Raw genomic sequence first — 57,208 nt, 5'->3', positions numbered from 1 at the left:
ATGCAACAAATGGAAATGTTATTGAGAAATATAATGCTGTAGATAACATTACTGGATTTGGTTACGGAGTATTAGGTGCTAGACAATCATTTGAAATTGCTCAAGATACGAAAACAGGAGCGTTCAACTTATTTGATGGTACACGAGGACAAGGTGTCCATACATTTGATGCAGAGAATATGAACGAAGACTGGTTTAATTTATTCTCACAAATTCTTGGATATACAGGAGAAGAAATTGGAAGTAAATCTAAGTTCTTCGAAGATAAAGCGGCAGTTGATGCGCATGTGAATGCAGGAAAAGTATATGATTATTATAAAAAGACATTTAACCGTAACTCTTTCGATGATAAAGGTGCAAAACTTATTTCTGCTGTTCACGTAGGTGAATCTTGGAATAACGCAGCGTGGAACGGTGTACAAATGATGTATGGTGATGGAGATGGTAAGACATTTATTCCATTATCAGCAGGGCTAGATGTTATTGGCCACGAATTAACGCATGCTGTAACTGAACATACAGCAAACCTTGTATATAAAAATGAATCAGGAGCGTTAAATGAATCGTTATCTGATATTATGGGCGTCATGGTTGAGAAGAAGAGCTGGGATTTAGGTGCTGATATTTATACACCTGGTAAACCTGGAGATGCACTTCGTTCTCTAAAGGATCCAGCATCTATTCCAAACCCATTAAAACCAGGTGAAGGTTACCCAGATCACTACAATAAACGTTATACTGGAACAGCTGATAATGGCGGCGTTCATATTAACAGTAGTATTAATAATAAGGCGGCGTATTTAGTGTCTGAGGGCGGCACGCATTACAATGTGAAAGTAACTGGAGTGGGCCGTGAAGCAACAGAAAAAATTTACTATCGTGCTCTTACAAAATATTTAACTGCAAACTCTGATTTCAAAATGATGCGTCAAGCTGCACTTCAATCAGCAGAGGATCTATACGGTAAAAACTCTAAAGAGGTACAAGCTGTAACGAAAGCTTATGATGCTGTAGGAGTAAAATAATAAGAGAAAAAAGACCTGACTGGATTGTCAGGTCTTTTCCTTATTTAGTCACGAATACCTAATGCGATTTTCGCCATACGCGACATACGTTCTTTTGTCCATGGCGGATTCCATACAACGTTTACTTCTATTTCATTTACTTCAGGTACGTTCGTTGATAATACTTTTTTAACGTCTGATACGATTTGGCCAGCCATTGGACAACCGATAGAAGTCATCGTCATTGTAATGACAGCATTATTATTTTCATCCGCTGTAACGTCATAAACTAATCCGAGATTGATAATATCAACACCTAGCTCAGGGTCAATAACAGCTTCTAAGTTTGCATATAACTTTTCTTCAAATGCTTGTTGTGACATGTGTAGCACCCCCTAAATATTAATGATATCGGTTCTCATTATAACGGATATGCGGGATAAGTGCAGGAAATGAGCTCAAAAAAATATTCCTCTCTGAGAGAGGAATATTTTTTTGAAAAGCTATTCAGTTTTAAAATGAGATACAAGCTGATCTAATTCTTCAACTGTTTGTTTCATTTGTTTTGCAGTGAGAGTCATTTCATTCATCACGATGACTTTCTGTTCAGCAGATTGTGCCGTTGCGGCTGTTTCACTAGATACTTCATTTGAAATAGAAGCGATGTTATTAAGTGAAGCGTTCATTTCTTCAGCGCTTGCAGCCATTTCTTCAGCAGTTGCTGATATGTCTTGCATTTGAGTTGATACTTTATTTACTTGTTCAACAATTGTTGTGAAAGAAGTACCAGCCTCACGAACGACAGTAATGCCTTCAAATGCTTCAGAACGACCTTTAGACATCATAGAGCTAGCAGTTTCCGTATCATTTTGAATTTGATGAAGCAATTGGTTAATATCTTTTGCCGCTGTTTTTGATTGTTCCGCAAGTTTACGAACTTCATCAGCTACGACAGCAAATCCTTTTCCTTGTTCACCAGCACGAGCCGCTTCAATAGAAGCATTTAAAGCAAGTAGATTCGTTTGCTCAGCGATATTAGAAATAGATTGTACAGCCGTATCAATATATTTCGTATGAGTGATTAGACGTTCGACTACTTCTGATGTAGCATTTACAGCTTCGTGAATCGTTGTCATTTGTGTAATAGATTTCTGGATAACAGTATTTCCATCGTTAGCATGTTCAGATGTGGTAACAGCTAGCTCGGCCACAGACGAAGCAGATTCAGCGATACGCTGAACACTTATTGCCATATCATCCATCGCAGTCGAGCTTTCTTCCATACTAGAAGTTTGCGATTGAATACTTGAATTTAAGTTGGACATCGAGCTTTGAACTCTTATTGTTGCCTCGCGTGATGTATTAGTCTTTTCTAGCATATTTTCAGAAGCTGTTTGTACTTCTACAGATGTTTTTTGAACACGATTAATGATATGCTGCAAGTTTTCTAACATTTTATTAAATGATGTGGCAATAGCACCGATTTCATCATTGCTATTTACTTGTAGACGGGCTGTTAAGTCGCCTTCTTGAGAGGCTAATTCTTTTAGTTTAGTATCAATTTGTTGAATTGGTTTTACAAGCTTACCAGAGAACCACCATGCAAGAATAATTGCAGTTACAATACAAATAACAAGTGATAAGAAGACAATATATTCAATTCGTAGTGAAGATTGATCGATTTTTTCAATAGATTGTTCACGTAATTTAGCTTGTTCATTAGTGTAATTTGTGAAATCACCGATTACTTTATAAACAGTGCCATTCTCTGTAGAAGCTACTTGTAAAGCTTCTTCCCATTTTTGTTCTTTTGCAAGAGTGAATACTTTCTCTTCAATGAACTTTCTCCAAGTGGATCCTAATTCCATTGTGCTTTTCACGGACTGAGAAGTGTTAGGGTTAGAAAGAAGTTGCCCTTTTGTATCTTCAAGACGTTTACTCATCTCATTAAACTTGTCTAATTCGACTTGATCATGTTGTAGTAAATAACCTCTTAAAGCAGAAAGTTGTACTTGATAAGCGTCTCCGCGCTCTTTCAATTCTGTTGCAAGAGGAGAAATTTCTTTTTGTAATGTTTCAGCTTTATGAGACTGATCCATGGTAAAGAATAAAATAAAAGCTAAGGCGATGCCGAATAAAGCACAAATCACTCCCATCATGAACATTAGTTTTTTTCGAATGCTAATAAAATTCATATGATAAAAATCCTCCTTGTAAAATCTTAGTATTAGAATTAATTAATTAATTAATTAATGTAAAAAATTGAAAGAAAGCTTTACTCCATCTGGAATAAAGCTTTCTTCTTTCCTTTAGGAATTATAGCAGACAGAATGGGAGATAGAAAGAGATATTTTAGCGTGAAAAAAGAGAGACTCTAAATCGCTCTTTCTAACAATTTAGAGTTCGTAGAAGTATAAATGAAATTTTCATTTTAACTATTTGTTTTGAAATGAGAAACGAGCACTTCAAGTTCTTGCACAATTGTTTTCATTTCTGATGATTTTTTAGCAACGACACTCATTTTGTTTACTTGGTCACCAGCTGAAGTTGCTGTTTTCGATGTTTCGGCAGCAACTTCATTTGAAATAGAAGCGATATTATTTAAAGCTGCATTCATTTCTTCAGAACTTGCGGCCATTTCTTCAGCAGTTGCAGACATTTCTTGTATTTGTGTAGAGAAATTGTTAATGTGATTAACAATTTCTGAGAATGAAGATCCAGCGGTACGAATGACTGTAATTCCTTCAGAAGCTTCTGACTGACCTTGTGTCATCATGTCATTTGCTATTTTTGTGTCCGCTTGAATTTGATGAAGTAAATGGTTAATGTCATTTGCTGCTAGCTGAGATTGTTCAGCAAGTTTTCGTACTTCATCGGCAACAACAGCGAATCCTTTTCCGTGTTCACCAGCACGGGCCGCTTCAATAGAAGCATTTAAAGCGAGCAAATTCGTCTGCTCGGCAATATTAGAAATAGATTGAAGTGCAGTATCAATATGATTCGTATGTGTAATGAGTCGCTCTACCACTTGTGATGTAGCGTTAACAGCTTCGTTAATTGTATGCATTTGTGTAATAGATTTTTCAATGACTTTATTTCCATCATCTGCTTTTTCAGAAGTTGTAACAGCTAGGCTAGCGGCAGAAGAGGCAGCTTGTGCAATGCGCTGAACACTCGTTGCCATATCATCCATTGCGGTTGAACTTTCTTCAATGCTAGAAACTTGTGAACGAATATTGTGCTCAAGAGCATTCATAGTCTCTTTAGTTTTTGCGGTATTTTCCATAGAAGCAGTTGTTTCGATAAACACATTTTCAGAAGCTTCTTTTACACTTGTTGATGTTTGTTGAACTTGCTTTATTATACGCTGTAAGTTAGCAAGCATTTGATTAAAGGAATTTGCGATGTCACCAATTTCATCTTTACTCGTTACGTGTAATCTAGCGGTTAAATCGCCATCCTGAGAAGCTAATTCTTTTAACTTCGCATCAATTTGTCGAATCGGTTTAACGAGTTTACCAGAGAACCCCCATGCCAATAGAATAGACGTTAATGTACATGTAATGAGTGAGAAGAAAATAATATATTGAATAAGGGATGAAGAAGACTCTACGTCAGCAATTAATACGTCCCGTTTGTCATTTTCTTCATTTGCATATTTAGTAAAACGACTTAAAAGATCATTTACATAATCTGTTTGAGCAAGAGCAATTTTGGATGCTTCATCCCATTTTCCTTCCCGTGCAAGAGGGAGGACTTCATTATCTACGACGCTGCGCCATTTTGCTCCCATTAAAATGGCCTCTTTCATTCCTTCTGGGAGTTTTTTATCACTTGTTACTTTCTCCCTAGTATCAGCTAGTTTTTTTCCTTCCCGGTTGAATTTATCCAATCCTTTTTGGTCATGTGATAGTAAATATTCTTGTAAACCAGCGACCTGCGCTTGGAACCAATCGCCACGTTCTTTTAAAATCGTTGCTCTTTTCGATACATCATTCTTTAATGTTTCGATTTCACTTGCTTGATTCATCGCGAATGAAAGAATAACAATAAGAGCAATGCTAAATAAGGAAGAAATGCTTAAGAGTGTGAACAGTAGTTTTTTTCGAATGCTAACATATTTCATTGTTACCCCTACCTTTTTTTAAAAAAACTATTTATTTTAATTTATAAATATTAAGAACGAAATTAATAAAAACATGATTAAGAAGTTATTAATCTGTTCAATGAAAATTATAGCAGATAATGGAATATGGCAGATTAATGTGAGTAAATGTTCTTAAAATGTATACATTTGTATATCAAAAAATTCATAAATAAAAATCAGAAATGGTATTGTAATTTGAAATAACATCCTGTATACTTCTAATTAGTTGATAACGATTATCACTATCAACTAAACATTACTCTTCGTTATGTTGGTCATACCCCTTTTTGACGACGTAAGTCAGAGACGAATGTTGAAATATCTTGTGTCCTATTCTACAGAATTATGGTAATCTCCAACCTCAACTTATATGCGTAAGCATGCAAAAAAGGATCCTATCCGTGAAGGGATCCTTTTTTGCATGTTGTTGCAATTAATGTGTATAGACCTGGTATACGTTCTTCAATGCCCTCTGGTGCAGTAGAAGGGAAAACCCACTTTTGATGAGATCCGTGTTCTTCAATCAATTTTTCAACCTTGAAATTTGTTTCTGCCATTGATGTAATGATTTCTCCTAGTGTCCAGCGCCTAATTTTTGTTTTCGGTAAAGCGTATTTCTGTGATCCCGTAAGGAGAGTACTATAAGCTACGTCATCTTCAATAAGTTCCTCGTCGAAATAATTTCCATTTGCTCGAAATGATGGATGATCTACTCCTAATAATTTTGTATAAACGGGATGATAGTCACGTAGTATAAAGGTCCCATCTTGTTTTAGTAAGTGAGAGATTATATGAAAGAGTGGCTTTAAGTCTAAAAAGTAATGGAGCACGCCAAGTTCCAGTAACACGATATCAAATGATTGGGATAGATTTAAATCTAGTACATTGGAAATGATATATTGAATAGAGACACCAGCAGCTTCGGCTAGTTCGGTTGCATATTTTTCATTACTTGCTGAAATGTCTACAACTGTTACATCGGCTCCTAAAAGAGCAAGAGCAACTGCTTTATTTCCTTTTGACCCGAGTAAATTAATAATACGCTTTCCTTTTGGAGATTGTATGTAAGGTAAATAATGATCTACCTCGCGCACGGGATCTTCCATGAGTTTTTTCGCATAATCCTCTGGCGCCCCGTGGCGATTTGTCCAAGCTTCATAAGCAGCTGCGTTCCAGCTTTTTTCATTAATAGTACTTAGTTGTTTTTGATTCAATTTTATCACTCCTTTTGTGAACGTATAGTTATTCGGTGAATGAGTAGGATTTCCTGTTCTTTTGAATAAAAGTTTGATTTTTCTGTCGTTAAGTCGTAAAATACGTTTTATACATAAAAGCGTTGAAAAGGAAAAGTAGAATGGAACCATTCTTTCCAGAGAGCTTCGGTAGCTGAGAAGAAGCAAGAATATTCATTTGAACAATGGCCTTTGAGCTGCGTCCTGAACTTATCAAATGATAATAGTAGGCGGCGACGAGAGTTGGTACTCGTTATCAAAACCACAGTATAAGAGCACATAGCTCCGTACTTGTTAAGGTTAGTTATGCGAATGACTGACGAAATAAGGTGGTACCGCGACTGTTTATACAGCCCCGCCCTTATCTTTTTTAAGATAAGGGCGGGGCTTTTTATATTTTAAAGGAGGAATATAAGATGAGTATTTTTATTGGAGGCGCTTGGCCGTATGCAAATGGTTCGTTACACCTTGGACACATTGCTAGTTTGTTACCAGGAGATATTTTAGCACGTTATTACAGGGCAAAAGGTGAGCATGTGTTGTATGTTTCAGGAAGTGATTGTAATGGAACACCGATTACAATTAGAGCAAAGCAAGAAGGTGTGACGGTGAAAGAAATTGCTGATAAGTATCACGAAGAGTTTGAGCGATGTTTTCGTAGCCTTGGTTTTACTTATGATTGCTATACACGTACAGATAGTGAGCATCATCATGAAACTGTTCAAAAAGTCTTTTTGCGACTATTAGAAGAAGGTTATATTTATAAAAAAGTAGTTGAACAAGCTTATTGTGAAACGTGTACGCAATTTTTACCGGATCGATATGTAGAAGGTATTTGTCCGCATTGTCATGAAGCAGCAAGGGGCGATCAATGCGATGCTTGTTCCGCTATTTTAGATCCACTCGATTTGTTAGAAAAGAAATGTAAGTTATGTGGTAGTACGCCATCAGTACAGGAAACAGAGCATTTCTATTTTGCATTGCATAAATTTCAGCAGCAAATTAAAGAGGCCGTAGAAATTGCAAAGCAGAAAGGAGCATGGCGCGACAATGCAATTCAATTAACAGAGAGATATTTAAAGGAAGGATTACAAGATAGGGCAGTGTCACGTGATTTACCAATTGGGGTACCAATTCCAGTGGCAGGATATGAAGATAAGAAAATTTACGTATGGATTGAAGCAGTGACAGGATATTATTCGGCGAGTAAAAATTGGGCTGAAGAAACAGGGAAAGATGATCAAGAGTTTTGGGATAAAGAAGCGAAAACATATTATGTACATGGTAAGGATAATATTCCGTTTCATTCAATCATTTGGCCAGCGGTATTACTTGGAATAGGAGAAGAAGCGATCCCGCGTCATATCGTTTCGAATGAGTATTTAACAGTAGAAAAAAGAAAATTATCGACAAGTAAAAACTGGGCAGTATGGGTACCTGATATATTGGAACGCTACAATCCCGATTCTATTCGTTACTTTTTAACAGTTAATGCCCCAGAAAATCGTGATACTGATTTTTCATGGCGTGAATTCATTTACAGTCATAATAGTGAATTGTTAGGTGCATACGGGAACTTTGTGAACCGGACATTAAAGTTTATTGAAAAATATTATGGTGGTACTGTACCGAAGGGAAGTATTGATGTAGAGCTGAAAGATAAAGTAGAAGGATTATATAAAAGTGTAGGAGAGGCGATTGAACAAACTAAATTTAAGGTGGCACTAGAAACAATATTTGATGCAGTACGCTTTGCAAATAAATACTTTGATGAAAAGCAGCCTTGGAAACAAAGAGAAGACGACCCAGTTTCATGTGAGGAAACAATTTATAATTGTGTTTACCTAATAGCAAACTTTGCACAACTGCTTGAACCATTTTTACCGTTTTCAAGTGAAAGAGTTAGAAATACATTATCGAGTGTTAAAGTAAATTGGGAACCTCAAAATACGTTGCCAAACCGAATTGATAATGTGCAGCCATTATTTGAGCGAATCGATGTAAAACAAATTGAACATGAGGTAGAGAAGTTATATGGAGCGGTAAAGTGAAATATAAGGAAAAGACCTTTCAAATAAAGTGAAACTTTAATCAGTGGGGGTTTTGTTCATCCCCCACTGATTATTAGCCCTCACCAATCGGGCTTTTACGGGCAGTTGATCCCCCACCTAAATTCTTTGCTTTCTCTGAATTTTGAGGTGGGGGTCTTAATGCCCGTTAATGCGGGATAAATGAAAGGTCTTTTGTTATGCTGTATAACCCTCTTTCTTATCTTTCAAAAAGAAAAGCACAGCAAGGATTACGAGAATAATAGCCGCAATATCATATGTTATTTTGAAGGTAGTAATAAAGTTTAACATATCGTAACTTTATTCACATTTATATACAAGTTGATGTTGTCACGCACTATGAACACGATTATGTTTTTTTTCTTTCCTAGCAGTAAGTAGTTGTGGTGTGAAAATACCGAGTAATATAACCACAATCCCAATCCACTGCATTGGCGATACAACTTCATGAACAAGTGTAATAGAAGCGATAATTGCTGTTGGTAATTCAGCTGCACCTAATATTGTACCAAGTCCTGTTCCGACTTTTGGTACCCCAATTGAAAAACAAATGACAGGTATAATAACCCCGAACAGTCCAAGGAAGAAAGCATATTTCCATAGGCCTGCTTGTAAAGCGCCGTCCGTTAAAAAGGTAGGGGGGAAAAATAAGCATACAATAAGAGTAGCACTCGTTGTCATAAGAAAGCTTTTCGTATAAGGCGGAACATCTGTAGCAACGCGCCCGCTTACAAATACATAGAATGAGAAAGAGACGGCAGCTAATAGTCCGAAAATAATACCTTTCGTAGAAAAGTTTTGTCCAAGACCTTCAAATACTCCACCAGCAAACAATGTACCAGTAAATAAAATAATAATAGATATAACTTTCTCACGGCTTGGGAATGTCCGGTTGGCAATTGCTTCGATGACTACACCAATCCAAGTGAACTGAAAGAGTAAAACGACAGCGATAGAGGCTGGCAATTCTTCTACGGAAATAGCATAGAAAATACCTGTCATACTCATTGTTGTGCCGACTGTTAGTAACGAAAAGAATTGTTTGTTTGATACTTTATGACGTGAAAAGAACAGAACGAGTAAAAGTAGTCCAATCCATCCGAAGACATATTGCCCTCCTAGTAGTTGGTGTGCGGAAAATCCGTCGATGAATCCGAGTTTAAAAATAGTTGAAAGTACGCCGTAGCTACAAGCGCCGAATAAAACTAGTAATGAATACTTAAACTTCTCCATAAAAATCCTCCTTTTAAATAATAAAAAACGCCCGCTATCCAAATAAGGATAACGGGCGAACGAAACAGAGTAAGATACTCTACAAAATTCCGCCATTCATACGAAGTATGAATTTGGGGTATGAAATTAGAGTAGGTTTTACATTGCTTTTGGGAATACAATGGAGCATTTTACACCTTGAGGTGTGTTTTGTATTCCATAAGGAAACTGATGTTTATCTAATATTTGTTTTACAATATATAAACCAAGACCACTACCTTGTACTAAGCCATGTTTGTCAGGATTTGCGCGATAGAATGGTTCAAATAAATGGGCAAGTTTATCTTCATCAATTTGAGAACCTGTATTTAATACTTCTAATGCGTAACCGTTTGGCTTTTCATAAAGTTTTATATATACATGCTGATGGTCAATTGTATAATGAATTGCATTTGAAATAATGTTAAAAATAGCAGTTTGCATAAATTTAGGATCAGCTAAAATTTGTGCATCTTGTTTAATGTTAGATTGAACATTTAATTGTTTTACAGATACAAAATAATCTACTTTCTTTATAACGTCCTCAATAATATTAGTTAATGAGATAACTTTTAAATTTGGTTTAAATTGAGGGTTTTGTACTTTGGATAATTCTGACACTTTCTCCGTTAATATGTTAATATCTTGCATCATCTCATATGAACGTTTTAAATATTTATCTCTATCTTTATAAGCGCCAATTCCGTGAATCATGCCATCGAGTTGTCCCATAACGGCTGCGATTGGTGTTTTTAATTCATGGGATATCATAGACATAAATTCTTTACGAGATTGTTCTAACTGTTGTTCCTTCTTGAGTTCATTTCTTAAATCTTGATTGCTGTCATGTAAATTTTTCACAATAGTAGGTACTTGTGAGGCAGCTACTTGCAAATTAAAATCTGTTTGATCTGTATTTTTGTTAAGTAGCTTTTTATCTGAGAAATCAAGATTCATAATATCTTTTAAAGCATCGCTCATATATCGGAAAGGTTTGGCGATTATTTTTGCGTAGATTAAAGATCCAAGCAGAGATAATGCAAGCATTGTCGCCCCAATATGTGGAGCTAACTGCTGCAACACATCTGTTAACTTTGGATTATCATGTGTATCATTTGCTTTACTTGCTGCATTTTGTGTATGTAAGGCATCATTGTTAGTAACTTGCTTTTCCGCTTCTGTAAGTGAAGACGTTGTGTTACTTTTCCCCGGAATATTTTGTGCATGTTCTTTTGCTTTTGCAGTTTGGCTAGGCTGCAAAAGATGATTGATGGCTGTAGAGAGTGTTTTCATGTCTATTTGAGAAGATTGAAAATTAGAGATGCTACTCTCTGACACAGCTTTATTTTGCTTTGTTTTACTTTGGTCGTTTTGTTTGTCTGATTCCGCTTGTTCCGCAGTTTGCGTTCCAGAAGCTTTCAAACGATCTTTATCGTAATTTGAGGCTAGAAAATAAATAATTTGATAAAGACAAAGTGATAACAGAATACAAAATAATAAGGTTTTGATGAATATATTTTTGGTGATGTTGTCTTTGCTACGATTCGATTTTGTAGCCAATGCCTTTCACCGTTTTAATATAAGGAATTTCTAATTTTTTTCGTAAGTTTTTAATATGTGTATCTATAACCCTCACATCACCATAATGTTCATAGCCCCATACCTTATTCAACAAATCACTTCTTGATAGTACTTTTCCCCGATTTTGCAGTAAAGTATATATAATTTCAAATTCTTTTGTAGTCAATTCAATTTGATTACCATGAACATAAGCGGCATATGCTGTAGAATTTAACATCAATTCATGGAATTGTAGTATAGTTGCAGCTTCTGCTTCCTTTGTTGCTGCCCTTCTTAATACAGCTTCTACACGTTTTATAAATACGGTGTAATGGAACGGTTTTGTAATATAGTCATCAATACCTAACTCAAATCCTTTAATTTCACTTTCTTCATTATGTAAGCCTGTTAACATAATGATTGGTACATCAGATTGTCCTCGCATAATTTTACAAATACTATAGCCATCTATATCTGGTAACATTACATCGAGGAGGACAAGATCGTATGAATTTTTTTGGAAAAGAAGAATGCCTTCTGTTCCAGCACCAACTACATCAACAGTAAAGTTTTGTGCCATTAGAAATTCACGAATAAGTTCTTGTATATCTGGGTTGTCTTCAATCACCAGTATATGCGTCATAGTAACACCTCCTAAATAACGCTTTTTACTGCAATATTCGAATTCATCATTTTTCGGATGACTCAGATTGTTTATACATATAATAAGCCCCCGCTATAAAATAGTAATGAAAGTAGCAAGGGGGATTGTTTAGTGTCACTGAATAGTTCAGAATTACAGTAGTTCTATTATAGTATGTATTGTAAAATTTATAAAATATTATAACTGTATAATTTTAATATCCATGTTTATCAATGTTACGATGATGTTGAATGCAATCTATTTTTATTATATATGTAAATACAGTTGTTTTGCTACTGTAAATGAATAAATAAAATAAGCCAAGACATAAAATTCTTGGCTACACATAAATCTTGTTCTTAGGCTAATTTACAGTGACAGTAGCTTGCTGCTGAACGCGCTCAAATAACCAGTGAATATCATTGTTAAACATACGAATACAACCAAGTGTTGTTGCTTTCCCGATTGCTTGATTATTGTTAGTTCCATGAATCGCATACGTTGTTCCGTAAGTTCCTGCCATATTTAATCCGAGCCAGCGGTCCCCAAGTGGATTACGTGGGTCGCCGCCTTTAATTTTTCCTGTATAGTAAGGACGGTTTTTAATTTTATTTACGATTTGAAAAGTACCCTTAGGTGTTGGTGTTGCTGCTTTTCCAGTAGCGACAGTGAAACTTTTTATGAATTTTTCATCTTGATAATAATCCATTTTATTTATTTTTGTGTTTACGATAAGCTGATCTTTCGTCGTAGCTGCTTCTGCAGTAGTGAATGGAAGAGTTAAAAATCCTAATGATAATAGCGCACTTAATAATAGTTTTTTCATTATATTCTCCTTTTACTTATTGTAGTAGTCTTACATACAATGAATTTGTAATCCTCGTAATGCTTGATTGACATTTTCATCTAATGTTTCAAAGAAGGTAGTAATCTTTGTATTGCATTTGTTGTTTTTATCAATAAGTAATCTTTCATTTAATAAAAGCTCACCATGTAGTCCAAAACTTTGAACTCGAATATTTAGTTCATCTTCAGTTTCAGAAATAATCGGTAAGAAATAGTGAAAAGCTTTCGTTGGAATGATGTAGCTTTTGCCAATCATGCTTTCTTGATTTGAATTAACCCATTTTCTCGTGACGATCTTAATGTTCTTTTTTGAAACGATAAAAGACAGCGTTGTAGATTTTGTTAAACTTACGTCAAATTCATTTGTTTCACATATTTGTAAATTAAAAACGGTTTCATTTTGATGAGATTCAATATTCGTAGTAATAAAATCGTGCATTTTATAAGCTTCCATTTCTTATTCACCCTTTTTTCAATTTCGAAAAGCGACTTATATTTATTCAGTTTAATGTTTAGTCATATATTAGCTAAATTTTTCAACAAATTCCGATATAATCTTACAATACGTATATGAAGCTAATATGAAGTTCATATGAGTTTGTGGTGGTTTTTTATAGAGAACAAAATAAGGTGGTTTTCGAGTGTTAAAAACTGGATGAAAAATGTATATTAATGGATTTCATTCGCGTGATATATAGTTGTTAGCTTGTTTTTAAATGCTAATAGATATAAGTAAATAGAGAACAAAAAACTTTAGAATGAGCCTTACAAAAATGTAATAAAAATGTAAGCTATTGTGATAGTTATTTCGACAATTTTTTTATACAATAATAGTAACAAGTTGTACGTGAATGAAAGGGGAGATGACATGGAATGGGTTCATGAATTATTTCAGCAATATGGGTATTATGTAGTACTTGTAGGCCTGCTGTTAGAATATATTGCACTTCCGTTTCCGGGAGAGCCAACATTAGCATATGCGGGGTTTTTAGCACAGAAGGGTGATCTAAGTTTACCTATTTTAATTATCCTATCCTTTATTGGGACAAGTGTAGGAATGACGATTCAATACTTTTTAGGGAATAAGCTTGGTATGCCTTTTGTTCAAAAATACGGGAAGTACGTATTTTTAACACAAAGAAAAATTGATTTAACGAGAATGTGGTTCGATAAATATGGATATTTCCTTATCTTTATTGGCTTCTTCATTCCTGGTGTACGTCATTTTACAGGATACTTTGCAGGTATCATTAACTTACCGTTTCGCCGCTTTGCAATTACAATTTATTCAGGTGCTTTATTCTGGGTATCGTTCTTCTTAATTGGCGGCTACTGGTTAGGTGGTAACTTACATGATATTTTCGGATTACTGGGAGATCATATCGGCAAAATCATTTTCGGAGCGATTGTCATTGTAGCAATTACGTTAAGCATTCGTTTCCGCAAACAACTAAAACGAGTATTTTTACAAAACGCAAGTTAATATGGAATCCATTCTATGTCAGATTTTAGGGAGGCAGTGCAAAAGCACTGCCTTTTTTATTTTATCCCGCTATTTGAGGGCAGTAAGACCCCCTACCTCAAAATTCAGCGAAATCAAAGAAGTTAGGTGAGGGTCGTGCTGCCCGTAAAAGCCCGATTGGTGCGGGCTAATAATCAGTGGGGGATGAACAAAACCCCCACTGATTAAAGTTTCACTTTATTTTCCAATCTATTTTCAACTTTCCTTTTAATTGATCTCCGCTAACTATAATGTAATAAGTTCCTGTCTTAATTGCCGCGAAATGGTATGTATTAGGGCCGGCTGAAGCTAAATAATTTTCTTCTTCTTGAAATTCACTAGCCATTTTTATGTCACCCATGTAGCCATTGGGATTTTCAGATGGTGATTCAATGGTGAATTCTAATATGTCACCTCGTTTTAGTTCAATCGGAATTTTATGTTCACCACTAAAATGTTGAAAAGATGCTTCGAAAGAGTTTTGGGTCCTTTTTTCTGTCCATTGCTCTTTCTGCGTGACATCAATGAAGTTAATTATGATGAGTGCAATAAATATAGCACTAGGGATGATATATCCAATCCATATAAATTTTTTTGTTATAAGTGAGCATAAATAGAAGAAAACAGAAAAAAGTGCTCCGATAGATCCTGCAAAAAGTAAAAAAAGAAAACCTGTTTCTTGAAAGAATAGGAATGGAAGAAAGAATATATAACCGCAAAGAATGTAAAGACCTAATGTTTTTAAGGTGCGGTAACTTTTAAATTTTACTTTATCTATGCAAACGGAACAAAGGATTGCATAAGAAATAAGGACAAGTGCAGGTAAAGAAAAGAGTAGTTCAGGTAACCCGGTCAATAACTTATATTTTGTTAGCCCACTATTGCCGGAAAGTGTGAGAATAGCAAGTAATAAAGAGAATAAACAAGCTGCTGTAAGTTTAGTGAGAATATAAGAAAGAATAGATGTTTTATTCATATGTAACCTCGCATGTTTAGTATTTTATATTCATTATATAAGTTATGTAGGTGATAATATAGAAGGTGTTTTGTCAATTATTAACGTCAAAATGACAATTATAATTGACAAAGATAAGGATATTATTTACAATTTTAATTAAATAAATGAAAAAGAGGGAAGACATGAAGCTTCAAAATCGAGTGAGGGAATTTCGAGCAAAGCATCGTTTATCACAAGGGGATTTAGGGAAAGCGATTGGCTCATCACGGCAAACCATTAGTTTAATTGAGCGTGGAGATTATGCACCATCTATTGTGTTATCGCTAAAAATCGCACAAATTTTTGGAGCGCCGGTGGAGGAGATATTTATGTTGGTGGAGGGGGAAGAGGACGATGAAGATGAAGAGTAAACGAAGAAAACAATTTGATTTTGTGGGGAAAATAGCATTAAGTATGATGGGTGGCTTTTTAACATCTTATATAGCTTTAAATTTACTCTCGAATGAACCGAGAAAATTATCATCTAATACATTTATAGGTGTATGTACTATTTTTGGAATCTTAATGATGTACTACACTTGGAAGAATACACGTATGTTAGCGGAGGCACGCGATGAAGAAGAGAGCGTACAAGGCAGAAAATTAGGCATTATAAGTATATATTTACGTGTAGGTGATATAGTTACGCAGGCATGGTTTGTATATGCAGTTATTACATGTAGACGTGCACTGTTACAGGATACAAATGTGTCATTTGCAGTGTGGAATTTAGTAGCTTCTATTGTCTGTTTAACTATTGTAGTGGTTATCGGGCTCATAACAAAAAATCGTTATAATAAGCTATATCCTGAACAAGGTGTAACATATATGGAATCTATGAAAATGTGGACGAAAAACGCAGATGAAGGATTAAAGCACATTGTGCATGAGGCTGGATATAAAGCATATGAATTTACGAATACAATATTGGCATATGTATGGTGGGCTGCCGTTATATATACAGCGGCTAGTGATATCGATTTTGTATTAATTGGCTTAATCTCATTTATTTGGATATTGCATCTCGGAAAATTTATGTACGAAATGCAGAGAAAAATGATTTATTAAGGGGAGAAAAAGGTGGATATTTTAAGAAGGCCAGCTGGTTCCATGACGGCGGCGCTAGTTCTGTCCATTTTATACGGAGTAATTCGAACTGGGAAATTAGAAGTAATGTTGAATATATCGGCAGTATTTGGAATTGTATTATTAGTGTTAGCCATTCATGAGCTAGGGCACGTAGTATTTGGTTTGATAGGTGGTTTGAATTTTAAATTTATGACAGTAGGACCTATCACTGTTCAAAAAGAAAAGGGGAAATTACGCATTCGAGAAAATAAATTATGGGCGTACTTTGGTGGTGTGGTGATGTTAGCACCGTCTTCTATAGAGACACCGAACCTTTCAAAGAAATGGGCGTGGATGACTTTAGGCGGACCAATTATGAGTTTATTATTCGGTATTACTTCAGGTTACATATACATGGTGAGCTATTATCAATATCTTTTATATTTTTCCGTTTTCCACTTTGTGATTTTTGCAGTTACAATCGTGCCGATAAAAGGAACGCTTCTGAGTGATGGCATGCAATTTCTCATTTTAATTAAAGATGATGAAAAAGCTAAGCAACATTTATATACGATTCAAATATCGAGTGAGTTATTTAGTTATAAAAGACCGAAAGATTGGGATGAGAGATTAGTAGAACTTAGTGAGGAAAAATTAAAAGAGGATAAAAGTATAAGAGAGATAATGAGCGGACTTATGCTCGTCTTTTATGCCCGAGCTGATCAAAAGGGAATAGAAAGAGCGATACCGTATATAGAACAAATTGTTCAGCTATCTGTAACGAAGGAAAATAGATTTTTCGTTGGTAGTTTTCATAGTTGGTATCTTTTATATAAAGCTCTTTATCAGATGGATAGCCTTTCTCTGCAAGAAGCAAAGGAACATGCAAAGGCCATTACCAAAATGGATTTAAACGGATATTACCGTACACAAGGAATTATTAAATATTTAGAGGACGATATGGAAGCTTCCCGCATTTATATGAAGAAAGCTGATAAAGAATTGGAGAGTGCTGAGAAGAGTGGAATGGGATATTTACAAGTAGAGAGAGAATGGTTTGAGCAGCTACAGGCGAGGGTATCTTACGATGGGTGAGGTATCCTCTTTTTTATATGTCATCTTATTCGATTTCATAAAAAACGAAGTACAGGTAGAATAAAAGAGATAGGAGGAGATACATATGGAAATTTTATCGATTATTTTGATAGTCTTGCTCATTTATGCTGTTTTTAAAGTGGCGTATGTAGCATTAAAGATACTCGCGATCCTATTAATTATCTTTTTAATCGTTGAGTTCGGCAGTAAGTTACTTGGGGGATAGGCATGTTGTGCGTTTTGAGTGTCGAACCGTCGATATAATGAAAAAATCGCTGATATAAGTGGAGAAACGATCGATATATTTTAAAAATCGTTGATATATTTAATTGAATACTAAGTGGGGTATATGGGAAAGAAGTTGCCGTGGAGGTAACTTCTTTTTATTTTGGTGATGGGGTATGAACAGGAAAGAACAGTAAACAAAAAAGCTGGAAGAATATCTTCCAGCTTACGAGTTACTTTCAATTTGACGACCATTTTCTTCTTCAGTGTCCTGTAATAGATTGAATACATCTGCTAGGCAGAATGCGATAAACCAAGTCCATAGACCGTGGAAGAAAGCTGAGCTTAATTGAAGTGGTAATGTATAGTTTGTCATTGAGTAGGAAATACATCCACCAACGATTCCGATCATTGTTAATAACATTGTTTTTTGAGCATTTTCTTCTGGATTGAAGAGGAAGAAAATGTATCCGCCTAAAATTGAAGCGCTTACAAGGGTTTCGATTCCATTAAAAATGATATTCTCTCCAAGCTCTGTGTTTGTCCAGAAACAGATCACGCCGCCGCCGATCGCAAATAGGACAGCTAGTGTGTATCGTATATATTGATTCATATGTTCATCTCCTTATGTAATAAGATGATTTGGAAGTCAAAAAGGTAGGTATAGTATATTGAAGTGAATTTTAGTTGTACGTATCTTTTATAAAAAGATCAGTGAAGAATAACTAAGATGATCGGTTTTTTTAAACCGTTACGTGTATGGTGTCTGAAATATACCCGACTGCTCGTTTCTTTTTGCTTATAAAAATAAGAGAAACTTCCAAGTCTATATACTCTTTTTTGTAAGTCTAGTTTTATTATAACATATTTAGTGATACAATAATAGAATTATCTGATTTTGTAATAAGTGTAAAAAATAAAAAACGCAAGGAATTGTAGTTCCTTGCGCCTTTTTATATACGTTTGAAACGGCCGACAATTTCAACTGTTTCAGTAATGTTCATAAATGCTTTATTATCCACTTGGCGGATAATACGTTTCATTTCGCCCAACTCGTAGCGAGTTACGACAGTGTAAATCATTTTTTTCTTATGGTTTGTATAGCCGCCGACAGCATCTACCATTGTTACGCCACGTATGCCGTGATGTAATAGTGAGCTTTTTATTTCCTCACCTTTTTCTGTAATTGTCATTATCGTTAATTTAATATGTTTTGTATGCACAGCATCAATTACTTTGCTGACTACAAACCGACTAATTAACGTATAAAGCGTAATATCCCATCCGAAAATAAATCCTGCTGCAACAAGTAAGATTAAGTTGAATCCAAAGATGATTGCTCCAATTGAAACATCGCGATGTTTCGCTACAATCAATCCAACAACATCAAAACCACCTGTTGAAGAAGCAAATCGGAATATGATTCCTGAGGCAGCACCGCAGATGACACCACCGAATACAGAAGACAGCAAAATATCATCTGAAACTTGGTGTACTGGGATAATGTTCATCGCTAAAGATGATACAGCCACAAAGTATGCCGTTAAAAAGGTTGTCTTCTTTCCTAAGTAAAAGTGACTTAAAATAAGAAGCGGAATGTTTAGTAAAAAGATAAGTGCTCCGATATTGTAGTGCATTAAATAACCGATAATCATCCCTACACCAGCGAACCCACCGCTAATCATATTATGCGGGATAAAAAACATATTCATAGAAATTGCATACAAAATAGAAGCTATAAAAATAACAACTAACTGTATGATGAATTCTAAATGAAATGTTTTAGCTGCTGGGAAGGATAAAAAGGCGGTGTCGGGAACGTAATCGGCGTCTCCTAGTTGACCCATAGTATGTTTCATCTCCATATTCATTTTTGATTACAAGAAGAGAATAAAGCTTTTTTCAAAAACTGGCAATAGTTTTATTATAATGCAAAAATTTTATAAATTTCTAACAAATTAAACCTATTCAAAGATACGTGTGAATATACTAAAGAAAGCGAATACATTGGTTTTCTAGCATAATTTTTTGAGAAAATATGCAAAAAAACTTTTGAGAACAAAAGGAAATAGAGAATGTTTGCTGAATATGCTAAAATGACTTTATTAAGGATGTGAAGCGATGGAATTTTTATTGCAGGATGCAATTCTATATATATCGTTTGTAACGACAGCGCTTTGTGTATTAGAAGTCTTTTTTCTTGCTAACGTTTCTCGCTTTGTGCGTCAGCAAGCATCGAGCGGTAGACAGAGAGCTTTTAAACTAGTAGATACGTGTGAAGAGGGTACAAGAAATGTACCGCTATTTTCTATTTTTTATAAATATGGAATGATTCGTTCTGTCCGCAGACAAGAATCGAGTGGAGAGAGTGACGAGGTAGGTCCGTATACACCAATGTTTCGCTAATTAATTACGAAACATTGGAGGAATGAACATGTTAAAATCATACCGAGCTAGGCTCATTAGTTTATCATTATTACTTGTTTTTGTTTTATCTGGCTGCAGCAATGCAGGTACAATTGATTCACATAGTACGGGAATTTGGAACCATTATTTCGTATATCCAATCTCATTTATGATTCAATTTGTTGCTCATCATATACCTGGAGCTAGCTTCGGGATTGCCATTATTATCATGACGCTCGTTATTCGTTCAGCAATGATTCCATTAGCTGTTTCGCAATATCGTAGCCAAGCGAAAATGAAAAAAATGCAACCTGAATTACAGAAGCTGAAACAGAAATACGGTGATGTGGGTAAAGATCTTGAAAAACAAAAGCAGTATCAAAAAGAAATGTCAGAACTAATGAAATCAGGCGGTTGGAATCCGTTAGCTGGGTGCTGGCCAATCTTTATACAAATGCCGATTTTCTCTGCTTTGTATTATGCGATTAGCCGAACTGAAGAGATTCGTACATCTTCATTTTTATGGGTGAACCTAGGACATGCAGATCCATATCATATATTACCGATTATCGCAGCGTTAACAACATTTATTCAAATGAAGGTGTTCCAATCAAATGTAACGCCTGGAGAACAAGTTCAAATGCTGAAAATACAGCAAATTATGATGCCTGCAATGATTCTATTTATGGGATTTGCGGCGCCATCAGGACTGGTGCTGTATTGGATTACAGGTAACTTATTTACAATGACACAAACAATTGTATTAAGAAAAATAATGGAACGTGAAGAATTACAATTACAAAAAGCTTAGAAAAACGCCGCTCGTGATGAGCGGTGTTTTTTTATTTAAATCGTTAAGGAAATTTTAAGAAACCAACATTACTATTGGCATTGTATACGAAAGTGTACATGCTTTAGAAATATGAAGGAGGAAATTTCCTATGAAGAAGAAAACAGTTGGGTATGTAGCAATTGCAGGTGCTTTATCATTTGGAATTATAGGAGGAGCTTGCATACCAGCGTTTGCGGCAACGAATACTCCAGCGGCCGAGCAAGTTACAAAAGGAACTGCGAAGAAGAATTTAGATGAAGCGACAAAACAAAAAGTAAAAACAATTATGGACGATACAAAGAAACAATTAGAGGAACTAGGTGTGAAACTTCCAGAGAAGGAGAAACGCAAAGACATGCTTGCGGACTTAGATGAGGCGACAAAAGAAAAAGCGAAGTCGATTCTAGAGCAAGAAAAATCCGGGAAATTAACTCGCGAACAAGCAAATGAGGAATTAACAAAGCTAGGCGTGAAATTCCTAGATAAAGGTAAGCGCAAAGATATATTCGCGAATTTAGATGAGGCGACAAAAGAAAAAGCGAAGTCCATTTTTGAGCAAGAAAAGTCTGGAGCATTAACGCATGAGCAAGTGAAAGAGAAATTAAAAGAATTAGGCGTAACGCTTCCAGAGAAAGGGAAGCACGGTGACATGTTCGCGGATTTAGATGAGGCGACAAAAGAAAAAGCGGAAGCAATTTTGAAGCAAGAAAAGTCTGGAACACTAACTCGTGAGCAAGCGAAAGCGAAGTTGAAAGAACTAGGTGTGAAATTCCCAGAGAAAGGGAAGCACGGTGATATGTTCGCGAATCTAGATGAGGCGACAAAGGAAAAAGCGAAGTCTATTTTTGAGCAAGAAAAGTCCGGGAAATTAACTCGCGAGCAAGCGAAAGAAGAATTGACAAAACTAGGTGTGAATCTTCCAGAGAAAGGGAAGCATGAAGACATCTTTGCAAACTTAGATGAGGTGACAAAAGAAAAAGCGAAAGCGATTCTAGAAAAGGAAAAGAAACAATTAGCAGATTTAAATGTGGATCTTCCAAATCATAAATTTTTTATGAAAAAAGATGATAAATAATTGAACTATGTAGTATCTTTCGTGTGGGCAACCGAAAGGTACATACGACAAATGCGAGGACCGATTTCTGTAAGCAGAAATCGGTCCCTTTTAATGATTCATCCCGCATTAACGGGCAGTAAGACACCCACCTCAAAATTGGATTAGAGCAAAGAAGTTAGGTGGGAGATCAACTGCCCGTAAACGCCCGATTGGTGAAGGCTAATAATCAGTGGGAGATGGATAAAACCCCCATTGATTAAAGTTTCACTTTATCGAAATTCTTTTCATTGTTAGTATGTATCCAAAGATGCAGTAGAAGATTGCAAAACCGATAAACACTTCAGTATATTGGTATTTACCTAATACGTAGAAGGAAGAAGCTGGTATAATAGCTACCGCTAAAATGCTATAACCAGGATACTTGTGCCTGTACATGATAGCGAATAGAACAGAAAGAAACGTAGCGATAATACAAAAAACAGCAATCATTATTGGTGCACCTCCTATATAGATTGTACCATTTTTAGGGAATTAGAGAAGTGTCGTAACTTCTGTTATAATATAAGAAGAGAAACATTTCTTATGTTATATAAAAAAATATATTGATTTTTTCTAACAATTCAATATAATGAACAATAACTAAAAAATTCGACATCAAGAAGTGATGATGAGGATATGATCAGTTTTTTACGATTATCAGAGAGGGAGGCCTTTGGCTGTGAGCTTCCTAATACGGGAAAATCGATTACCACCTCTGAACTGCAGCAGTGAACGGATATCTAGTAATTGCATGCCGGCAAAAACCGTTATTTAGACTTGAGAAATTGGTGAAGTGTGTCACTTTACTAATTGAAACAAGGGTGGAACCACGAATACAACACTCGTCCCTTTTTTAGGGAGGAGTGTTTTTTTATTTCATTTTTGCATCACACTAGAATTGGAAGGAGGATACGCAGCATGCATCATGATGAGAAAAACAAAATTGGTTTAACAGTAGCACTTTCTATCGTAGTAGGAACTATTATTGGGTCTGGTGTGTTTATGAAACCAGGGAGCGTATTAGATTACTCAGGGAGTTCTAATATGGCTATTCTTGCTTGGGTAATTGGTGGTCTGTTGACGTTAGCAAGTGGTTTAACAGTAGCCGAAATTGGAGCGCAAATTCCGAAAAATGGTGGGTTGTATACGTATTTAGAGGAGATTTACGGAAGTTTTTGGGGGTATTTATCTGGCTGGATGCAAACAATTGTTTATGGACCAGCTATTATTGGAACGTTAGGTTTGTATTTTAGTTCTTTAATGATCAATTTTTTCTATTTAGATAAAGTCTGGAATTTACCAATCGCAATTGGAACAGTTGTGTTCCTAGGCGTTATAAATAGTTTGGGGACAAAATATGGGGGCATCGTCCAAACGGTTACGACAGTTGGGAAGATGATTCCAATTATATTAATTGTTGTGCTAGGGTTTTGGAAAGGGAATAGTGATATCTTCAACGTAGTTGTACCGATATCAGAAAATCAAAGTATCGGGATGGCAATTTTAGCAACTTTATTTGCCTATGATGGCTGGATTTTACTCGCTTCTATTGGCGGAGAAATGAAGAACCCAACAAAGTTATTACCGAAGGCAATGACAGTTGGGATTTTAATTGTAACAGCTGCTTACGTATTAATTAACTTAGCGTTACTAAATGTATTACCAGCAGCGAAAATTGTAGCCCTTGGAGAAAATGCAACGGCGACAGCTGCGGGTATGTTACTTGGAGAATATGGCGGGAAAATTATTAGTATCGGTATTATCATTTCTATTTTCGGTTGTTTAAATGGAAAGATTTTAACATTCCCACGTATTCCGATGTCGATGGCAGAGCGTGGACACCTTCCGTTTTCTAAGTTTATTGCAAAAGAAAATTCGAGATTTAAAACACCAGCAAATGCGATTACTGTTGAAATCATATTAGGAATTATTTTAATGATTATTAGTGATCCGAATAAGCTATCCGAGATTTCCGTATTCATTATTTATATTTTCTATGTAATGACATTTATAGGTGTCTTCATTTTAAGAAAACGTAACAAGAATAAAGAGCGTGCATACAGTGTACCGTTATTCCCGATTGTACCAATCATTGCGATTTTAGGATCATTATTTGTACTTGGAAGTGCGATTATTAATGATCCGGTAAGTTGTTTCTTATCAATTGGAATGGTATTTACTGGACTTCCGGTGTATTGGTACTTAAATAAGAAGAAAGAAACTGGAGTTTAATGATTGAAGGGCAGGCGTATAATACGCCTGCCCTTTTTGCTGTAAAAAAATTATACTTGCTTCCACTTTCTCTTTTGGTTACTATAATGGTAGTAACCAAAAGAGAAAGTGTGGGGGAAGACTTGAATTTTCGTGTATATATTTTAGCTATTGCGGCTTTCGTAGTCGGAACGGTTGAGCTAATTATAGGAGGAACGCTTGATTTAGTTGCTAATGATTTAGGTGTGTCGATTAGTGCAGCTGGTCAGCTTATTACAATATTTTCAGTAGTATTCGCTCTATCAGGGCCGGTTTTATTAGCAGTAACAGGCAAGTTTGAAAGAAAGAAATTGTATGTTGTGGCATTATCAATTTTCTTAATTGGAAATATCATTTCGGCATTTAGTGTGAATTACGAGATGTTAATGTTTTCAAGGGTAATTTGTGCAGCGAGTGGATCGCTTATTATTGCACTATCGGTAACACTTGCTTCTAGTGTAGTAGAGCCACATTTCCGTGCGCGTGCAATTGGAATCATTTTCATGGGTATTAGTGGATCACTCGTACTTGGAGTACCGCTAGGTCTTGTGCTCGGAAATGCATATGGATGGCGTGCACCATTTGTATTAATTTCAATATTAACGGTTATGGCGATTGCTTGTATTTCGTTGTTCTTAACGAAAGTACCAGCGACATCGGTATTATCAATAAGAGAACAAATTGCTACGTTAAAGGATAAAAAAATTGTAAGCGCACAGTTAACATCATTTTTATTTTTAGCAGGTCATTTAACGCTATACGCATATTTAACACCGTTTTTAAAAGATGTGATGCATGTTGAAGCAAATTGGATTAGTGTGTTTTACTTCATTTTCGGAATTGCAGCGGTACTTGGAGGTGGCCTTGGCGGCTTGCTTGCTGATAAATGGGGATCGAAGAAAAGTATTATTTCCATCATTATCGTATTTGCATGTGCAATCTTTATGTTGCCGATGATGACATTCTCATTCCCGCTTTTCATTATTATGATGGGGCTTTGGAGTATGCTGAGCTGGGCAATTTCGCCAGCACAGCAAAACTATTTAATTGAAATTGCGCCAGAATCAGCTGGTATTCAGCAAGGTTTAAATAACTCTGCACTTCATTTAGGAATTGCACTTGGCTCAACAGTGGGCGGAGTTGTTATTGAGAAATCATCTGTTATATATAACGCTTGGGTAGGCGGCGTTTTCATTATATTGGCACTGCTTTGTGCGGTTTTCTCTATTACGAGAGGACGCTCGAATCAGCTTACGAAAGAAGAATCTATCATTTGATAGGTTCTTTTTTGTGTAAAACATTGCAGGGGTTAATAGAGAAATGGAGAAGGGAGTATATAGCGAGGTGATAGTATATGGAGTCTAATTTTTCAATTATTGGTTTTCTAATTTCTTTAGTCCCATTATTTCTTATTATTTTTGTATTTAGATGGATTCGTTTCATCTATCAAAATTCTGAGAAACAAGTAGAGCAAAATGAGAAGATTATTGAGCTTTTGATGGAGATAAAGGAGCAAAAGAAGTCGTGAAATGAACGTTCTGTATTTACACATCAAAACCATCCGAAAAACCAACTACATAAAATTAAATTAGCGAAAGCGTAAAAAAGAGCTGTACCAAATGAGTATGTAAAACTCCGTTTGATACAGCTTTTTTTGTATGAAAAATTATATTATCTATTCAAATGGTAGAATCGGTTTTGGGAATTGTTAATATCTCAACTTCATCAACAATTCCTTAATTTCCTCATCCTGCATAAAGAGATCATGGTGCTTCTCTGTAATCTTCGCAAGTGCAACGTCATGATAGAAGAACTCCGTAAAGAACTTCACGAAAGGTTGTGACATTGTTTTCATCGCTTGCCATGATTCTTGCTCTACACCAGCAAATAAAATTTCACTATCGTCAACGATGAGTAGTAAATAACGCTCTAATGCGTTAGGTTCTTGAGCTGGGATTAAAAAATGCATGTTTTCTAAGTCAGTTTCCACTTTTCCAACTATGAGGGACTCGACTTGGACGCCTTGTTTTTCTTTTTGTTCTAGTAAAGGAAGATATTCTAAAAGGGTATCGTTCCATGCGGAGATGCGTATGGATTCTTTCGCATCTTCTATAAGTTGCCTACTTTGTACTTTAATAGAAGACTGCATTTTTAAACTCCAAACGCGGTCATCTGTAAATGATTTTTTAGAAATATTATTTTCAAGTTCTTTAATATTAGATTGGAATTCTGTCGTTAACTTTTCAATTGCTAGCTTGAGTGGTAATGCTGTATACAATTTTTTCTTTTCAGAAACAGAATCCATTACCATCCCTTTATCAATGAGTCGTGCTAACACTTCGTATATTTTTGCTTTTGGAACACCTGAATGTTTAACGATAGTTGTTGCATCTAATGGGTCATTGCTTGATACGACAACTTCATAAGCTTGGCTTTCATATTGTGAGAAACCGAATTTTTGTAGCATAGTTCCCTCCGAACGAATGAGATTATATGTTAAGGATAATGAACTATTTGTTTTTACACAAGTGTTGAGATAACAAGTAAGTTGATTGAAATGAGAATAAATTTCAATTTTTTAAACTATATGGATTGAGCTTTCTAATTTATCTATTATACTTAATATAGTGATTAATACGATTGAATTTTACCGAGAAGGGGATGCTTGAGGGAATATGTTGAGAAGTTTACGTTTAAAAATTGCAGTAGTATTTTCGGTACTTATTTCTATGATGTTCGTAATATTAGGTACAGCTATGTATCAATTACAGAAAGAAAAGGAAGTGCGTTCCTTAGACCAGTATTCTCAAAATACGATGGACCTTGTGACAGAGCAACTTACGACATTTGTTCAAAGAACTGATGAAGATATGGGGTATTACGCGAACAGTGAGATGATTCGTAATATGATTCAAGATGGGGTTACTCCAGAAGAGGAAGCGTTTTTAACGAAAGAGTTTGCAGAGTATAAAAAGAATCATCCCGGTATTTTAGATTTATATATTGGTACGAAAGATAAAAAAACATTAAGTGCCAATCTTGCTGAAGGTGGGCAAGTGCCAGAAGGATATGATCCAACGACAAGAACGTGGTATAAAGATTCAGAGGCTGATGTGAAAAGGGTTCATTGGGGACAACCTTCTTATGAAATTGCGACAGGAAAGTTAAGTGTAGGGGTTTCTAAAGCAATTACAGCTCAAGATGGATCTGTATTAGGCGTTGTTGCGATGGATGTATCGCTCGGAACAATTCAGAAATTGCTTCACAATATTCAATACAATAATGACGGAGAAATGTTTATTATAAATGATAAAAATATGGCTCTTGTTTATCCAGAAAAAGTAGGGAAAGATGTTTCTAAAGAGCCACTTATGAAGAGTTTAAATAAAGAGGTAACAAAATATGCTGTCACTACATTAAAAGGTGAAGATGTAGTTGTTTATAGTCAGTCATTTGATGCGATGAAATGGAAGATAGGAATCTTTTATCCGAAACAAACGATTGATGGATTGTTAAGTAGTACGAGAAATACAGTTATTATAATGGCGTGTATTAGTTTATTGATTGGAATAGTAGCATCATATTTATTCTCAAGAAGATTAGCAAGACCATTGCAACTATTAACAAATCACGTTCAAAAAGTAGCAGAAGGTGACTTAACGTTGCAAATGAAAGTGACAAGTAAGGATGAAGTCGGAGAACTGACAAATCATTTTAATCATATGGTTGAGCAAATGAATGAAATGGTAAGTAAAATTAAAAATAGTGTATCGACAGTACAGAAATCGACTCACAATCTGCATTATTTAACGAATGAAACTGTAGCAGCTAGTAGAGAAGTTTCAGGTGCTATGGATGATGTGAGCGGAGGCGCGTCTACTCTTGCTAATAGTGTAGAGGAGGTTTCAGAGCAACTTGAAAATATGGCGCAGTCGATGGGAGAAATGAATAGTTCCGTTGGTGAAATAAAGGGAGTGACTGGTAAGGCGGAAGAAGCGTCTAAGCAGGGACTCAATACGATGCGAAATTTAGTTCATACAAGAGAACAATCATCTTCTATCGTTGTTCATACGGAAGAAGCGTCCGGTAAGTTAGAGCAAAGGGTTGGATCGATTCAAAATGTGGTAGAACTTATAAAAGGTCTTTCGGATCAAACGAATTTACTGGCTTTAAACGCTTCAATTGAAGCAGCACGTGCAGGTGAGCAAGGTAAGGGCTTTGCTGTTGTTGCGGAAGAGGTTCGGAAATTAGCTGAACAATCAAAAGAGGCAACGGGTGAGATTACAATAATGATTAGCGATGTGCAGTTAGAAGTAAAGCGAGTTGTAGAAGTTGTAAGTAAATTGAAAGACATTGCGGATATACAAAATAAAGTTACGACAGAGGCGGAGACAGAATTCCGCACAATTATGTCAGTTGTAAATACTATTAGTGCCTCAGTTGAAAAAATTGTAGAAGAGGTAAATAACATAGGTCACGAGCAAGAAGAAATTACAGAAGTTATGCAAACAATTGCTAGCACGAGTCAAGAGAGTGCGGCTGTTTCTGAAGAGGTAAATGCAGCAACTGAGTCACAAGTGAATCATTTAGAAAAAGTAGCTCATACGATGGAAAGTTTGACAGAGAATATGCAGGACTTAGAAAGATTGGTTGAGCAGTTTAAAGTAGAAGAGTAACGTATTAGTAAAATGATGAGAATTTCGGTAAAATAGACAATGGATATATAAGAAGCAGTAATAGGAGGAAGATTATTATGGCAATTGTTGATGTATCGATTATTCCAGTAGGAACAGGTAATCCAAGTGTTAGTGAATATGTAGCAGAAGTACAAAAGGTACTAGAGAAAAATGCTGATCGCGTGAAGTATCAATTAACACCGATGAATACAGTAATTGAAGGAGATCTTCCTGTCATTTTAGAAGTCATTCAACAAATGCATGAAGTTCCATACACGAAAGGTGCACAGCGCGTTGCGACAACAATTCGTATCGATGATCGCCGTGATAAAGTAAGTACGATGGAGAAGAAATTAAACTCTGTTCAATCAAAATTATAAGAAAAAGCAGCGATCTTCGCTGCTTTTTTCATATAGGAGGAAAATAAGATGAGTGAAAAGTTTAATGAGCAGTTTGATGGCTTGTTAGAGAAATACACGGAACTATTACTTGGAGAGAGCAACGAAGAGCGAAAAGAGCAGGTACAGAAATGGGCACTTTATTCTTATATGGCTAAGACGATGCCAGCTTTAGTGAAACATTGGAATGAGACGTATCCAGATGCAAAAGAAGAGATGGTACAGTTAATTACGAATATTAAAAAGCTGAATGATGAAAAGCGAAATGAGAAGTAAGAAGGCTTGAGATAATGTTACCTCAAGTTTTTGTTATTAATATCCTTATATAATTTACATGAAATATAAATGGTTTTGTGAGCATGTCGAATATTTTCGGTATGCTCATTTTTTCCCTAGTAAACCCGTTTTTTCTGAATGTCGAAAAATATTTTCTTCATATTTACAAACGAGAATATAGGGTTTTAAATGTTTTGATAGTATTTTATAAATTATCTAAATAATTATTTGTATCAAATAATTTTAAACAATGATATAATTTTGAAGAGGGGTAAAAAACAGATAAATTATAGTCGTAGGGGTGAATTACATGGAACAATTAATGCGAAATTCGTTTCTTTTCTTATCTAAAAATAAAGCGCTAACAAAACTGGCTAAAAAGTACGGTTTACGCTTTGGTGCAGGTCGCTTCGTCGCAGGGGAAACGATTGAATTAGCGACAGCTGCAATTAAAGCATTAAATAAGCAAGGTCTTTGTGTAACGATCGATTATTTAGGTGAATTCGTTGATAACGAAGCGGAAGCAAATGAAATGGCTAGCGAATCGATTGAAGCGATTCGTGCAATTGGAAGAGAAGGTCTTAATTCGCAGCTTTCTTTAAAGATGACTTCTATGGGATTAGATATCTCTGATGAAATCGTAATGAACAATATGCGCCGTATTTTAGAAGCTGGAAAAGAAAACGGTGTGTTTATTACAATTGATATGGAAGACTATACGCGCTGCGGAAAAACAATTGATATCTTTAAACAATTAAAATCTGAATACGATAATATTGGTACAGTTATTCAAGCTTACTTATATCGTACAGAAAAAGATATGGAAGATTTAAACGCTTATAATCCTAATTTACGTCTTGTAAAAGGAGCCTATAAAGAATCTGAAGAAGTAGCGTTCCCGGAAAAGAAAGATGTAGATGATAATTATAAAAAAATTATTAAAATGCACTTATTAAATGGAAATTACACTGCAATTGCTTCACATGACGAAGCGATTATTGAATATACGAAAAAACTTGCGGAAGAACATAACATTCCAAGGGATCAATTTGAATTCCAAATGTTATTTGGTATTCGTACAGAGCGTCAACTTGAGCTAGTAAAAGAAGGTTACAAAATGCGCGTTTACGTGCCTTATGGAAACGACTGGTATGGCTATTTCATGCGCCGTCTAGCAGAACGTCCAGCAAACGTTGCGTTCGTATTAAAAGGTATGATCAAAAAATAACCAAGGAGAAAATACTCCTTGGTTATTTTAATTGCTGAAATGCGTAGTGCGCCATTTTCTTCGTATCAGGATATAGCTGCGTACGAGTAGAAGATAACACGACGTTAATGACGCGTTTACCGTCTTTTTCATCAACTGTTACGACTGTGTATTTTCCGAGAGCTGATAAACCGCTTTTACTTCCAATCGCATATGGATCATCATATAGTTCTTCCCGTCCATAGTTTGCGATTTTCGGAGAACGCTCTGAAGTATGTAGTGTTGTATGTATTGAATTCATATATTCTAAAACGATCGGATACTTCAAGGCTTCTTTCGTAATAATAGCAATGTCATATGGTGATACTTTATTTCCAAGTGCATCAGCACCGCTTGCGTTTTTGAAAGTCGCATGTTTTGTCCCAAGTTCCTTCGCCCTAGCGTTCATCATTTTCACAAACTCATTTTTTGATCCTGCGATATGTTCTGCAATTGACTCAGCGATTGGGTCTGCACTAATAATAAGCATAAGTTTTAATGCCTCATCACGTTTTAATTTTTCACCCGCGCGAAGCTTAATCTTCTTACTTTGACTTTCCGTTTTAATCGCATTCTCTGTTACCGTAATTTCTTCATCTTCTTTCACATTTTCTAGTAAGAGTAAGGTAGTCATCATTTTCCCTATACTAGCCGGATAAGAGCGTTCATCTTCCCGTTTTCCATACAAAATTTCACCTGTGTCTGCATCGATTGTAATCCCGTATTGCCCAGTAATGTTAGGCTGATCTGCTCTTACAACTTGTTGCCTTTGTGCATAAGAGAAGAAAATCATCCCTGTAAATAGTGTGGCAATCATTACAATCATAATTATTGTTCGTTTCATCGTCGTTCCCTCTTTTGTTTTCCATATGTACAAATAAATTGGGCAGAAAAAGCAGCCATTAATCATTATGCCACGTCCTCTGCCCAAAAATATAGCGTTATTTTTCGCCCATATTATGCTTCTTATATTGTTGGTTATTACTTTGACGCCCTTTTTCAACACCGTGATTATGCGGACCTGCATTTCCAGTTACACTTGCTGCGCTAATTCCAGCTTTTGAAGGGTTCTTCTTAAGTTTTGCCATATATATTCCTCCAGTTTCGTCAGATTATAAAAAGGAAAAGTGCATTTTAATGAAGAAAATACACATGTATAGCATAGCCAAATGAAAGAAATATATTTATTTCAGAAAATTTTATCAATAAATATATTGCGAAAATTCAAACTGTATCATATATTTATTAGTAGAGGCTCACTCATTGATTGCGACTTATGTCGAAAAATTGAATGAGCATTCATTCAAGAATAGGGGGAGAAATGGATGTTCCAAATTAAAAAGGCTGCTGTTCTAGGTTCAGGCGTAATGGGTTCAGGAATTGCGGCACACTTAGCTAATATTGGTATTCCGACATTATTGCTTGATATTGTACCACCTGCGCTTACGAAAGAAGAAGAGGCGAAGGGACTTACATTAGAACATAAAAGTGTGAGAAATCGTTTTAGTAATACGGCTGTGCAAAAACTATTAAAGCAAAAACCAGCTCCTCTGACAGTGAAAGGAAATTTAGCACTGATTGAAGCAGGTAACTTAGAAGATGATCTTGAGCGTCTAGCTGATGTAGATTGGATTATTGAAGTAGTAGTTGAAAACTTAGATATAAAGAAGAAACTATTTGAAAAAGTAGATGCTGTTCGTAAACCAGGCTCAATTGTGAGCTCAAATACATCAGGCATTTCCGTTGAAAAAATGGCAGAGGGTCGTTCAGACGACTTCCAGAAACACTTCTTAGGAACACACTTTTTTAACCCACCACGATATTTAAAACTTCTAGAGGTAATACCGACGAAAGAAACTGATCCACAAGTATTAAGCTTCATGAAACTATTTGGCGAAGACGTTCTTGGAAAAGGCGTTGTTATCGCAAAAGACACACCAAACTTTATTGGAAACCGCATCGGTACGTATGGCTTGCTTGTAACATTGCAAGAAATGATTAAGCGTGGCTATAGCATTGGAGAAGTTGACTCTGTAACAGGTCCATTAATTGGTCGTCCGAAGAGCGCAACGTTCCGTACATTAGATGTTGTTGGTTTAGATACATTTGTACACGTTGCAAATAACGTATATGAAAATGTACAAGAAGAAGAGCGTGATGTATTTAAAGTACCTGCTTTCATGCATGACATGCTTGATAAAAAATGGCTTGGAAGCAAAACAGGTCAAGGCTTCTTCTTAAAACAAGGAAAAGAAATTTTAGAACTAAATCCTGAAACGATGGAATACGAAGCTCGCAAGAAATTAAAAGCTGCATCTATCGAGTTAAGTAAACAAGAAAAAGGTTTATCGAATAAATTGAAAGCGCTTGTATACGCGAAAGACCGCGCAGGAGAGTTGTTATGGAATATTATCACACCAACTCTTTTATACTCTGCAAAACTTCATAAAGAAATTGCTGACGATATCGTTGCAATTGACCAAGCGATGAAGTGGGGCTTCGGCTGGGAGCAAGGGCCATTTGAAGTTTGGGATGCAATCGGCGTTGAAAAGTCCGTTCAAAAGATGGAAGAAAACGGCGTAGTTGTTCCGACTTGGGTGAAAGAAATGGTAGAGAAAGGTTTCACTACTTTCTACAAACACGATAACGGAGATAGCTACTATTACGATAATGGCGAATATAAGCTAATCGAACGTAATAAAAAGGCAATTTCTCTTAAACAATTAAAAGCGAAAAATGGCGTATTAAAGAAAAATAGCGGAGCGAGCTTAATCGATTTAGGCGATGGTATCCTTTGCTTAGAATTCCATTCGAAGAGCAATGCAATCGGTATGGATATTACGCAAATGATTAACTACGCTGTTGATGAAGTAGAGAAAAATTATAAAGGTCTTGTTATCGGAAACCAATCGAAGAACTTCTGCGTTGGTGCGAACCTTGCAATGATCTTAATGGAAGCACAAGACGACAACTACTTTGAAATTGAGTGGGTTGTGAAAAACTTCCAAGATGCAATGACGAAAATTAAGTACTCTTCTAAGCCAGTTGTAGCGGCGCCATATGGTATGACGCTTGGCGGCGGTACAGAAGTTTGTTTACCAGCAGCGAGCATTCAAGCTTCTAGCGAAACATATATGGGCTTAGTAGAAGTAGGTGTTGGCTTAATCCCTGGCGGAGGCGGTAACAAAGAGTTATACATTAAACACTTAAACAAAATGGCAAACGGTGTAGAATTTGACTTACAAAAAGTTGCGAATAAAGTATTCGAATCTGTAGCGATGGCGAAAGTTTCTACATCAGCACAAGAAGCTGTATCGAACAACTTCTTAGGCGATAAAGACGGTATTAGTGTGAATGGTGATCACTTACTATATGATGCGAAACAAAAAGCACTTTCTTTATATGAAGCAGGTTATAAAGCACCTATCCGCAAAAAGATACCAGTTGTTGGTGAGACAGGATATGCAGCGCTTGTACTTGGTGCAGAGGCAATGCATTTATCAGGTTACATTTCTGAACATGATCTGCACATTGCGAAGAAACTGGCATATGTCATTGCGGGCGGAAAAGTGCCGTACGGAACAGAAGTTGATGAGCAGTATTTATTAGATGTAGAACGTGAAGCATTTATTAGCTTAGTAAGTGAGATGAAATCACAAGCAAGAATGCAGCACATGCTTGTAAAAGGAAAACCATTACGTAACTAATAACGAGGGGAGATATCGTTCATGAGAGAAGCTGTCATTGTTGCGGGAGCAAGAACACCAATTGGAAAAGCAAAGAGGGGTTCATTAAAAACAGTTCGTCCTGACGATCTAGGGGCGTTAGTAGTAAAAGAAACGTTAAAGCGTGCGAATTATGAAGGACCAATTGATGATTTAATTTTCGGTTGTGCGATGCCAGAAGCAGAGCAAGGTTTAAATATGGCTCGTAATATCGGCGGGCTAGCAGGACTTTCTTACGATGTTCCAGCTATTACAATTAACCGTTACTGTTCTTCAGGTTTACAAAGTATCGCTTACGGAGCAGAGCGCATTATGCTTGGTCACTCTGAAGCTGTATTATCAGGCGGAGCGGAATCAATGAGTTTAGTTCCAATGATGGGGCACGTTGTTCGTCCGAACAGTCGCCTTGTAGAAGCTGCTCCAGAATATTATATGGGTATGGGACATACAGCAGAGCAAGTTGCTGTGAAATATGGAATTTCTCGTGAAGAACAAGATGCATTTGCAGTAAGAAGTCATCAACGTGCTGCGAAAGCATTAGCTGCAGGGAACTTTGCGGATGAAACAGTATCTGTAGATGTGACGTTACGCTCGGTTGGATCAAACAACAAACTGCAAGAAGAAACAATCATTTTCGCACAAGACGAAGGTGTAAGAGCAGAGACAACGCTAGACATTTTAGGTAAATTACGTCCAGCATTTAACGTTCGCGGTTCTGTAACGGCTGGTAACTCTTCACAAATGAGTGACGGTGCAGCATCTGTACTATTAATGGATCGTGAAAAAGCAGTGAGCGATGGCATGAAGCCACTTGCAAAATTCCGTTCATTCGCAGTAGCTGGAGTACCACCAGAAGTAATGGGAATCGGCCCAATTGCTGCAATTCCGAAAGCGTTAAAATTAGCTGGTTTAGAGCTATCTGATATCGGTCTATTTGAACTAAATGAAGCATTCGCTTCTCAATCTATCCAAGTTATTCGTGAACTTGGTCTAGATGAAGAAAAAGTAAACGTAAACGGCGGTGCAATCGCACTTGGACATCCACTTGGCTGTACAGGAGCAAAACTAACACTATCTCTTATTCACGAAATGAAACGTCGCAACCAACAATTCGGTATCGTAACAATGTGTATCGGCGGCGGAATGGGAGCAGCGGGAGTGTTTGAATTACTATAAAAAAAGTGGAAGCGGCTCGCTCAGAATGTGAGGGGGATGGAGCTTCAGACGAAGAGGCGCTGTTTGCCTCGTAGGAAGAAACGAAGCCACCGAACATTCTAGCCACTGGAACTGGATTATATAAAAAGTGCAGGTGGCTTGCTTAGAACAGGAGGGCGTTGGAAGCCCTGACGAAGAGGCGCTTTTTGCCTCACAGGAAGGGGTGAAACGACCGACTGTTTTAGCCGTTGGAACTGGATTATAAAAAAAGCGCAGGCGGCTCGCTCAGAACAAGAGGACGCTAAAGCAAAGAATGGAAGCAACAAAGGTTTATAAAAAATAAAATTGAGAGCCAGCTTCTTTCAAAATGAGAGAAGCGGCTTATGAAAATATGAAGGAGGAAATTTTCATGGAAAAAACAGTAGGAAATGCGGTTAAAGGCGGTAGCTTTTTAGTAGAGGAAATTACAATTGATCAAGTGTTTACGCCAGAAGATTTTTCATCTGAGCATAAAATGATTGCAAAAACGACAGAGGACTTTATCGTAAATGAAGTTCTTCCGGAGCTTGAATATTTAGAGCAACACGAGTTTGATCGTTCTGTTCGTCTTTTAAAAGAAGCTGGGGAACTTGGTTTATTAGGCGCTGACGTACCAGAAGAGTACGGCGGAATTGGTCTTGATAAAGTAAGCTCAGCGTTAATCGCAGAGAAATTCTCGCGCGCTGGTGGTTTTGCAATTACTCACGGTGCTCACGTAGGTATCGGATCATTACCAATCGTATTATTCGGTAACGAAGAGCAAAAGAAAAAGTATTTACCATTACTTGCAACTGGTGAAAAATTAGCGGCATACGCATTAACTGAGCCAGGTTCAGGATCTGACGCATTAGGTGCAAAAACAACGGCACGTTTAAATGCAGAAGGTACACATTACGTATTAAATGGTGAAAAGCAATGGATTACAAACTCTGCATTCGCTGACGTATTTATCGTATACGCAAAAATTGATGGAGAGCACTTCTCAGCATTTATCGTAGAGAAAGAATATGCTGGTGTATCTACAAGCCCAGAAGAAAAGAAAATGGGTATTAAATGTTCTTCAACTCGTACGTTAATTTTAGAAGATGCATTAGTACCGAAAGAAAACTTACTTGGTGAAATCGGTAAGGGTCATATTATCGCGTTCAACATTTTAAATATCGGCCGTTATAAATTAGGTGTTGGTACAGTTGGATCTGCGAAACGTGCAGTAGAAATTTCAGCACAATATGCAAATCAACGTCAACAGTTCAAACAACCAATCGCTCGCTTCCCATTAATTCAAGAGAAACTTGCGAATATGGCAGCGAAAACATATGCAGCTGAAAGCTCTGTATACCGTACAGTAGGTTTATTCGAAAGCCGCATGAGCACATTATCTGAAGAGGAAGTAAAGGACGGTAAAGCAGTAGCAGCTTCTATCGCTGAATATGCAATCGAGTGCTCTTTAAATAAAGTATTCGGTTCTGAAGTACTAGATTATACAGTAGATGAAGGTGTTCAAATTCACGGTGGTTACGGATTTATGGCAGAGTACGAGATTGAAAGAATGTACCGCGATTCTCGTATTAACCGTATTTTCGAAGGCACGAACGAAATTAACCGCCTAATCGTACCAGGTACGTTCTTACGTAAAGCGATGAAAGGTGAATTACCACTTCTTCAAAAAGCACAAAAATTACAAGAAGAGTTAATGATGATGATGCCAGAAGAAGTAGGCGATGAGCCATTAGCACTTCAAAAATATTTAGTAACTAACGCGAAGAAAATCGGCTTAATGGTAGCTGGATTAGCAGCTCAAAAATACGGTAAAGCATTAGATAAAGAGCAAGAAATTCTTGTGAATATCGCTGACATCGTAAGCAATCTTTACGCAATGGAATCAGCTCTTCTTCGTACAGAAAAAGCAATTAAAACAACTGGTCTTGAAAAGAATAAACAAAAAGTGTTATACACTGAAGTATTCTGCCAAGAAGCATTCAACGAAATCGAAGCAGATGCGAAAGAAACACTTATCGCAGTTGAAAACGGCGACATGCTGCGCATGATGTTATCATCATTACGTAAATTAACTCGCCACACACCACTTAATGTAATTCCGAAGAAACGTGAAATTGCTGCAAAAATTTTAGAAGATGAGCGTTACACAGTTTAATAGCTGTAAAGAAAAGTAGTCGTATAAACGGCTACTTTTCTTTTTTTTTTGTAAAAATGAAATTTTTAGTGACATAAAACTAATACCATTAGTATAATAAAACTAATGGTATTAGTTTTCGTGAAAAGGGAGATGGAAATATGAGAATGATGCATGAAAAAACGGTATATCAATTGTCATTTTTGCCAAGAGTGTTTCCTGTGAATTGTTACTTTGTGGAGGAAGAAGATGGTTTAACTTTAATTGATGCGGCTTTGCCATATAGCGCAAAAGGTATTTTACAGGCGGCTGAGAAAATAGGGAAACCCATTACTAAGATTGTATTAACACATGCGCATGATGATCACATCGGTGCATTAGACGCGTTAAAGGAAGTACTTCCTAATGTTCCAGTCTATATTTCTAAGCGGGACGCAAAGCTGTTAGAAGGAGATACGACGTTACAAAAGGATGAACCGAATATACCGATAAAAGGCGGTGTACCTAAAAAGGTAAAAACGGTACCTGATGTTTTATTGGAAGATGGCGACCGAGTTGGATCGCTTCTTGCGATTATGACACCGGGACATACGCCAGGATCCATGTCGCTTCTTGATGTACGAAATAAAGCTCTTATTGTCGGGGATGCCTTCCAAACAAGAGGGGGTATGGCTGTTTCGGGGCAAATGAAATTTTGGTTTCCGTTTCCTGCAATGGCAACGTGGAGCAAAGAAATATCATTACAAAGTGCAGAGAAGCTAAGCGAATATGAGCCGTCCTTACTTGCGGCAGGACATGGGAAAATGATAAAGGATCCAGGCACTGTCATAAAACTTGCTATTAAGGAAGCTAAGCGGAATATAGAAAGTAGGAAAGAGGGATAATTTATGTCACCGAGAATCGGACTTACATTACAGAAAATTGTAGAAACAGCGGCAGAAATTGCAGATACAAATGGAATACAAGAAGTAACGTTAGCTTCATTAGCGCAAACATTAGGGGTACGTTCACCCTCGCTATATAATCATGTGAACGGTTTACAAGATGTACGGAAAAATCTCGGTATGTACGGAATAAAACAGCTGCATAACAGACTGGAAGAAGCGGCTGAGGGTAAACGTATGGATGAAGCAGTTCATGCTTTAGGAGAAGCGTACGTAGCATTCGTCCGCAAACATCCTGGACTGTATGAAGCAACCTTTTTACGAGATGAAGAAGTAAGAAAAGCAGGTGACGGAATTGTAAAGCTTTGTCTTCATGTTTTACAACAATACGGCTTAGAAGGAGAGAATGCACTTCATGCGACACGTGGATTCAGAAGTATTTGTCATGGATTTGCGTCGATTGAACAGCAAGGTGGATTTGGTTTGCCGCTAGATTTAGATACGAGTTTACATTTATTATTAGAAACCTTTATTAAAGGATTGCATGTAATGAAAGAGTGAATAAGAAGCGAGACAACATGAATTTGTTGCTGATCATGCTTTTTGTATAGTAGGCTTCGGTTTGCTGGAGGCAAAATTACAAGTGGTAGTTGTGTTCTTAATTCTTTCGTTAATTATAGGTGTTGCAGCTTGAGTATGAATAAGAGGAAACCTTAGAAGCGATTCTAAGGTTTTTTTAGTGCATATAATCCTAAAAGAAATAAATACTAAATCGTGAATGAACAAAGAAAGGTAGGAGTATTTTATGCAAAACTTAACAGAGCTTGAAGTAGAAAATTTACGTCATTTAATTGGTGGACATGCGACGATTATTAACAAATTGGACCAGTATGCACAGGCTTGTACAGATCCACAGCTAAAGCAAATGCTACAAAAGGATGCGCAAGATGCACGAAATACGAAACAGCAGTTAATGACTTTTTTAGGATAGGGGGAAAAGAGAAATGAATGAAAAAGATATGGTAAATGATTATTTAGCAGGGTTAAATTCAAGTTTAACAAGTTATGCAAATTATATTTCTCAGTCTGATAATGAACAGTTACATCAAACGTTAATTCAAATTCGTAATCAAGATGAATCCCGTCAACGTAATATGTATGAATACGCAAAGCAAAAAAGTTATTATAAGCCGGCAGCACCTGCTAATCCAATGATTGTGCAGCAATTAAAAAGTCAATTAAGTGCGGAATAGTGTGATGAATGAAACGAGCGAATGGATTCGCTCGTTTTTTTGTTTGGTATATGTCAATAAATACATAAAAAATATTTTTCCGGTTGTAACAAATATGACGAAAATGGAATATAACAATTCACAAAAAGGACAAAAGTTTGCTCAATATTTCACAAAGTATCCATGGTTTCTATCGTGAGAACCTCTATAATTAGGGGTGTAAAGAACGAAAGAAATAGACTACATGATCAATTAGGAGAGATTGCTATGAATAGAAACACAAGAAAAATTGCAATTATCGGTACTGGATTAGTTGGATCAAGCTGTGCGTATTCCATTGTAAACCAAGGGATTTGCGAAGAGCTATTGTTAATTGATATAAATCATGAACGTGCAGTTGGAGAAGCGATGGATTTATCGCACTGCATTAACTTTACAAATACAAGAACAAAAGTATATGCAGGAAGTTATGAAGACTGCAAAGATATGGACATTGTCATTATTACAGCAGGACCAGCGCCGAAGCCTGGACAAAGTCGTTTAGACACTTTAGGAGCCAGCGCTAAGATTATGGAGGGTGTTGTTGGCGGCGTAATGGAAAGTGGATTTGATGGCATTTTCTTACTCGCATCGAACCCAGTTGACATTATTACATATCAAGTGTGGAAGCTATCTGGATTACCTAGAAATCGTGTGATTGGTACAGGTACATCACTAGATTCTTCTCGCTTAAGAACAATTTTATCTGAAATGTTACATGTAGATCCTCGTAGTATTCATGGGTATTCATTAGGAGAACATGGTGATTCTCAAATGGTTGCTTGGTCTCACGTAACTGTCGGTGGAAAACCGATTTTACAAATTTTAGAAGAGAAAAAAGACCAATTTGGTGAAATAGATTTAGATGAAATTGTTGAGAAGACTGCAAAAGCTGGATGGGAAATTTATAAGCGCAAAGGAACTACTTATTACGGAATCGGAAACTCTTTAGCTTATATTGCTCGCTCAATTTTCAATGATGATCACCGTGTTATCGCTGTTTCAGCCATTTTAGATGGTGAATATGGCGAATACGATATTTGTACAGGAGTACCAGCAATTATTACTAGAGACGGTGTAAGAGAAGTGGTAGAACTAAACTTATCAGAAGATGAAGAAAGTCGCTTTGCAAAATCAAACGATGTTTTACGCGATTATATGAAAACAATTGGTTACTAAATTATAGGAGAAGGTGAAACAAATGAAGGAATATATAATGTCTCGTGTGTTTAAAGCTTCAGCCGGAATCGCACAGGGTATTTTCGTATCCCTTGGAATTGGTTTACTGATCGAAAATATAGGAAGAATTGTTGATATCCCATTACTTATTACAATCGGAGTTGTTGCAAAATCACTTATGGCACCAGCAATTGGAGCCGGGATTGCCTTTATGCTCGGTGCAAACGGACTCGTAATTTTCTCAGCAATGGTAGCTGGAGCAATTGGAGCAGGTTCCATTTCAATTACTGAAGCTGGTCTCATCATTAAAACAGGTGAACCAATCGGTGCATTATTAACAGCGACTTTAGCAGTTTATATTGGTAAACGATTAAGTGGAAAAACTGCTTTAGATATGATGCTCGTTCCATTTGCAGCAATATTAGGTTCTGGTTTAGTCGGTATTTGGTTAGCTCAAAATATTAGCCCAGTTTTAAATACAGTTGGAGCATTCATTAAAGATAGTTCAGCTGGTAGCCCGTTTATCGCTTCTATCGTGATTGCTGTAGTTTGGGGATTGTTACTTATCTCTCCAGCTTCATCAGCAGCATTAGCAATAGCACTTAGTTTAGACGGTGTTGCAGGCGGTGCAGCACTTGCAGGATGTGTTGCTCAATTTATCGGATTCTCTGTTATTTCAGCGAAAGAAAATAACTTAGGTGGCATATTAGCCCAGGCACTTTGTACTCCAAAAGTACAGTTGCCGAACATTACTAAAAATCCAATGATTCTCGTCCCAACTGTCGTCGCCAGTGCTATAGTGGGCCCAGTATCAGCATTAATTTTCCAACTGGAAGCAGGAAAAGAAATTGCAGGTCTTGGATTAAGCTCTCTTATCGCACCAATTAATTTAATTTCCAGCCAAGGGTGGGAAGTTGTCCCAGCGATGGTAATCACTTATATCATCATTCCAGTAGCTGTTTCTTATATACTGTACATTGCTCTTAAAAAAGCAGGTCGTATTCATTCTGGTGACATGACTGTACCACAATCTTAATTTGAAAATCTCCTTAATATAGAGAAAAGCAGACTGAAGCCACAGTCTGCTTTTTTACATTTTATGATTTTGTTTTACTGGAACACGTACTGTTTCTTTTGCTAATAATAGCTGAACACCAAAGTATAGTACGCTTGCAAGCGTCATTCCAGAAATGGCGTCTACAAATGCATGCTGCTTCGTAAATAATGTTGATAAAATAATAAGCGTACCGAAGAAAGTAAGGATGTAATATTCCAAAGTATGCTGTTCTCTACGCTTAAAGGCAGCTAACATAATTACAAATGTCGTAAGGACATGAATGCTTGGGAAACAGTTTACTGGTTGATCAATACTATAAATATAGCGGACTAGTTCGGAAAATACATCTGTTCCAACGACGGTTGGGCGTGGCACAGTTGTCTGCCAAAAAAAGTAAATTGAAAAACAAGCAAGTTTTCCAAGAATTACACTACTTAAAGTGACATAATATTGCTTTCGATCAGCAAAACAGTAATAAATAAGTGCACCGTATAAGTATGGAAACCAAAGTAAGTAAGGAATAATAAATGCTTTCACAAATGGAATCCAATCATCTACTACAGTTGTGACATCTACTGCGTGAACAGTAGATTTATTTAATACGTCGTAAAGGGGACTTACGAGTACGAGTAGAAGTATATAACTTAACGGAAGAAGAGATGAAAGTTTAAATTTCTTCATGATAATCTCCTATGTTTTAGTAATGTAAATAAATTCAATTGATTATAATATAGAAAATCCAATTGGGCTATCGATTTTACTTACATTTTCTTGAATTCACCTTACATTTTTGTCACTTGACTTAAAAGAGGGGGAGGGTGCTATATGAAGTGTTCATTTTATTTCTTAGTTTTTATATTGTTATGCCTAGTGAGTACTGGGTGTGCAAAGGATAAAGAAGGAGAGAAATTAGAATACAACGGGAGAGCACTCGTAATTGGAGTTGTTGGTGAAAAGCCGAAAGATACGTTTAGAAATATAAAGTTTGAAAATGTGAAGTTAGAGGAATTGGAAAAGAAATCTAAGGAAGTGGATGGTTTTCTAATAATGAAAGATCACTTTCAAGAAGCCTCAACAGAGCAGTATAAAGATGTATTTTCATCGCTAAAGAAACCAGTGTTTTTTATTGGTTTACAAGATAAATCATATTCAACTTTTATTACAAAAGAGATAGAGTATAACAGTGCACGAAAAGATGTAAATGCTATGTATACGCAAGGTTTTGCAAATATCGGAAGTGGTGAAGGACAACAATGGGCAGTTGGTTTATCGAATGGTGGAAATACAGAAGAAAGTATTCATAATATGTATATCGTAGTATTTCAAACAATTGCAGATTATTTGAATAGATGATGAAGGAGCCTGTAAACGAGGCTTCTTATTTTTTTATGTAGAAGCATATAACAATGTGATTGAGAAGCTCACGCAAGCTTTACAACGTATGCCAGATGCATTCGCGGCTGTAATGATACCGATTTATAATTTTATATCAGCTATTGCAGATTTAATTATAAAATTTAATAAAGCGCATCGAGTATTAGCTCGTTTTATCAAGGGATGATAATGTTAGTTCCACATCTCCCCCCTTGCGATTGGTATTGGTTTGTGGGCAGGTATGCAAGCAGTTTTAGCTTCATTATGGCCAATAAGCGTTCCTGTTGAGACTGGACTTGCGGTTATGAGTGGCTAAGGTATGGTTAGTGGCGTCTGCTTGAGCAGGAATTGCAGTAGGATATTCATATGCATATAAACATGTTTATTTATATACTCGTTTACTCTTTCTATACCTCACTACATCATAACGACTATGCCATAGTTATGTAATGGATTTCTGTTGAAAATTAGTATTAAATATCTTAATTGAAGTGCACTGTATTTCTACCCATTCATTTGTTATATCTTGCTCAATTCCTTCTAAATCAATTAGTATGATACTATCGTAGATATTTAGTGTTGCTAAGTTATCCTCACTGTTATAATCTAGCTTAGCAATTACTTTAAAGCCTTTACTATTCTGAATTATTGCATTTGCATTTTTATCTGAAAAGGTTATATTTGTATTCCATATAAATTCATCATCTATATGTATTTCTACATTATAGTTTTCGTTTTTTTCTGGCTTATCCCCATCCCACTCAGCGATAAATGGATTGCTATCTACTTGAACTAAAACTTTATATCCATCTAATAATTTTTCTGATATATCCACTATTTTAATATCCATTGCTTATTACTCCTTTTTATTTTTAATATGGTACTCTAACAAGGGGATTGTCAACATTCATCACGTTATTTACGGGGACAAAGATCCATTTTTCTTTATGAAAGAAAAAATGTAAATAAGAGGATATTTATTGTGAGGATAAGGGGGGAATGATGTTGAAAACTATTAAAAATACATTATTATTTGTTCTATGTTTGGTGGTTCTTAGTGGTTGTTTTACAAGAGAGGGAACGATTGTTGGTGGTAAGGTTCATGGAGGTTCAAATAGTATAGATGGAAAGTATAAAAGTTTCACTGGTTTTGCAACTCAAGATATGGATGTAAAAAAAGGTGAAAGCTGGATATTTACCTTTGATGATAAAACGAAGCAAGGAACCATAAAGGCTTATGTTTTAGATTCAAATGATAATACAATACTGGAAGTTAATAGTGGAAACAGTAAAAATAATATTAAAGTGTCTAAAGATGATACATATAAAGTTAAAATTATAACAGAAGAACATGGTGGAGAATTTGAAATATCATGGAAAAAAGAAAAGTAGTTAAGTTAATGAGTATCGGGCTATTATTATGTTCTTAGGATTCGAATACCTTCCAAAGAGATGGAGAAAAAGGAATTTTGATTATTATTTATGCTATAGATGTATATGTAATATCTATTCCTTTAAAAGTAAAGAAATATAATTCAATTTAATTTCTATTGAATATAGAAGTGATTATGCTATGAAAGTCATGTGTATACATGGCTTTTTCTTTGCAGTAATTTCTTACCTGTCGGTGCTATTGCATCCGTTGTAGCGTTATGCGGCGGGTTATTCATTATGGTTGGTGGCCAGGAACAGGGATTTTCCCTTATTTCAAGAGCTGGGATTGCTAAAGCTATTTTGTCCTACACTAGTAGGGCTTTTTTATTAAAAGTAGTTCCTCAATATTCATGAAATATGCAAATGTGCATATTGTATTTATTTGGATATTTTCTATGTTGAAATTAAATATAGGGATTTTTTAATATATAGAAATGAACTCAGAAATATTCAATGAATTTTGAGAGGTGTTACATGTTTAAAAACAAGAAATTAATTCGATTTGGTCTAACATTACTTGTATGTTTATTTATAATTGATTTTACAATCAGTTATTTTCAAGCATATCTTGAATCAGCGGCAGGTATTAAATGGGTAATATCAGAAACTTGGAGAACTATTTTGTTAGATGCCCCTGAAAGTATATTGGTTATTTTAGGCGCAATTGCTTTATATGATTTCACAAAAGAAACATCTCCAAAAGACGCATCCATTTAAATGCGTCTTTTTTCTTTGCAGTAATTTCTTCGACATTATGGAATACTCTCATTATTACGGCCAAAATCGTTAGTTCCTTTTATCTGTACGCCTTTGTCATGTAAAGCGTTTCCAGGTTTTGTGACTATAGGCTGAAATGGTTAAATAAACGTTTGTTTAAGATATATGTTCGATAAGAAGAAACCGATGCAGCTCAAGGGCTAACAAAGAAAAATGGGGAATTAATCAAACGTTTGTTTAAGATGTATGTTCGGTAGGCAGAAATCGATACGGCTCAAGGGTTAACAAAGAAAAATAGGGAGTTAATCAAACGTTTGTTTAAGATGTATGTTCGGGGAGGGATGCGAGAAGAATCTAAAAAAATTTATATATTTATTTTTTCTTAACAAATGGCGGAAAAATAAGAAAAATTAGCAGGATTATTAAAAATTATCACGAAATAAGTAAAAGTTTAGCGAATAATCGTTTGAAATAATAAAACGTTTTCTATATGATAAAGGTAAAGGTTAGTAAAAAAGTAGGTGAATTTATGACAGTAACATTTTATTCATATCCAAAGTGTGGCACATGTCAAAAAGCAAAGAAATGGTTTGAGGCAAACGATGTAGCATATGAGATGATTCATATTGTTGAAAATCCACCGTCAAAAGAAGATTTACGTAATTTACATGAGAAAAGTGAATTACCATTAAAAAAATTCTTTAATACAAGTGGAATGCGCTACCGCGAACTTGGTTTAAAAGATAAGTTAAAGGATGCAAGCGAAGACGAAATGTATGAGCTTTTAGCATCTGATGGCATGTTGATTAAACGTCCAATTGTAACAGATGGAACGAGTGTAACACTTGGTTTTAACGAAGAGCAGTTTGAAAGTGTGTGGAAAAAGTACCAATAAGGTATTTTTACATAATTAATACATTCACTGGAGGTACAGTCATGAGCATTCCAAATAATTTACGTTACTCTGAAGAACACGAATGGGTAAAAACAGAAGGTAATGCGGTTGTTATCGGTATTACTCATTTTGCGCAAGGTGAGTTAGGCGATATCGTATTCGTTGAACTTCCTGAAGTAGGTGCAACAATCCAAGCTGACGAGCCATTCGGAAGCGTAGAATCTGTTAAAACAGTTTCTGAATTATACGCACCTGTAAGTGGTAAAGTTGTAGCAGTAAACGAAGAATTAAGTGACCAACCAGAACTAGTTAACGAATCTCCATACGAGGGTGCATGGATGGTTAAAGTTGAACTTTCTGATGCAAGCCAAGTTGAGAAGTTATTAACTGCAGAAAAATATGCAGAAATGACAAACCAAGACTAATTATAGTCGAAGAAAAAGGACAGCCTTTGTGCTGTCCTTTTTTATGTTGTGTACATAATGAATTTAAAAACATATATATTAATTATTATGTAGGAGAACGTTTTTGAAAAACTTTTTTCATGGAGGCTTCATGCTGAGCAAGCCGCTTGAGCTTTTCGTTATGATCCAGCTCCAGCGGCTAGATTGTTTGGTGGCTTCGCGTCTTCCTGCGAGGCAAAAAGCGCCTCAAGTTCAGGAGTTCGGGTGCTCTCCTGTTCTGAGCGAGCCGCTTGCGCTTTTCTTTGTCCAGCTCCAGCGGCTAGAACAGTCGGTCATTTCACTCCTTCACTTGAGACAAAAAGCGCCTCTAGTTCAGGAGTTCGGGTGCTCTCTTGTTCTGAGCGAGCCGCTTGCGCTTTTCTTTTGCAAAAATAAACAGGAAACAACATGAAAATAACGAATATACTATATACTAAGTTAAAGGTTGTATAGTATATGGTGATCGGGTGATGACATATGATTTATGTGGAAAAAGTCATTATTGTAGAAGGTAAATCGGATAGAAGAAAGATTGAATCTATTATTCGTGAACCAGTGGAAATTGTTTGTACAAATGGTACAATTGGTTTGTCGAAAATGGATGAGCTCATTGATCAATTTTTTGATAAGGACGTATATGTGCTAGTGGATGCTGATGATGCAGGAGAAAAGTTAAGGAAACAATTCCGAAAAGAATTTCCGCAAGCAGAGCATATTTATATTGATCGCTCGTATCGCGAGGTGGCGACTGCACCTTCTTCACATTTAGCAAATGTATTATGGGGAGCAGACATTGACGTTTATACAGAATATTTACGGTAAGGAATGATAGAAGTGATTGATTGGACAGGTGCCGAAGCTACAGCCCTAATAGGAAATGAAGAAAAAACAGTGTTATATGTGTATACACCAATGTGTGGAACATGCCAATTGGCAAAGAAGATGTTAACGGTCGTTGAGATGACGATTGAAGATTTGAAAATTGGAATGTTAGATTTAAATTATGCCCCGCATTTAGCGAAAGAGTATGGGATAGAAAGTGTACCGTGTTTACTTATTTTTGAAAATGGGACACTGATGAAGAAAATATATGCATTTCATTCGGTGGAATATTTATATACGGAATTAAAGTAGGCGGCAAAGTTTTTGCCGCCTCGACATATTTCTTGGGAAATATGTCGACATGCGTGATAGATACAGTATTTGTCGAGCGAAAATAACAGGATTGCCCTTTAATAAGAGGGAATGGTATGTAATAGAAAGTGATATGAGGGATGTGGTTTAGGATGAAATTATATTCTTTGCTTCAATCATTTGTAAATTACGCTAATGGTCAATATCATTTAGAACCGCTTTTAAGGCAAGGAGAAAGAACTGTTAATTTTCGTTTTGGAGATGAATGCTGTTCGTTACAAATTTCAAGAGATTATATAGAACTTTTGAAAGAGGCGAGAGGAACGGAACAAATCGTTTGTTTAGAGGAAGAGGATGTACAAAAATTAGTGACTGGAAATATGAGGTTGCAAAAGTTAATGAGTGATGGACGGGTACAATATTCTGGAACGTATCGAACGATGTTATTAGTTGAATCGATGTTTCATATATGTAAACCGATGTCAGTCGGAGCTTAAAATTCTGAAGTTTCTTTTTTTACGAAAATTTCTGTTGACAGAGCGTGTGGATATTGATACAATTCAATTCATAAAATATAGACAATTTCATAAATTTTAAATCAGACGAAAATTTAATCTGATTTCTCTTATTAAGAGAGGTGGAGGGACTGTGCCCTGTGAAGCCCGGCAACCGTCAACTTATGTTGAAATGGTGCCAATTCCTGCAAAGCAAATGCTTTGAGAGATGAGAGAGAGGGATAATGTTGTTATATACGCATATAAACCTTTCTGCTTCTCTAGAAGCGGAAAGGTTTTTTGTTGTTTGAATGCGGAGGACATTCAAATAATAAGAGGAGCTATAACGATGGACTACACGCATGAAAAATAAAAAAATGCGGAGTCTATCCAAAGTTTTATGAAATCCAGCTCCAGCGGCTAGAACAGTCGGTCGTTTCATCCCTTCCTATGAGGCAAAAAGCGCCTCTACGTCTGGGATTCCAACGCCCTCTTGTTCTAAATGAGCCGCTTACGCTTTTTAAACAAAAAAGGGGTGAACATCATGATTTTATTAGAAAATGTAAAGAAAATATATAAGGCAAAAAGCGGTGATGTCACTGCTGTAGATAACGCCAACTTACAAATAGAGAAAGGCGAAATATTTGGTGTTATTGGATATAGTGGCGCTGGGAAAAGTTCGTTAATCAGATTGTTTAATCAGTTAGAGAAACCAACTTCTGGCCAAATTACAATTGCGAATCGTGTGATTTCAGCGATTACTGGAAATGAACTTCGTAAGGCAAGACAAGAAATCGGAATGATTTTTCAGCATTTCAACTTACTTTGGTCACGAACTGTGCGTGAAAATATCGCATTCCCACTTGAAATTGCAGGTGTCGATAAGGCGGAGAGAAGAAAACGTGTCGATGAGTTAATTCATCTTGTTGGATTAGAAGGAAGAGGAGACGCGTACCCATCTCAGCTAAGTGGTGGACAAAAGCAGCGCGTCGGGATTGCAAGAGCGTTAGCAAATAATCCACAAGTACTTTTATGTGATGAAGCAACGTCAGCTCTTGATCCGGAAACGACAGATCAAATTTTAGATTTATTGTTAGATATTAATAAGCGTCTCGGCTTAACAATTGTATTGATTACGCATGAGATGCACGTTATTCGCAAAATTTGTAATCGAGTTGCTGTAATGGAGAAAGGGAAGATCGTAGAAACGGGTCCAGTACTTGACGTATTCCGTAATCCACAGCAAGACATTACAAAACGATTTGTACAGCAGTTAACTGATTCTGAAGATACGAATGAAACGATTGAAAGTTTAATAGAAAAGTATCCAGATGGAAAAGTAATTCGTTTGCAGTTTGTCGGTGAAGCGGTAGAAAGACCGGTACTTCAAAGGTTAATGCAGCGCGGTGATATAGAAGTTAGCATTTTGCAAGGAAATATCGCGCAAACGAATAACGGCTCTTACGGAAGTTTAGTCGTTCATTTAAATGGTGAAGAAACAGCGATCCAGCAAGCAATAGAAGGGATTCATCAAGATCAAGTAGAGCTGGAGGTGATTGCACATGGATAAGTTAATCGCAAATATTGATTGGAATCAAATGTTAGAAGCAACTGGTGAAACGTTATATATGACGGCAATCGCAGCGCTTGCCACATTTGTTTTAGGACTTATTTTAGGACTATTACTCTTTATGACAGCGAAAGATAATTTATGGGAAAATAAAGCGATTAATACGGTGATTGGAGCGTTCGTAAACATTTTCCGTTCTATACCGTTCATCATTTTAATTATTTTATTAATCCCGTTCACAAAGATTCTTCTTGGAACAATACTCGGAGCGAGTGCAGCGCTGCCAGCTTTAATTATTGGAGCGGCACCGTTTTACGCGAGAATGGTTGAAATCGCACTTCGTGAAATTGATAAAGGTGTAATTGAAGCTTCAAAAGCGATGGGAGCAAAAACAAGCACAATTATTTTGAAGGTGTTAATTCCAGAATCGTTACCAGCGTTAGTATCTGGTATTACGGTTACGACTATTGCTTTAGTCGGCTATACAGCAATGGCAGGTGTTGTTGGTGCTGGTGGTCTTGGAACACTTGCTTACTTAGAGGGATTCCAGCGTGGAAATAACGATGTAACAATCGTTGCGACAATTTGTGTATTACTCGTTGTATTTTTAATTCAGTGGATTGGTGATAGTTTAACGACTCGAATAGATAAAAGATAATGAAAACAGGGGGATATTTCAAATGAAAAAATTATTACTTACAGCACTTATTTCAACTTCAATTTTTGGGTTAGCTGCTTGTGGCGGGAAAGATAAAGATGAAAAGAAACTTGTTGTTGGTGCTTCTAACGTACCGCACGCTGAAATTTTAGAAAAGGCAAAACCGTTACTTGAGAAAAAAGGAATTGAGTTAGAAATTAAAAAATTCCAAGACTACGTGTTACCGAATAAATCGTTAGCAGATAAAGAATTAGATGCAAACTACTTTCAGCACATTCCGTATTTAGAAAAAGAGATCAAAGATAAGAAATATGATTTTGAAATAGCAGGAAAAATTCATTTAGAACCGATTGGTGTGTATTCTCAAAAATATAAGAGCTTAAAAGAACTTCCAAACGGGGCGACGATTATTATGAGTAATTCTGTTACTGATCATGGTCGTGGTTTAGCAATTTTACAAAAAGAAGGCATTTTAAAAATTAAAGACGGAGTAGAGCCAGTTAAAGCAACTCCAAAAGATATTGCGGATAATCCGAAAAACTTAAAGTTCAAAACAGATATCGAGCCTGGTTTATTGCCACAAGTGTATAACAATAAAGAAGGCGATGCGGTTCTAATTAATTCTAACTATGCAATTGATGCGAAATTAAACCCAGAAAAAGACGCGATTGCAATTGAAGGAAATGATTCTCCATACGCAAACGTAGTAGCTGTTCGTAAAGGCGATAAAGATAAAAAAGAGATTAAAGCTCTTATAGAAGTACTGCATTCTAAAGAAATTGAAGACTTTATTACTAAAGAATATAAAGGGGCAGTTGTTCCTGTAAAAGAATAATTGCGGAAAAAGGGCTGGTGTATGCCGGTCCTTTTTTTACTACATAACTATAGGGGAGAAGGGGACATCATATGAAAAAGATTCTATTGTCAGTTGTTACAGCACTGTCTGTATTTACATTAGCTGCTTGCGGGGGGAAAGATGAGAATAAGCTTGTCGTTGGCGCTTCTAATATACCGCACGCTGTTATTTTAGAAAAGGCACAGCCAATATTAGAGAAAAAGGGCATTAAGTTAGAGATAAAAAAATTCCAGGATTATGTTTTACCAAATAAGGCATTAGCTGATAAAGAAATCGATGCAAATTATTTTCAACATATCCCTTATTTAGATAAAGAGATTCAAGAAAAAGGATACAAAATTGTAAATGCAGGAAAAATTCATTTAGAGCCAATGGGCATTTATTCTAAGAAATATAAAAGCTTAAAAGAACTTCCAGATGGCGGAACAGTTATTATGAGTAATAACGTAGCGGAGCGTGGCCGTATGCTCGTATTGTTACAAAAAGGCGGCGTTATTAAATTAAAAGACGGTGTAGATGTTGTTAAAGCAACAGTAAAAGATGTTGTAGAAAATCCGAAAAATTTAAAGTTTAAAACAGATGTAGAACCTGGACTTTCACCGAAGCTGTACGAAAACAATGAAGGTGATGCTTTATTTATTAATTCAAACTACGCAATTGATGCGAAATTAAATCCAACAAAGGATGCAATCGCAATTGAAGGATCAGACTCTCCTTACGCAAATATTATCGCAGTTCGTAAAGGTGACGAGAAGAAAAAAGAAATTAAAGAGCTAGTAGAAGTGCTACATTCAAAAGAAATTCAAGATTTTATTAACAAAGAATATAAAGGTGCTGTACTTCCTGTGAACGAATAGGTGCTGGAAAGGGCTGGGGATAATCCAGTCCTTTTTTCTTTATATATATAAGAAGAAAGGTGTATCATAAGAGGATGTAAAGGAAATACTTATATACATTTGTGAAAAAATTGTTACATTTTCTTAGTGTTTGCGATATCATTTTATTTGCTATAAGATTAGAATGAGAATAAAATGAGAATATGAACGTTTTAGTAATTTTTAAAATGTATATAGAGGATTAATGGAGGTATTGAGATGGCTGGTTCTACATTAACGGTTAAAGACTTACACGTATCAATCGACGGTAAAGAAATTTTAAAAGGTGTAAACCTTGAAGTAAAAGGTGGAGAAATCCACGCAATTATGGGACCTAACGGAACAGGTAAATCAACTTTATCTTCTGCGATTATGGGTCACCCAAAGTATGAAGTAACAGAAGGTAGCATCATCATCGACGGTGAAGATGTATTAGAAATGGAAGTAGACGAGCGCGCACTAGCAGGTCTATTCTTAGCAATGCAATATCCAAGTGAAATTAGCGGAGTAACAAACGCTGACTTCTTACGTTCTGCAATTAATGCACGTCGTGAAGAAGGCGAAGAAATTTCTCTTATGAAATTTATCCGTACATTAGATAAAAACATGGAATTCCTAGAAATGGATCCAGAAATGGCACAACGTTACTTAAACGAAGGTTTCTCTGGTGGAGAGAAAAAACGTAACGAAATTCTTCAATTAATGATGATTGAGCCAAAAATCGCAATCTTAGATGAAATCGACTCAGGTCTTGATATCGATGCATTAAAAGTTGTATCTAAAGGTATTAACCAAATGCGCGGCGAAGAGTTCGGCTGCCTAATGATTACGCATTACCAACGTTTATTAAACTACATCACTCCAGACTTCGTTCACGTTATGATGAACGGTCGTATCGTTAAATCTGGTGGCCCTGAGCTTGCACAACGTCTAGAAGCTGAAGGTTACGACTGGATTAAAAAAGAATTAGGTATTGAAGACGAAACAGCAGAGCAAGAAGCGTAAGAGAGGAGCATAAACATGACAATCGGTACATTACCTTTCGATCAAGAAACAATCCGTCAGCGCGCAAGCGAAGTAAACGAAGCTGCTTGGTTGACTGAGTTCCGCTTACAAGCTCTTGCACAAGCAACTGAACTTCCAATGCCAACGCCTGATAAAACGAAAATTGAAAAATGGGACTTTATCGGAAAAGGCGACGCTGCTAAGCAAGAGCCTGTAAGTTCTTTAACAGAGCTTCCAGAAGCAGTGAAAAACTTAATCGATGAAAATAACAGCGTATTAGTACAACGTACTGGTACAACTGCTTTCGTTTCTTTAGCAGACGAAGCAAAAGAAAAAGGTGTTATTTTTACAGACATCGTAACAGCTGCAACAGAGCATGCTGAATTAGTACAAAAGTACTTAATGAAAGACGGCGTGAAAGTAGACGAGCATCGTCTAACTGCACTTCATGCTGCATTAATCAACGGCGGTGCATTCGTATATGTTCCGAAAAACGTTGTTCTTGAAACTCCACTTCAAGCTGTATTCTTAGTAGACGGCGAAGAAGCTAACGTATATAACCACGTATTATTCGTAGCTGATGCGAACAGTACTGCAACATATGTAGAAAACTACGTTGCAAATGAAAATGCTAAAGGTATTGCAAATATCGTAGCAGAAGTAATCGTGGAACAAGGCGCACAAGTGAAATTCGGTGCGGTTGATCTATTAGCAAAAAACGTAACAACTTACGTTAACCGCCGCGGAATTGTTGGACGCGACGGCCGCATTGATTGGGCTCTAGGCCTTATGAATGACGGAAATACAATCTCAGAGAACGTTACGAACTTAATGGGCGACGGATCATATGCTGATACAAAAACAGTAACAATTGGTCGTGGTAACCAAACACAAAACTTTACAACTAAAGTTGTTCACTTCGGTAAACACTCTGAAGGTTGGATTTTAAAACACGGTGTACAAAAAGATAGTGCAACATCTATCTTTAATGGAATTGGTAAGATTGAACACGGTGCATCTAAATCAAATGCACAACAATCTTCTCGCGTTCTTATGTTAGATGAGAAAGCTCGCGGTGATGCAAACCCAATTCTTTTAATCGATGAAGATGATGTAATGGCAGGTCACGCAGCTTCAGTAGGCCGCGTAGATCCATACCAATTATACTACTTGATGAGCCGTGGGATTCCAAAACGCGAAGCAGAACGTTTAGTCATCCATGGATTCTTAGCACCTGTAGTAAATGAGCTTCCAATTGAAGGAGTAAAGGCACAGCTTGTTGAGGTAATTGAAAGGAAAGTTCGCTAATGAATATTCATGAAATACGCAAACAGTTTCCAATTCTTGATCAAAAAGTGAACGGCAAACAACTTGTTTATTTCGATAGTGCAGCAACTTCTCAAAAACCAATTCAAGTCATTGAAACGTTAGAACGTTACTATAAAGAATATAATTCTAACGTGCATCGCGGTGTTCATACGCTCGGTACGAAAGCTACCGACGCGTATGAAGGTGCACGTGAGAAAGTTCGCAAGTTTATTAATGCGAAATCAATGGAAGAGATTATTTTCACGCGCGGAACGACAACTGCATTAAATACAGTAGCAGCTAGCTATGGTCTTGATAATGTAAAAGAAGGCGATGAAATCGTCATCTCTTACATGGAGCACCATAGTAACATCATTCCGTGGCAACAAGTTGCGAAGAAAACTGGTGCAACTTTAAAATACCTTCCGCTTCAACTAGACGGTACAATTTCTTTAGAAGATGTTCGTCAAACAGTTACACCGAATACAAAAATCGTTTCTATCATGCACGTTTCTAACGTACTTGGAACGATTAATCCTGTAAAAGAAATCGGAGCAATCGCACATGAAAACGGTGCAATCATGATCGTTGATGGAGCACAAAGTGCACCTCATATGAAAGTGGATGTACAAGATTTAAACTGTGATTTCTACGCATTATCTGCTCATAAGATGTGCGGACCAACAGGTGTCGGCGTATTATATGGTAAGAAAGAATTGCTAAACAATATGGAACCAATTGAATTTGGTGGTGAAATGATTGATTTCGTAGACTTACAAGAGTCTACTTGGAAAGAGCTTCCGTGGAAGTTCGAAGCAGGTACACCGATTATCGGTAATGCAATCGGACTTGGTGCGGCAATTGATTTCCTAGAAGAAATCGGTCTTCATAATATTGAAAAGCATGAACATGAATTAGCGCAATACGCTTTAGAGAGACTATCAGAAGTAGATGGCGTTACAATTTATGGTCCAAAGCATCGCGCTGGTCTAGTTACATTTAATATTGAAGACGTACATCCTCACGATGTAGCAACTGTATTAGATGTAGAAGGCATTGCGGTTCGCGCAGGACATCACTGTGCACAACCACTTATGAAGTGGCTAAAAGCTTCTTCTACAGCACGTGCGAGCTTCTATTTATATAATACAAAAGAAGAAATTGATACATTTGTTGAATCGCTAATCAAGACAAAGGAGTATTTCACAAATGTCATTTAATAATTTAGATACGTTATATCGTCAAGTTATTATGGATCATTACAAAAATCCTCGTAACCATGGCGTGTTAGAAGATAGTGTTACCGTTAACTTGAACAATCCAACTTGCGGCGATCGTATTCAACTTACGATGAAAGTAGAAGAGGGTATTGTACAAGAAGCGAAGTTTGAAGGCGAAGGATGTTCAATTTCAATGTCTTCAGCTTCAATGATGACACAAGCAGTAAAAGGAAAGAAAATTGAAGAGGCTCTTAAGCTTTCTAAAATTTTCTCTGACATGATGCTAGGAAAAGAGTATGATGACAGCATTGATTTAGGAGATATTGAAGCATTACAAGGCGTATGCAAGTTCCCGGCACGTATTAAATGTGCAACATTAGCGTGGAAAGCGTTAGAAAAGGGCTTAAACGAAGATAAGTAATGTTAAAGGTTCCTAAAAACGAGGTTATATAAGGAGGGACACACCAACATGGCGAAGCAACTGCCAGATATCGGCGATTATAAATATGGTTTCAAGGATAAAGACGTTTCGATTTTCCGTGCTGGACGCGGTTTAACAAAAGAGATCGTTGAAGAGATTTCACGTATGAAAGAAGAACCACAGTGGATGTTAGACTTCCGTTTAAAATCACTGGATAAGTTCTATGAAATGCCAATGCCACAATGGGGCGGCGACTTAAACGACTTAGATTTCGATGAAATTACGTACTACGTAAAACCATCTGAGAAATCTGAGAAGTCTTGGGATGAAGTACCTGAGGAAATTAAAGCGACATTTGATAAATTAGGTATTCCTGAAGCTGAGCAAAAATATTTAGCTGGTGTATCTGCACAGTACGAATCTGAAGTTGTATACCACAACATGAAAGAAGACCTAGAAGATCTAGGAGTCGTCTTCAAAGATACAGATAGCGCATTAAAAGAGAACGAAGATATTTTCCGTGAGCATTTCGGAAAAGTAAT

Annotated in this window: 64 protein-coding genes, 1 riboswitch and 2 other annotated features (2 of these 67 running past the window's edge); of the genes, 46 read left to right on the top strand and 18 right to left on the bottom strand. The window is 36.4% G+C overall.

Annotated elements, in window-relative coordinates:
- Positions 1-1,025, top strand: partial view of a M4 family metallopeptidase gene (locus MHH66_RS25220; RefSeq protein ID WP_131828952.1) — the 3' portion only. 625 nt of this gene lie to the left of the window's left edge; only the last 1,025 of its 1,650 coding nucleotides appear in the window; its start codon lies off the left edge, out of view; the stop codon is at positions 1,023-1,025.
- Between the two features lie 44 nt (positions 1,026-1,069).
- Here MHH66_RS25220 and MHH66_RS25215 read toward each other — a convergent pair whose 3' ends face one another.
- From MHH66_RS25215 to MHH66_RS25200, 4 genes are all read right to left on the bottom strand, one after another.
- On the bottom strand, positions 1,070-1,387 hold the full coding sequence (locus tag MHH66_RS25215; protein ID WP_000082522.1) for a metal-sulfur cluster assembly factor: 318 nt from the start codon (positions 1,385-1,387) through the stop codon (positions 1,070-1,072).
- A gap of 120 nt (positions 1,388-1,507) precedes the next feature.
- On the bottom strand, positions 1,508-3,199 hold the full coding sequence (locus MHH66_RS25210) for a methyl-accepting chemotaxis protein (protein WP_078185095.1): 1,692 nt from the start codon (positions 3,197-3,199) through the stop codon (positions 1,508-1,510).
- 236 nt (positions 3,200-3,435) lie between these two features.
- Entirely contained in the window at positions 3,436-5,130 is a 1,695-nt protein-coding gene (locus MHH66_RS25205) for a methyl-accepting chemotaxis protein (protein WP_078185096.1), read from the bottom strand.
- A gap of 416 nt (positions 5,131-5,546) precedes the next feature.
- Positions 5,547-6,365, bottom strand: coding sequence for a class I SAM-dependent methyltransferase (locus tag MHH66_RS25200; RefSeq protein ID WP_078185097.1), 819 nt, complete (start codon positions 6,363-6,365; stop codon positions 5,547-5,549).
- Between the two features lie 113 nt (positions 6,366-6,478).
- Positions 6,479-6,749 (top strand) — a binding site (T-box leader).
- A gap of 50 nt (positions 6,750-6,799) precedes the next feature.
- On the opposite strand from MHH66_RS25200, the gene metG reads away from it, so the two are divergent.
- Positions 6,800-8,434 carry a methionine--tRNA ligase gene (gene metG, locus MHH66_RS25195; protein ID WP_078185098.1) on the top strand — a complete coding sequence of 545 codons (1,635 nt, stop codon included), beginning with the start codon at positions 6,800-6,802 and terminating at the stop codon, positions 8,432-8,434.
- 348 nt (positions 8,435-8,782) lie between these two features.
- On the opposite strand, the gene MHH66_RS25190 is transcribed toward metG, so the two are convergent.
- From MHH66_RS25190 to MHH66_RS25170, 5 genes are all read right to left on the bottom strand, one after another.
- Positions 8,783-9,685: an EamA family transporter gene (locus tag MHH66_RS25190; protein WP_063218083.1), complete on the bottom strand. Its 903-nt coding sequence runs from the start codon at positions 9,683-9,685 to the stop codon at positions 8,783-8,785.
- A gap of 138 nt (positions 9,686-9,823) precedes the next feature.
- The gene (locus tag MHH66_RS25185) at positions 9,824-11,263 is read right to left on the bottom strand and encodes a sensor histidine kinase (RefSeq protein WP_063218084.1); all 1,440 of its coding nucleotides are present in this window, start codon (positions 11,261-11,263) and stop codon (positions 9,824-9,826) included.
- Positions 11,241-11,906 (bottom strand): response regulator transcription factor, encoded by a 666-nt coding sequence (locus MHH66_RS25180; protein ID WP_000148832.1) that lies wholly within the window; start codon positions 11,904-11,906, stop codon positions 11,241-11,243. The genes MHH66_RS25185 and MHH66_RS25180 overlap by 23 nt, the downstream gene beginning before the upstream one ends.
- A gap of 364 nt (positions 11,907-12,270) precedes the next feature.
- Positions 12,271-12,732: a L,D-transpeptidase gene (locus tag MHH66_RS25175; RefSeq protein ID WP_078185099.1), complete on the bottom strand. Its 462-nt coding sequence runs from the start codon at positions 12,730-12,732 to the stop codon at positions 12,271-12,273.
- A gap of 30 nt (positions 12,733-12,762) precedes the next feature.
- Entirely contained in the window at positions 12,763-13,206 is a 444-nt protein-coding gene (locus tag MHH66_RS25170; protein WP_063218085.1) for a DUF3978 family protein, read from the bottom strand.
- A gap of 414 nt (positions 13,207-13,620) precedes the next feature.
- Between MHH66_RS25170 and MHH66_RS25165 the strand changes: the two genes are divergently transcribed.
- Entirely contained in the window at positions 13,621-14,235 is a 615-nt protein-coding gene (locus tag MHH66_RS25165; protein WP_002143668.1) for a DedA family protein, read from the top strand.
- A 211-nt stretch (positions 14,236-14,446) separates the two neighbouring features.
- Here MHH66_RS25165 and MHH66_RS25160 read toward each other — a convergent pair whose 3' ends face one another.
- Positions 14,447-15,229: a hypothetical protein gene (locus MHH66_RS25160; RefSeq protein ID WP_063218086.1), complete on the bottom strand. Its 783-nt coding sequence runs from the start codon at positions 15,227-15,229 to the stop codon at positions 14,447-14,449.
- Between the two features lie 146 nt (positions 15,230-15,375).
- Here MHH66_RS25160 and MHH66_RS25155 point away from each other — a divergent pair, with 146 nt between their 5' ends.
- From MHH66_RS25155 to MHH66_RS25140, 4 genes are all read left to right on the top strand, one after another.
- Positions 15,376-15,621: a helix-turn-helix transcriptional regulator gene (locus tag MHH66_RS25155; protein WP_002067963.1), complete on the top strand. Its 246-nt coding sequence runs from the start codon at positions 15,376-15,378 to the stop codon at positions 15,619-15,621.
- Entirely contained in the window at positions 15,611-16,318 is a 708-nt protein-coding gene (locus MHH66_RS25150; protein WP_061673864.1) for a DUF3169 family protein, read from the top strand. Before MHH66_RS25155 ends, MHH66_RS25150 begins: the two co-directional genes overlap by 11 nt.
- Positions 16,319-16,360: 42 nt before the next feature.
- Positions 16,361-17,413: a site-2 protease family protein gene (locus tag MHH66_RS25145; RefSeq protein WP_078185142.1), complete on the top strand. Its 1,053-nt coding sequence runs from the start codon at positions 16,361-16,363 to the stop codon at positions 17,411-17,413.
- A gap of 85 nt (positions 17,414-17,498) precedes the next feature.
- A complete protein-coding gene (locus MHH66_RS25140; protein ID WP_000404757.1) occupies positions 17,499-17,639 on the top strand; it encodes a DUF3985 family protein in 141 nt (46 codons plus the stop codon).
- A 225-nt stretch (positions 17,640-17,864) separates the two neighbouring features.
- Here the strand turns inward: MHH66_RS25140 and MHH66_RS25135 are convergent, their stop codons facing one another.
- Both MHH66_RS25135 and MHH66_RS25130 read right to left on the bottom strand, forming a co-directional pair.
- Positions 17,865-18,251 (bottom strand): DUF3938 domain-containing protein, encoded by a 387-nt coding sequence (locus MHH66_RS25135; RefSeq protein ID WP_002143660.1) that lies wholly within the window; start codon positions 18,249-18,251, stop codon positions 17,865-17,867.
- 340 nt (positions 18,252-18,591) lie between these two features.
- Positions 18,592-19,485 (bottom strand): YitT family protein, encoded by an 894-nt coding sequence (locus tag MHH66_RS25130; RefSeq protein WP_000530031.1) that lies wholly within the window; start codon positions 19,483-19,485, stop codon positions 18,592-18,594.
- A gap of 274 nt (positions 19,486-19,759) precedes the next feature.
- Here MHH66_RS25130 and MHH66_RS25125 point away from each other — a divergent pair, with 274 nt between their 5' ends.
- From MHH66_RS25125 to MHH66_RS25115, 3 genes are all read left to right on the top strand, one after another.
- Positions 19,760-20,044 (top strand): hypothetical protein, encoded by a 285-nt coding sequence (locus MHH66_RS25125; protein WP_002015967.1) that lies wholly within the window; start codon positions 19,760-19,762, stop codon positions 20,042-20,044.
- Between the two features lie 28 nt (positions 20,045-20,072).
- Positions 20,073-20,855, top strand: coding sequence for a membrane protein insertase YidC (yidC, locus tag MHH66_RS25120; protein ID WP_002191109.1), 783 nt, complete (start codon positions 20,073-20,075; stop codon positions 20,853-20,855).
- Between the two features lie 130 nt (positions 20,856-20,985).
- Complete coding sequence (locus MHH66_RS25115; protein ID WP_063218087.1) at positions 20,986-21,951, top strand: hypothetical protein; 966 nt, start codon at positions 20,986-20,988, stop codon at positions 21,949-21,951.
- Positions 21,952-22,197: 246 nt separating this feature from the next.
- Here the strand turns inward: MHH66_RS25115 and MHH66_RS25110 are convergent, their stop codons facing one another.
- Positions 22,198-22,422, bottom strand: coding sequence for a hypothetical protein (locus MHH66_RS25110; protein ID WP_063218088.1), 225 nt, complete (start codon positions 22,420-22,422; stop codon positions 22,198-22,200).
- A 166-nt stretch (positions 22,423-22,588) separates the two neighbouring features.
- Positions 22,589-22,825, top strand: a binding site (T-box leader).
- 65 nt (positions 22,826-22,890) lie between these two features.
- Here MHH66_RS25110 and MHH66_RS25105 point away from each other — a divergent pair.
- The 3 genes from MHH66_RS25105 (at position 22,891) to MHH66_RS25095 (ending at position 25,750) form a co-directional block, all read left to right on the top strand.
- Positions 22,891-24,204 (top strand): APC family permease, encoded by a 1,314-nt coding sequence (locus MHH66_RS25105; protein ID WP_078185100.1) that lies wholly within the window; start codon positions 22,891-22,893, stop codon positions 24,202-24,204.
- Positions 24,204-25,499: an MFS transporter gene (locus tag MHH66_RS25100; RefSeq protein ID WP_078185101.1), complete on the top strand. Its 1,296-nt coding sequence runs from the start codon at positions 24,204-24,206 to the stop codon at positions 25,497-25,499. The genes MHH66_RS25105 and MHH66_RS25100 overlap by 1 nt, the downstream gene beginning before the upstream one ends.
- Before the next feature lie 77 nt (positions 25,500-25,576).
- Positions 25,577-25,750 carry a hypothetical protein gene (locus tag MHH66_RS25095; RefSeq protein WP_002034605.1) on the top strand — a complete coding sequence of 58 codons (174 nt, stop codon included), beginning with the start codon at positions 25,577-25,579 and terminating at the stop codon, positions 25,748-25,750.
- Between the two features lie 180 nt (positions 25,751-25,930).
- Here MHH66_RS25095 and MHH66_RS25090 read toward each other — a convergent pair whose 3' ends face one another.
- Positions 25,931-26,689 carry a TrmB family transcriptional regulator gene (locus tag MHH66_RS25090; RefSeq protein WP_002034606.1) on the bottom strand — a complete coding sequence of 253 codons (759 nt, stop codon included), beginning with the start codon at positions 26,687-26,689 and terminating at the stop codon, positions 25,931-25,933.
- A gap of 208 nt (positions 26,690-26,897) precedes the next feature.
- On the opposite strand from MHH66_RS25090, the gene MHH66_RS25085 reads away from it, so the two are divergent.
- The 4 genes from MHH66_RS25085 (at position 26,898) to MHH66_RS25070 (ending at position 30,800) form a co-directional block, all read left to right on the top strand.
- Positions 26,898-28,898 (top strand): methyl-accepting chemotaxis protein, encoded by a 2,001-nt coding sequence (locus MHH66_RS25085; protein ID WP_078185102.1) that lies wholly within the window; start codon positions 26,898-26,900, stop codon positions 28,896-28,898.
- 77 nt (positions 28,899-28,975) lie between these two features.
- The gene (locus MHH66_RS25080) at positions 28,976-29,278 is read left to right on the top strand and encodes an MTH1187 family thiamine-binding protein (protein WP_002089423.1); all 303 of its coding nucleotides are present in this window, start codon (positions 28,976-28,978) and stop codon (positions 29,276-29,278) included.
- A 48-nt stretch (positions 29,279-29,326) separates the two neighbouring features.
- Positions 29,327-29,572 carry a YusU family protein gene (locus tag MHH66_RS25075; protein ID WP_001290599.1) on the top strand — a complete coding sequence of 82 codons (246 nt, stop codon included), beginning with the start codon at positions 29,327-29,329 and terminating at the stop codon, positions 29,570-29,572.
- A 310-nt stretch (positions 29,573-29,882) separates the two neighbouring features.
- The gene (locus tag MHH66_RS25070) at positions 29,883-30,800 is read left to right on the top strand and encodes a proline dehydrogenase family protein (protein ID WP_078185103.1); all 918 of its coding nucleotides are present in this window, start codon (positions 29,883-29,885) and stop codon (positions 30,798-30,800) included.
- A gap of 22 nt (positions 30,801-30,822) precedes the next feature.
- Here MHH66_RS25070 and MHH66_RS25065 read toward each other — a convergent pair whose 3' ends face one another.
- Both MHH66_RS25065 and MHH66_RS25060 read right to left on the bottom strand, forming a co-directional pair.
- A complete protein-coding gene (locus MHH66_RS25065; protein ID WP_033713142.1) occupies positions 30,823-31,662 on the bottom strand; it encodes a D-alanyl-D-alanine carboxypeptidase family protein in 840 nt (279 codons plus the stop codon).
- 97 nt (positions 31,663-31,759) lie between these two features.
- Positions 31,760-31,906 carry a YuzL family protein gene (locus MHH66_RS25060; RefSeq protein WP_002034611.1) on the bottom strand — a complete coding sequence of 49 codons (147 nt, stop codon included), beginning with the start codon at positions 31,904-31,906 and terminating at the stop codon, positions 31,760-31,762.
- Positions 31,907-32,143: 237 nt separating this feature from the next.
- Here MHH66_RS25060 and MHH66_RS25055 point away from each other — a divergent pair, with 237 nt between their 5' ends.
- The 9 genes from MHH66_RS25055 to MHH66_RS25015 all read left to right on the top strand — a co-directional run bounded on the left by MHH66_RS25055 (position 32,144) and on the right by MHH66_RS25015 (position 42,241).
- Complete coding sequence (locus MHH66_RS25055; protein ID WP_061673679.1) at positions 32,144-34,525, top strand: 3-hydroxyacyl-CoA dehydrogenase/enoyl-CoA hydratase family protein; 2,382 nt, start codon at positions 32,144-32,146, stop codon at positions 34,523-34,525.
- Between the two features lie 21 nt (positions 34,526-34,546).
- Positions 34,547-35,719 carry an acetyl-CoA C-acetyltransferase gene (locus tag MHH66_RS25050; protein WP_001206332.1) on the top strand — a complete coding sequence of 391 codons (1,173 nt, stop codon included), beginning with the start codon at positions 34,547-34,549 and terminating at the stop codon, positions 35,717-35,719.
- A gap of 388 nt (positions 35,720-36,107) precedes the next feature.
- Positions 36,108-37,892, top strand: coding sequence for an acyl-CoA dehydrogenase family protein (locus tag MHH66_RS25045; protein WP_088293166.1), 1,785 nt, complete (start codon positions 36,108-36,110; stop codon positions 37,890-37,892).
- Between the two features lie 140 nt (positions 37,893-38,032).
- A complete protein-coding gene (locus MHH66_RS25040; protein WP_063218094.1) occupies positions 38,033-38,755 on the top strand; it encodes an MBL fold metallo-hydrolase in 723 nt (240 codons plus the stop codon).
- Between the two features lie 3 nt (positions 38,756-38,758).
- On the top strand, positions 38,759-39,316 hold the full coding sequence (locus MHH66_RS25035) for a TetR/AcrR family transcriptional regulator (protein WP_063218095.1): 558 nt from the start codon (positions 38,759-38,761) through the stop codon (positions 39,314-39,316).
- Between the two features lie 244 nt (positions 39,317-39,560).
- Positions 39,561-39,746, top strand: coding sequence for a hypothetical protein (locus MHH66_RS25030; protein WP_001180550.1), 186 nt, complete (start codon positions 39,561-39,563; stop codon positions 39,744-39,746).
- Positions 39,747-39,759: 13 nt separating this feature from the next.
- A complete protein-coding gene (locus MHH66_RS25025; protein ID WP_002034620.1) occupies positions 39,760-40,008 on the top strand; it encodes a spore coat protein in 249 nt (82 codons plus the stop codon).
- A 246-nt stretch (positions 40,009-40,254) separates the two neighbouring features.
- The gene (locus MHH66_RS25020; protein WP_002034621.1) at positions 40,255-41,205 is read left to right on the top strand and encodes an L-lactate dehydrogenase; all 951 of its coding nucleotides are present in this window, start codon (positions 40,255-40,257) and stop codon (positions 41,203-41,205) included.
- Between the two features lie 22 nt (positions 41,206-41,227).
- The gene (locus MHH66_RS25015) at positions 41,228-42,241 is read left to right on the top strand and encodes a PTS transporter subunit IIC (RefSeq protein ID WP_002089394.1); all 1,014 of its coding nucleotides are present in this window, start codon (positions 41,228-41,230) and stop codon (positions 42,239-42,241) included.
- Between the two features lie 54 nt (positions 42,242-42,295).
- Here MHH66_RS25015 and MHH66_RS25010 read toward each other — a convergent pair whose 3' ends face one another.
- Positions 42,296-42,943, bottom strand: a complete 648-nt coding sequence (locus MHH66_RS25010) for a phosphatase PAP2 family protein (protein WP_002034622.1) — start codon at positions 42,941-42,943, stop codon at positions 42,296-42,298.
- A 144-nt stretch (positions 42,944-43,087) separates the two neighbouring features.
- Between MHH66_RS25010 and MHH66_RS25005 the strand changes: the two genes are divergently transcribed.
- A complete protein-coding gene (locus tag MHH66_RS25005; protein ID WP_078185104.1) occupies positions 43,088-43,615 on the top strand; it encodes a hypothetical protein in 528 nt (175 codons plus the stop codon).
- Positions 43,616-43,670: 55 nt separating this feature from the next.
- Positions 43,671-43,823, top strand: a complete 153-nt coding sequence (locus MHH66_RS25000) for a hypothetical protein (protein ID WP_002034624.1) — start codon at positions 43,671-43,673, stop codon at positions 43,821-43,823.
- A 255-nt stretch (positions 43,824-44,078) separates the two neighbouring features.
- Here the strand turns inward: MHH66_RS25000 and MHH66_RS24995 are convergent, their stop codons facing one another.
- Positions 44,079-44,486, bottom strand: coding sequence for a hypothetical protein (locus MHH66_RS24995; protein ID WP_063218096.1), 408 nt, complete (start codon positions 44,484-44,486; stop codon positions 44,079-44,081).
- A gap of 152 nt (positions 44,487-44,638) precedes the next feature.
- On the opposite strand from MHH66_RS24995, the gene MHH66_RS24990 reads away from it, so the two are divergent.
- The 18 genes from MHH66_RS24990 to sufB form a co-directional block, all read left to right on the top strand.
- Entirely contained in the window at positions 44,639-45,028 is a 390-nt protein-coding gene (locus MHH66_RS24990) for a hypothetical protein (protein ID WP_033709558.1), read from the top strand.
- 192 nt (positions 45,029-45,220) lie between these two features.
- Positions 45,221-45,424: a hypothetical protein gene (locus tag MHH66_RS24985; protein WP_002034628.1), complete on the top strand. Its 204-nt coding sequence runs from the start codon at positions 45,221-45,223 to the stop codon at positions 45,422-45,424.
- Between the two features lie 120 nt (positions 45,425-45,544).
- Positions 45,545-45,787, top strand: coding sequence for a DUF3937 family protein (locus tag MHH66_RS24980; protein WP_002034629.1), 243 nt, complete (start codon positions 45,545-45,547; stop codon positions 45,785-45,787).
- Positions 45,788-46,316: 529 nt separating this feature from the next.
- A complete protein-coding gene (locus MHH66_RS24975) occupies positions 46,317-46,682 on the top strand; it encodes an arsenate reductase family protein (protein WP_002129756.1) in 366 nt (121 codons plus the stop codon).
- A 41-nt stretch (positions 46,683-46,723) separates the two neighbouring features.
- A complete protein-coding gene (gcvH, locus tag MHH66_RS24970) occupies positions 46,724-47,107 on the top strand; it encodes a glycine cleavage system protein GcvH (RefSeq protein WP_000026895.1) in 384 nt (127 codons plus the stop codon).
- A gap of 103 nt (positions 47,108-47,210) precedes the next feature.
- The gene (locus MHH66_RS24965) at positions 47,211-47,537 is read left to right on the top strand and encodes a hypothetical protein (RefSeq protein WP_165689467.1); all 327 of its coding nucleotides are present in this window, start codon (positions 47,211-47,213) and stop codon (positions 47,535-47,537) included.
- Between the two features lie 65 nt (positions 47,538-47,602).
- Positions 47,603-47,947, top strand: coding sequence for a toprim domain-containing protein (locus tag MHH66_RS24960; RefSeq protein ID WP_000640865.1), 345 nt, complete (start codon positions 47,603-47,605; stop codon positions 47,945-47,947).
- A 3-nt stretch (positions 47,948-47,950) separates the two neighbouring features.
- Positions 47,951-48,259, top strand: coding sequence for a thioredoxin family protein (locus MHH66_RS24955; protein ID WP_002015940.1), 309 nt, complete (start codon positions 47,951-47,953; stop codon positions 48,257-48,259).
- Positions 48,260-48,411: 152 nt separating this feature from the next.
- Positions 48,412-48,756 (top strand): hypothetical protein, encoded by a 345-nt coding sequence (locus MHH66_RS24950; RefSeq protein ID WP_002015939.1) that lies wholly within the window; start codon positions 48,412-48,414, stop codon positions 48,754-48,756.
- Between the two features lie 125 nt (positions 48,757-48,881).
- Positions 48,882-48,989, top strand: a riboswitch (SAM riboswitch).
- Positions 48,990-49,297: 308 nt separating this feature from the next.
- Positions 49,298-50,323: a methionine ABC transporter ATP-binding protein gene (locus MHH66_RS24945; RefSeq protein ID WP_061673671.1), complete on the top strand. Its 1,026-nt coding sequence runs from the start codon at positions 49,298-49,300 to the stop codon at positions 50,321-50,323.
- Positions 50,316-50,981, top strand: coding sequence for a methionine ABC transporter permease (locus MHH66_RS24940; protein WP_002129754.1), 666 nt, complete (start codon positions 50,316-50,318; stop codon positions 50,979-50,981). The genes MHH66_RS24945 and MHH66_RS24940 overlap by 8 nt, the downstream gene beginning before the upstream one ends.
- A 22-nt stretch (positions 50,982-51,003) precedes the next feature.
- Positions 51,004-51,816, top strand: a complete 813-nt coding sequence (metQ, locus tag MHH66_RS24935; protein ID WP_002015935.1) for a methionine ABC transporter substrate-binding lipoprotein MetQ — start codon at positions 51,004-51,006, stop codon at positions 51,814-51,816.
- A 71-nt stretch (positions 51,817-51,887) separates the two neighbouring features.
- Positions 51,888-52,694: a methionine ABC transporter substrate-binding lipoprotein MetQ gene (gene metQ / locus MHH66_RS24930; RefSeq protein ID WP_078185106.1), complete on the top strand. Its 807-nt coding sequence runs from the start codon at positions 51,888-51,890 to the stop codon at positions 52,692-52,694.
- 237 nt (positions 52,695-52,931) lie between these two features.
- The gene (gene sufC, locus MHH66_RS24925; protein ID WP_002015933.1) at positions 52,932-53,717 is read left to right on the top strand and encodes a Fe-S cluster assembly ATPase SufC; all 786 of its coding nucleotides are present in this window, start codon (positions 52,932-52,934) and stop codon (positions 53,715-53,717) included.
- Positions 53,718-53,732: 15 nt separating this feature from the next.
- Positions 53,733-55,025 (top strand): Fe-S cluster assembly protein SufD, encoded by a 1,293-nt coding sequence (sufD, locus tag MHH66_RS24920; protein WP_016102222.1) that lies wholly within the window; start codon positions 53,733-53,735, stop codon positions 55,023-55,025.
- Positions 55,025-56,245, top strand: coding sequence for a cysteine desulfurase SufS (sufS, locus tag MHH66_RS24915; protein ID WP_002015930.1), 1,221 nt, complete (start codon positions 55,025-55,027; stop codon positions 56,243-56,245). Before sufD ends, sufS begins: the two co-directional genes overlap by 1 nt.
- Positions 56,235-56,666 carry a Fe-S cluster assembly sulfur transfer protein SufU gene (gene sufU / locus MHH66_RS24910; RefSeq protein ID WP_002089369.1) on the top strand — a complete coding sequence of 144 codons (432 nt, stop codon included), beginning with the start codon at positions 56,235-56,237 and terminating at the stop codon, positions 56,664-56,666. The genes sufS and sufU overlap by 11 nt, the downstream gene beginning before the upstream one ends.
- A 48-nt stretch (positions 56,667-56,714) precedes the next feature.
- Positions 56,715-57,208 carry the 5' portion of a Fe-S cluster assembly protein SufB gene (sufB, locus tag MHH66_RS24905; protein WP_002015928.1) on the top strand. The gene runs 904 nt beyond the window's last position, so 494 of the gene's 1,398 nt are visible here — the first part of the coding sequence; the start codon lies at positions 56,715-56,717; its stop codon lies beyond the right edge, outside the window.

Origin of the sequence: Bacillus sp. FSL H8-0492, assembly GCF_038006145.1 — a bacterium.
GTDB classification, from domain to species: domain Bacteria; phylum Bacillota; class Bacilli; order Bacillales; family Bacillaceae_G; genus Bacillus_A; species Bacillus_A mycoides.
Note: the sequence above shows the minus strand (reverse complement) of the source record. Positions and strands in the feature narration are given on the sequence as shown.

Bases quoted from the DNA above. Each gene is read 5' to 3' on its own strand.
- MHH66_RS25215 (WP_000082522.1), bottom strand. From the start codon at position 1,387: ATGTCACAACAAGCATTTGAAGAAAAGTTATATGCAAACTTAGAAGCT.
- MHH66_RS25210 (WP_078185095.1), bottom strand. From the start codon at position 3,199: ATGAATTTTATTAGCATTCGAAAAAAACTAATGTTCATGATGGGAGTG.
- MHH66_RS25205 (WP_078185096.1), bottom strand. From the start codon at position 5,130: ATGAAATATGTTAGCATTCGAAAAAAACTACTGTTCACACTCTTAAGC.
- metG (WP_078185098.1), top strand. From the start codon at position 6,800: ATGAGTATTTTTATTGGAGGCGCTTGGCCGTATGCAAATGGTTCGTTA.
- MHH66_RS25190 (WP_063218083.1), bottom strand. From the start codon at position 9,685: ATGGAGAAGTTTAAGTATTCATTACTAGTTTTATTCGGCGCTTGTAGC.
- MHH66_RS25180 (WP_000148832.1), bottom strand. From the start codon at position 11,906: ATGACGCATATACTGGTGATTGAAGACAACCCAGATATACAAGAACTT.
- MHH66_RS25175 (WP_078185099.1), bottom strand. From the start codon at position 12,732: ATGAAAAAACTATTATTAAGTGCGCTATTATCATTAGGATTTTTAACT.
- MHH66_RS25170 (WP_063218085.1), bottom strand. From the start codon at position 13,206: ATGGAAGCTTATAAAATGCACGATTTTATTACTACGAATATTGAATCT.
- MHH66_RS25165 (WP_002143668.1), top strand. From the start codon at position 13,621: ATGGAATGGGTTCATGAATTATTTCAGCAATATGGGTATTATGTAGTA.
- MHH66_RS25160 (WP_063218086.1), bottom strand. From the start codon at position 15,229: ATGAATAAAACATCTATTCTTTCTTATATTCTCACTAAACTTACAGCA.
- MHH66_RS25155 (WP_002067963.1), top strand. From the start codon at position 15,376: ATGAAAAAGAGGGAAGACATGAAGCTTCAAAATCGAGTGAGGGAATTT.
- MHH66_RS25150 (WP_061673864.1), top strand. From the start codon at position 15,611: ATGAAGAGTAAACGAAGAAAACAATTTGATTTTGTGGGGAAAATAGCA.
- MHH66_RS25145 (WP_078185142.1), top strand. From the start codon at position 16,361: ATGACGGCGGCGCTAGTTCTGTCCATTTTATACGGAGTAATTCGAACT.
- MHH66_RS25140 (WP_000404757.1), top strand. From the start codon at position 17,499: ATGGAAATTTTATCGATTATTTTGATAGTCTTGCTCATTTATGCTGTT.
- MHH66_RS25135 (WP_002143660.1), bottom strand. From the start codon at position 18,251: ATGAATCAATATATACGATACACACTAGCTGTCCTATTTGCGATCGGC.
- MHH66_RS25130 (WP_000530031.1), bottom strand. From the start codon at position 19,485: ATGGGTCAACTAGGAGACGCCGATTACGTTCCCGACACCGCCTTTTTA.
- MHH66_RS25125 (WP_002015967.1), top strand. From the start codon at position 19,760: ATGGAATTTTTATTGCAGGATGCAATTCTATATATATCGTTTGTAACG.
- yidC (WP_002191109.1), top strand. From the start codon at position 20,073: ATGTTAAAATCATACCGAGCTAGGCTCATTAGTTTATCATTATTACTT.
- MHH66_RS25115 (WP_063218087.1), top strand. From the start codon at position 20,986: ATGAAGAAGAAAACAGTTGGGTATGTAGCAATTGCAGGTGCTTTATCA.
- MHH66_RS25110 (WP_063218088.1), bottom strand. From the start codon at position 22,422: ATGATTGCTGTTTTTTGTATTATCGCTACGTTTCTTTCTGTTCTATTC.
- MHH66_RS25105 (WP_078185100.1), top strand. From the start codon at position 22,891: ATGCATCATGATGAGAAAAACAAAATTGGTTTAACAGTAGCACTTTCT.
- MHH66_RS25100 (WP_078185101.1), top strand. From the start codon at position 24,204: ATGATTGAAGGGCAGGCGTATAATACGCCTGCCCTTTTTGCTGTAAAA.
- MHH66_RS25095 (WP_002034605.1), top strand. From the start codon at position 25,577: ATGGAGTCTAATTTTTCAATTATTGGTTTTCTAATTTCTTTAGTCCCA.
- MHH66_RS25090 (WP_002034606.1), bottom strand. From the start codon at position 26,689: ATGCTACAAAAATTCGGTTTCTCACAATATGAAAGCCAAGCTTATGAA.
- MHH66_RS25085 (WP_078185102.1), top strand. From the start codon at position 26,898: ATGTTGAGAAGTTTACGTTTAAAAATTGCAGTAGTATTTTCGGTACTT.
- MHH66_RS25080 (WP_002089423.1), top strand. From the start codon at position 28,976: ATGGCAATTGTTGATGTATCGATTATTCCAGTAGGAACAGGTAATCCA.
- MHH66_RS25075 (WP_001290599.1), top strand. From the start codon at position 29,327: ATGAGTGAAAAGTTTAATGAGCAGTTTGATGGCTTGTTAGAGAAATAC.
- MHH66_RS25070 (WP_078185103.1), top strand. From the start codon at position 29,883: ATGGAACAATTAATGCGAAATTCGTTTCTTTTCTTATCTAAAAATAAA.
- MHH66_RS25065 (WP_033713142.1), bottom strand. From the start codon at position 31,662: ATGAAACGAACAATAATTATGATTGTAATGATTGCCACACTATTTACA.
- MHH66_RS25060 (WP_002034611.1), bottom strand. From the start codon at position 31,906: ATGGCAAAACTTAAGAAGAACCCTTCAAAAGCTGGAATTAGCGCAGCA.
- MHH66_RS25055 (WP_061673679.1), top strand. From the start codon at position 32,144: ATGTTCCAAATTAAAAAGGCTGCTGTTCTAGGTTCAGGCGTAATGGGT.
- MHH66_RS25050 (WP_001206332.1), top strand. From the start codon at position 34,547: ATGAGAGAAGCTGTCATTGTTGCGGGAGCAAGAACACCAATTGGAAAA.
- MHH66_RS25045 (WP_088293166.1), top strand. From the start codon at position 36,108: ATGGAAAAAACAGTAGGAAATGCGGTTAAAGGCGGTAGCTTTTTAGTA.
- MHH66_RS25040 (WP_063218094.1), top strand. From the start codon at position 38,033: ATGAGAATGATGCATGAAAAAACGGTATATCAATTGTCATTTTTGCCA.
- MHH66_RS25035 (WP_063218095.1), top strand. From the start codon at position 38,759: ATGTCACCGAGAATCGGACTTACATTACAGAAAATTGTAGAAACAGCG.
- MHH66_RS25030 (WP_001180550.1), top strand. From the start codon at position 39,561: ATGCAAAACTTAACAGAGCTTGAAGTAGAAAATTTACGTCATTTAATT.
- MHH66_RS25025 (WP_002034620.1), top strand. From the start codon at position 39,760: ATGAATGAAAAAGATATGGTAAATGATTATTTAGCAGGGTTAAATTCA.
- MHH66_RS25020 (WP_002034621.1), top strand. From the start codon at position 40,255: ATGAATAGAAACACAAGAAAAATTGCAATTATCGGTACTGGATTAGTT.
- MHH66_RS25015 (WP_002089394.1), top strand. From the start codon at position 41,228: ATGAAGGAATATATAATGTCTCGTGTGTTTAAAGCTTCAGCCGGAATC.
- MHH66_RS25010 (WP_002034622.1), bottom strand. From the start codon at position 42,943: ATGAAGAAATTTAAACTTTCATCTCTTCTTCCGTTAAGTTATATACTT.
- MHH66_RS25005 (WP_078185104.1), top strand. From the start codon at position 43,088: ATGAAGTGTTCATTTTATTTCTTAGTTTTTATATTGTTATGCCTAGTG.
- MHH66_RS24995 (WP_063218096.1), bottom strand. From the start codon at position 44,486: ATGGATATTAAAATAGTGGATATATCAGAAAAATTATTAGATGGATAT.
- MHH66_RS24990 (WP_033709558.1), top strand. From the start codon at position 44,639: ATGTTGAAAACTATTAAAAATACATTATTATTTGTTCTATGTTTGGTG.
- MHH66_RS24980 (WP_002034629.1), top strand. From the start codon at position 45,545: ATGTTTAAAAACAAGAAATTAATTCGATTTGGTCTAACATTACTTGTA.
- MHH66_RS24975 (WP_002129756.1), top strand. From the start codon at position 46,317: ATGACAGTAACATTTTATTCATATCCAAAGTGTGGCACATGTCAAAAA.
- gcvH (WP_000026895.1), top strand. From the start codon at position 46,724: ATGAGCATTCCAAATAATTTACGTTACTCTGAAGAACACGAATGGGTA.
- MHH66_RS24960 (WP_000640865.1), top strand. From the start codon at position 47,603: ATGATTTATGTGGAAAAAGTCATTATTGTAGAAGGTAAATCGGATAGA.
- MHH66_RS24955 (WP_002015940.1), top strand. From the start codon at position 47,951: ATGATAGAAGTGATTGATTGGACAGGTGCCGAAGCTACAGCCCTAATA.
- MHH66_RS24950 (WP_002015939.1), top strand. From the start codon at position 48,412: ATGAAATTATATTCTTTGCTTCAATCATTTGTAAATTACGCTAATGGT.
- MHH66_RS24945 (WP_061673671.1), top strand. From the start codon at position 49,298: ATGATTTTATTAGAAAATGTAAAGAAAATATATAAGGCAAAAAGCGGT.
- MHH66_RS24940 (WP_002129754.1), top strand. From the start codon at position 50,316: ATGGATAAGTTAATCGCAAATATTGATTGGAATCAAATGTTAGAAGCA.
- metQ (WP_002015935.1), top strand. From the start codon at position 51,004: ATGAAAAAATTATTACTTACAGCACTTATTTCAACTTCAATTTTTGGG.
- metQ (WP_078185106.1), top strand. From the start codon at position 51,888: ATGAAAAAGATTCTATTGTCAGTTGTTACAGCACTGTCTGTATTTACA.
- sufC (WP_002015933.1), top strand. From the start codon at position 52,932: ATGGCTGGTTCTACATTAACGGTTAAAGACTTACACGTATCAATCGAC.
- sufD (WP_016102222.1), top strand. From the start codon at position 53,733: ATGACAATCGGTACATTACCTTTCGATCAAGAAACAATCCGTCAGCGC.
- sufS (WP_002015930.1), top strand. From the start codon at position 55,025: ATGAATATTCATGAAATACGCAAACAGTTTCCAATTCTTGATCAAAAA.
- sufU (WP_002089369.1), top strand. From the start codon at position 56,235: ATGTCATTTAATAATTTAGATACGTTATATCGTCAAGTTATTATGGAT.